We start from the raw sequence: 57,671 nt of genomic DNA, 5'->3' as shown, positions 1-57,671 counted from the left end.
GCGGTCATGGGCATCGAATCCCCCCGGAAGAACGATGAGCTGCCGTACCGTAGCAGCGGTTCGGGCAGATCTTGGCGAGTTTTCGATCACAGATCGGGCACAGAGCGTCGCACCCGTTCCGGTTCGTCCTGGCTTGGGACGGGGGGCGGGTGGTCGCCGCCCCTCCGGACAGGGGATGATGGAGGCTTGGGCGTTCGGGCCCGGGCCGGGCCGACGCGCCGTCACCACGACCGCCAGCAGCACATGGGGGAACGTTCCGAATGACCCAGGCGCAGGGTTCCACCGGCCGCCTCCTGGCCGGCCGCTACCGGCTGAACGGCGTGCTCGGACGTGGCGGCATGGGCACCGTCTGGCGCGCCGAGGACGAGATGCTGGGCCGGACCGTCGCGGTCAAGGAACTGCGGATGAACGCCAGCGTCGACGAGGAGGAGAAGCACCGGCTGATCGTCCGGACGCTGCGCGAGGCGAAGGCCACCGCGCGGATCCGGCACAACTCGGCGGTGACCGTCTTCGACGTGGTCGACGAGGACGACCGGCCGTGGATCGTGATGGAGCTGGTCGAGTCCCGCTCGCTGGCCGACGTGGTTCGGGAGGACGGGCCGTTGGCGCCCGCCCGGGCGGCGGAGATCGCGCTGGACGTGTTGGGTGTGCTGAGCGCGGCGCACGCGCTCGGGATCCTGCACCGGGACGTCAAGCCGTCCAACGTGCTGATCGGCGAGGACGGCCGGGTCGTGCTCACCGACTTCGGGATCGCCAGTGTCGAGGGCGACGCCTCGGTCACCTCCACCGGGATGCTGGTCGGCGCGCCCTCGTACATATCCCCGGAGCGGGCGCGCGGGCAGAAGCCCGGGCCGCCGGCCGACCTGTGGTCGCTGGGCGGCACGCTGTACGCGATGGTCGAGGGGCGGCCGCCGTACGACCGGGGTTCGGCGCTGGCCACCCTGACCGCGGTGATGACCGAGGAGCTGACCACCCCGGCGAACGCCGGGCCGCTGCTGCCGGTGATCGAGGGGCTGCTGGAGAAGGATCCGGCGAAGCGGCTGGACGCGGCGCAGACCCGCTCCATGCTCAAGCGGGTGGTGGCGGAGGCGACCGCGCGGGCGGAGTCGACCACCGAGCATGCGGTGCCGGTCGCGGGCGGGGAGAAGGCGAAGGCGGAGGGGAAGGCGGAGGAGACGGCGGTCGCGGCGGAGGAGGCTCCGGAGGAGACGCCGAAGCGGACTGTGGGCGGGCTGTTGGGGACGGTTCGGGTGGGGAGCCGGGCCAAGGCCGAGGAGCCCGTGGCGGAGCCGGCCGAACCGGTGCCGGCGGCCGAGCCGATCCGGCCGGTGACCAGTGAGTGGACGATGGGGGCGACCCAGGCGGCCGGGGCCGATCCGCGCAAGGGGCGGCGGCGGTTGGCCATCGCGACCGTGGTGGTGGTGCTGCTGCTGATCGCCGGGATCGTCGCGGTGGTCCAGGCGGTCGGTGGTGGGGACACCGGGGCGAAGGGGGCGGGCACGACGCACAGTGCGGGCGCCACCTCGCCGGTGGCCACGACCGGGGAGGCCACGCCGAGCGCGGGGGCGACGGTGACGGCCAGTGAGCCGGCTCCGACCGGCGAGGCGCCGGCCTCGGCGACTGCGGCGCAGCCGTCGGCGTCGTCCGCGCCGAGTGAGCCGGCGCCGACGCCGTCCGGTGGGGCGGTGCCGGCCGGGTTCCACGCGTACCAGGACCCGAGTGGCTTCTCGGTCGTGCTGCCGGACTGGCTGCAGCCGGCCGGGTCGGAGTCCAACCGGCGGATCTTCAAGAACTCCGCCGACGGCAGCCAGCTGCGGATCGAGTGGACCACCTCGCCCGGCGAGAGCGCCCTGGCCGACTGGCAGGAGTCCGAGCCGAATGTGCGCGGCCAGGTGACCAACTACCAGCGGCTGAACCTGGCGGCGATCACCTACCGGCAGTGGAGCAACGCGGCGGACTGGGAGTGGACCAACGGGACGCCCAAGAGCCACTCGCTCAACCGCGGCTTCGTGACGGGCAGTCCGGCCAAGTACGGCTACTCGATCTACTGGATCGTCCCGGACGCGCAGTGGGCCGCGCAGGCCCCGGCCCGGGACGTCGTCTTCAACACCTTCCAGCCGGCGCCATAGGGCCCGTCAACGCCGACCCGCGGGCAGGAGTTCGAAGACGGGCCCGGCGGCCTGGGCTCAGCCGAGCAGGCGCTGTTTGGCGCGGGTGAACTCCTCGTCGGTGAGTGCGCCGGAGGTCCGGAGGGCGGCCAGGCGCTCCAGTTGGCCGATGAGCTGCTCGCCGGTCGGGAGTTCGGGGGCGGGTGCCGTAGGTTGCGGGGAGGTGCGGGCGAGGCGGGCGGCCTCGCGGACCTGCTCGGCGAAGACCTCGGCCTTGGCCACGTCCTCGAAGCGGTGGGAGCCGGTCAGGGCGATGATGGTGAGCACCTCGCCGTTGAGCTTGGTGCGGGCCACGGTGGCGTCGGTGACGGCGGCGAGCGGAACCGGTACCGGAGGTTTCCCGTCCTTCAGGAAGAGCAGCCGGTGGGTGGTGAGGACCAGCACCCCCTTGCGGAAGTGGTCGGGATGGCGCCCGGCCGTGGACGCGACGGGCTTCTCGCCTCCGATGACGGACGCCTCGACGGTGCGGACGGCCTCGGCCCGGTTGGCTTGGTTGCTGTTGCCCGCCATCTTGAAGGCGGTGTCGATCAGATCGGTCCAGTCCATGGGGCCGAGCGTAAAGGAGCCGATCAGTAGGCTGCTCGGTGAGCGAGAGGAACTGGCATGCGAGGCGGCCCGGGCCAGTTGTTGGCGGGGCGGTACCGGCTGACGGACCGTCCCGAACTGCTGCGTGCCTCGGCGGTGGACGAGCGGACCGGTGAATCGGTCCTGCTGCGCGCCGTGGAGCTGCCCGCGTTGCTGACGGCAGGTCAGGATCCGGACGAGCCGAACCCCGGGCACGGGGACCGCCTGGTGCGGCGGGTGGCGGCGGTCGGCGCGGCCGCCCCGTCGTGGCACCCGCGGCTGCTGCGCGGGGTCGGTGCCTTCGTCGAGGGCGAGCTGCTGTGGACGGTCGAGGAGCGCCCGGCCGGCCGGACGCTGGCCGAACTGCTCACCGCCGGGCCGCTCCCGCCGTACCGGGCGGCCGAGTTGGCCGCCGACCTGGCCGGCGCGCTGCGGGCGCTGCACGAGGCCGGGCTCGCCCACGGCAATGTGACCGCCGACGCGGTGCTGGTCTGCGAGGACGGCGCGGCGATGCTCGGCGGCCTGCTGGACGGGGTGGCGCAGGAGGCGCTGGCCGAGGACCTCGGCGGACCCGGCGGGCGCCGCCGGTACGAGGTCCGGGCCACCCTGGTCGGTCCGGTGGCCGAGCGCTGGCCGCTGGACGGCGGTCCGGCCGGGGACTGCTGGGCGCTCGGGGTGCTGCTGCAGCGGATGGTCACCGGGCGCTCGCCGTTCCCGGAGCTCGGGGTGCCCGAGCTGGTGACGGCCGTGCGGGACGGGCGGCGCGAACCCTCCGTGGTCTGCGGGCCGGTGGCGCCGACGGTCGAGCGGCTGGTGCAGCCCGACCCCACGCTGCGACCCACCGCCGGGGAGCTGCGGGAGGAGCTGGCGGCGCTGCTGGCGGGTGCGCCGGAGCCGGTCGACGGGGAACGGGTGGCCCGGGAGGTCGAGCTCAAGCCGGACGCGCCGCTGGTGCCGCTGCGGCGGCGGCGCGCCCGGCCGGGGGCGGCGGTGCCGGAGACCGGGACGGGCGGTGCGGGGAGCCCCCGGATACCTCCGGCGCTGCTGGGGCCGCTGCTGGTCGGGGGCGTGTTCCTGCTGCTGGTGCTGGGCGTGGTCGCCGTGGTCCTGTTCGCAGGCTGACGGCCCCGGTTCGCGACGGACCGTCGGTCCGGCGGGTGGGCGAGATTACCGGGCTTGGCAGGGTGCGCCTAATGTGTCCGTGGGATTTGTTCGAACAGCGGTCCGCGGTGGTCGTTCGGCCGCCGTGGCGCGGGTGGAAGCGGAGAGGGGGAGCGGTCGCCGATGGGCGTGCAGGACCGGCCGGAAGCGGCCGAGACGGAGCGGTTGCTGGCCGGGCGGTACGAGCTCGGTGAGCGGCTCGGCCGGGGCGGGATGGGGACGGTCTGGCGGGCCTGGGACCGGATGCTGGACCGCGAGGTCGCGGTCAAGGAGCTGACCGTCAACCACCTTCCGGAGGAGGACCTGCAGATCCTGCACACCCGGATGAAGCGGGAGGCCAGCGCCGCCGCCCGGATCAAGCACCCCGGTGTGATCACCGTGCACGACGTGCTGGAGCAGGACGGCCGGCCGTGGATCGTGATGGAGCTGGTCGACGGCCGCTCGCTGGCCGACGTGATCAGCCAGGACGGCACCCTGCCGCCGCGGGCCGCCGCCGAGGTCGGCAGCCAGGTGCTCGCCGCGCTGCACCGCGGCCACCAGCTGGGTGTGCTGCACCGGGACGTCAAGCCGGCCAACGTGCTGCTGGAGCGCGGCACCGGGCGGGTCGTGCTGCTGGACTTCGGCATCGCCAAGTACGAGGGCTCGACCGAGCTGACCCGGCCCGGTGACCTGGTCGGTTCGCCGGACTACCTGGCGCCGGAGCGCGCCCAGGGCGAGCGCCCGGGGCCGGCCTCCGACCTGTGGGGCCTCGGGGCGACGCTGTACGCGGCGGTCGAGGGCCAGTCGCCGTTCCGGCGGGACTCGCCGATCACCACGCTGGCCGCGGTGGTCGACGAGCCGCTGCCGGAGTCGCGCCGGGCCGGGCCGCTCGGGCCTGTGCTGGCCGCGCTGATGGCCAAGGACCCGGCCGACCGGCCGAGCGCGGACGAGGCGGCCCGGATGCTGGCCGAGGTCCAGGCCGGGCACACCATGGGGCTCAAGACGGTCGGGTCGACGGTCGGCCCGGTGCGGACGCCCACCCAGTCGGTACCGGTGGTGGACCGCCGGGAGGGGCCGGACGGCACGGTGGCCTCGGCGCCGGAGGGCTCGGACGCCCCGGCCGCCTCGGAGGCGCCGACGGACCCGCGTCCGGCCGGGACCGTGGTGGCGCCCGCCGCACCGCCGGTCGGGCCGGAGGTCCCCGGGGGAGCGCACACCGCCGCGGGCGCGCCGGTCGCGCACCCCACTGCGCCCGTGCGCGGTCCGGCCAAGCGCCGCAAGCGGATGAAGCTGGCCGCCGTCGCGGTGGCGGTCGGCCTGCTGGCGGCCGCGGCGACCTTCCTCGCCACCCGGCACGTGGTCGACTCCTCGACCACCGACACCTCGACCAACCAGCCCGACACCGCCGAGCCCACCGATCCGGAGCCGACCGGCACCCCCACCCCGGGGGCTCCCGCGCCGGCCGGTTACCGCTGGGTCGACGACCAGGCCGGCTTCCGCTTCCCGCTGCCGACCGGAGGTCCGGCCTGGCAGCGCAGCCTCGGCGTGCCCGACAGCAACCAGATCTTCTACAGCCCGGACAACCGGGTGCACTACCTGCAGTTCGCGGTCACCGTCGGCCAGTCCGTCAAGCCGCTGGACCACATGCGGCAGATGGAGGGCAACGTCTCCAAGTCGCTCAAGGACTACAAGCAGCACCGGATGGTCGGCGCCGTGGTGAACGGCCACGAGGCGGCCACCTGGGAGTTCAGCTACGCGGCCAAGGAGGGCGGGCGCCGGCGGGCGATCGAGACCGAGTTCCTCGACGAGGACGGCACCGCCTACGCGATCTACACGTCCAGTCCGGACAAGGACGGTGAGTGGCAGCAGGCCGAGCAGCGCTTCACCACGGTGCTCAACCACTTCACGCCGACCCGCTGAGCCCGGGCGCGGTGGCGGACCGTACGGGCGGAGCGCCCCGCTTTCGCCCGACTGCGGCAGATTCTTGTTACCGCCGGGTACCGCGCCGGGGCCCGAAGGCCTAGGCTGCGCCGTATGTCGGACCTCACAGCAGATGCAGTGGCCACCGAACACCCCGGCGCCGCCCCGGCGGACGGCAACCCGGCCGCCCCCGGCGGGGGTCGGACCGTCGCGACGGCCGTACCCCGGTCCCTGGTCGAGCGGCTGGCCGGCGGGGTCACCGCGACCGGCGAGCCCAGCCTGGTGGAGACCGTCGCCCCGCTGACCGGTGAGCGGCTGGCCGGTCTGCCGCAGTCCACCCCGGCCGACGTCGAGGTCGCCTTCCAGCTGGCCCGCCGCGCCCAGACGGCCTGGGCCGCGCAGCCGGTGCGCCGCCGGGCCGCCGTCCTGCTGCGCTTCCACGACCTGCTGCTCAAGCGGCAGGACGAGGCGCTGGACCTGGTCCAGGCGGAGACCGGCAAGGCCCGGCTGCACGCCTTCGAGGAGGTGCTGGCCGTCGCGATGGCCGCCCGGCACTACGGGCGCGCCGCGCAGGGCTACCTCAGGGACCGGCGCCGCGGCGGTGCGCTGCCGGTGCTCACCCACACCGTGGAGGCCCGCCGCCCCAAGGGCGTGATCGGCCACATCTCGCCGTGGAACTACCCGCTGGAGCTGTGCATCGGCGATCTGCTGCCCGCCTTCGTGGCCGGCAACGCGGTGGTCAACAAGCCCGACACCCAGACCGCGCTGACCGGCCTGTGGGCCCGCGAGCTGCTGATCGAGGCCGGGCTGCCGGCCGACCTGTGGCAGGTGGTGATCGGCGACGGCCCGGTGATCGGCCCCGCCGTGGTGGAGCACGCCGACTACGTCTCCTTCACCGGCTCCACCCGCACCGGCCGCGAGGTCGCCCAGCGCGCCGCCGCCCGACTGGTCGGCGCCTCGCTCGAACTCGGCGGCAAGAACGCCATGCTGGTGCTCTCCGACGCCGACCTGGAAGCCGCCGCCGCGGGCGCCGTCCGGGCCTGCTTCTCCTCGGCCGGGCAGCTGTGCATCTCGATCGAGCGACTGCTGGTGCACCGCTCGGTGGCCGACCGCTTCCTGGAGCTGTTCGTCGCCCGCACCAGGGCGCTGCGGCTGGGCGGCGGCCTGGCCTACGGCGCCGACATGGGCTCGCTGGTCTCCTCCCGGCAGCTGGACACCACCAACCGGCACGTGGACGAGGCGGTCAAGGCCGGCGCCGTGGTGCTCACCGGCGGACGGGCCCGGCCCGACCTCGGCCCGTACTTCTACGAGCCCACCGTCCTGGACGGGGTGACCCCGGAGATGGCGGTGTGCGGCGAGGAGACCTTCGGCCCGGTCGTCTCGGTCTACCGCTTCGACACCGAGGAGGAGGCGGTGGCCGCCGCCAACTCCACGCCGTACGGCCTGAACTCCAGCGTCTGGACCAGGGACCTGCGGCGCGGCCGGGCGGTCGCGGCCCGGCTGCGCACCGGGACGGTCAACGTCAACGAGGCCTACGCGGCCGCGTACGGCTCGGTCGCCGCGCCGATGGGCGGCATGGGCGACTCGGGGCTGGGCCGGCGGCACGGCGCCGACGGCATCCTGCGGTTCACCGAGGCGCAGACCATCTCGACCCAGCGGATGATGCCGATCGCGCCCTCGTTCGGCCTGGACGACAAGCAGTTCGCCGCCGTGATGACCGGCGGGCTGCGAGTGCTCAAGGCGCTGCGGTTCAAGTAGCGGACGGCGTGCGCCCCCGGCCGGTCCGGCCCCCCTTTTTTCGACCCTGATTTTCCGACCCCGAGGAGCAGAGGCAGATGGTGGAGTCCGGCGGTGCGGCGGAGTTCGACTACGACGTGGTCGTGGTCGGTTCCGGCTTCGGCGGTTCGGTCGCGGCGCTGCGGCTGACCGAGAAGGGCTACCGGGTCGCCGTCCTGGAGGCCGGGCGGCGCTTCGAGCGGGACGAACTGCCCCGCAACTCCTGGGACCTGCCGAACTACCTGTGGGCGCCGCAGCTCGGGCTGTACGGCATCCAGCGGATCCACCTGCTGGCCAACGTGCTGATCCTGGCCGGCGCCGGGGTCGGCGGCGGTTCGCTGAACTACGCCAACACCCTGTACGTGCCGCCGAAGGCCTTCTTCGAGGACCGCCAGTGGCGCCACATCACCGACTGGCAGCAGGAGTTGGCGCCGTTCTACGACCAGGCGCAGCGGATGCTCGGGGTCCGGCTGAACCCGACCGTCACGCCGTCCGACGTCCACCTCAAGGCGGCGGCCGAGCAGATGGGTGTCGGGGACACCTTCCACATGGCGCCGGTCGGGGTCTTCTTCGGGGACGGCGAGGACGCCGGGGGCACCGCCAAGGGCGCGCCCGGTGAGGAGGTCGCCGACCCGTACTTCGGCGGCGCCGGCCCGGCCCGCAAGGCCTGTGTGGAGTGCGGCGAGTGCATGACCGGCTGCCGGCACGGCGCCAAGAACATGCTCACCGAGAACTACCTGTACCTGGCCGAGAAGGGCGGCGCGGAGATCCACCCGCTCACCACCGTCGCCCGGATCCGGGAGTCCGGAGGCGGCTTCGCGGTGGACGTGCGGCGCACCGACTCCCGGTCGAGGACCGACCGGGTCAAGGCGGGCGCGCGGACCATCACCGCCGCCCGGGTGGTCGTCGCGGCCGGCACCTACGGCACCCAGTCGCTGCTGCACCGGATGCGCGACGCCGGTCACCTGCCGCGGATCTCCGCCCGGCTCGGCGAGCTGACCCGCACCAACTCCGAGGCGCTGGTGGGCGCGCAGACCACCGACCGGCGCTACGGCGCCAAGGCGGACTTCACCAAGGGGGTGGCGATCACCTCCTCGATCCACCCGGACGCCAACACCCACATCGAGCCGGTCCGCTACGGCAAGGGCTCCAACGCGATGGGCGCGCTGTCGATCGCCCAGGTCAAGGGCGGTGGGAGGACCCCGCGCTGGCTGCGCTACCTGGGCAACTCGGTGGTGCACCCGGTGACCTTCGCCCGCTCGATGAACCAGCGCGGCTGGTCCGAGAAGACGATCATCGGCCTGGTGATGCAGTCGCTCGACAACTCGATCACCGTCTCGCTCAGGAAGGGCCCGCTCGGCAAGCCCCGGCTCACCTCCAGCCAGGGCCACGGCACCCCCAACCCGACCTGGATCCCGGCCGCCGAGAAGGGCGCCCAGGCGCTGGCCGACGAGATCAACGGCTTCCCGGGCAGCACCGTCGGCGAGATCTTCGACATCCCGATGACCGCCCACTTCCTCGGCGGCTGCCCGATCGGCGACGCCCCCGAGACCGGCGTGGTCGACCCGTACCACCGGCTGTACGGGCACCCGGGGATCAGCGTGGTGGACGGGTCGGCGGTCTCCGCCAACCTCGGCGTCAACCCCTCGCTCACCATCACCGCGCAGGCCGAGCGCGCGATGTCGATGTGGCCCAACAAGGGCGAGGCCGACCGGCGCCCGGAGCAGGGCGGGTCCTACCGCCGGGTCGAGCCGGTCGCGCCGGTGCGGCCGGCGGTGCCGGAGGGCGCGTTCGGCGCGCTGCGACTGCCGCTGCTGCCCGTCCCGGAGGTCCCGAAGAAGCAGGGCTGAACCCGGCCCGGCGGGCCAACCGACCTGCGCCGCTTTCCGGTTGACAGTCGTTCGGGTCCGGTGGGATAAACGGGCTCCCTGGGGGGACCAGGAACTCGTCGAGCGGGGGGACTGCGGCCATGGCCAACTGCGCATCGTGCGGCGCGACTCGGGTGGTGGGGGCGCCCGCCTGCGGCACCTGCGGCCGGCCGTGGGCGCCACCGCCGCCGGCCGCACCGCCGGTGCCGCCGACCGCGCCGCCGGTGCCGTCGGCCGCACCGGCCCCGCCGCTGACCGCACCGCCCCCGCCGGTCGGCGGCCCGCCCGCGCTGGGCAGCTGGGGCGCCGGCCGGCCGTACCAGCCGTCCTCGCCCGCCCGGCGGCTGCTGGCCGGCCCGGACTGGCGCCCCGCCCTGCGGGCCGCCGTCGCCCCGACCGCGGTACTGCTGCTGGCCGCGCTGGTCGCGGCGATCCCGAGCGGCTACACCTACGACCGGACCTTCCCGACGCCCGACTTCGGCGACCGCTTCCTCGCCACCCTGGGGATGGCGCTGAACGCGCTCGGGGCGCCGTTCCGGCTCGGCCTGCGGAGCCCCGTCGGCCGGGGCCGCTCGGAGGGCCTGGACGTCACCTTCTGGGTGGTGCCGATGACCGTCACCGTCCTGTGGGGCCTGGCCCTCTGGCTCGGCCTGCGGGCCGGGTGGCACCGGCGCAAGGCCGACGGCACCCAGCTGACCCGCGGCCAGGCCGGCGGCGAGGCGCTGCGCACGGCGGTGGTGCTCGGCCTGGTGACCGCGGTGCTCGGCCTGGTCGCCGGCACCAGCTGGCAGCCCGCGACCGACGAGCGGGACCCGGACTACTACGGCACCGCGCTGAGCCTGGGGAAGCCGTCGTACAGCGTCGACTCCGGCTGGCTCTGGGCAGTCGGCTGGACCGTCCTGCTCGGCGGGCTGCTGGCCTTCGCCGTGTACGGCACCGACGCGCTGCGCTGGGCCGCCTGGCGCAACCGCTCGGTGCGCGGCTGGGCGGTGGCGGCGCTGACGGCCGGCCAGGCGCTGGCGCTGACCCTGGGCCTGGCCTCGGTGACGGCCTTCGTGCTGGTCGCGGCCAACAGTGACAAGGGCTGGCAGACGGCGGTCTCGCTGGCCTTCCTGCCCAACCTCGGCCTGGTGCTGCTCGGCCTGGGCTCGGGCGCGACCCTCCGGGCGGGCACCAGCCTGGGCGGGGACGCCCCGGGCTGGAGCGATCCCGACGGCCGCCGGATGGAGTTCTCCTTCTTCGACCTGCACGACCAGAGCGCCGACTGGCGCTGGGCCGGCCTGCTGGCGCTCGCCGGGGCGGTCCTGCTCGGCTGGACGGCCCACCGGCGGCGGCTGGACGCGGCCGACCGGGTCCGGCTGGCGGTCGTGTACGCCGTGCTGGTGACCGGGCTGACGGCGGCGTCCGGCGGGCTGACCAGCTCGGCGATGTCCTTCCTGGCGCCGGACTCCAGCGACTGGGGCGGCTCGAACCGCTCGGTCACCACCCAGGACACCTCGGTGGGCCTGGTGTTCCTCGGGGTGCTGGTGGCCAGTGCGGTCTGGGCGGCGGTCGGTGCGCTGCTGGTGCCCGCGCTGCTGAGGGCGCTCGGCGGGGGCGACGCGGCGCTGTACGGTTCGGCGCCGTACGGCTCGGAGGCGTACGGATCGGCGGCGTACGGGCCGTACGGGGCCGGGCCGTCCGGGGCCGGGCCGTCCGGGGCGGTGCCGCCGGAGGTGCCGTACCCGGCGGGGCCGGGGTACGGGGTGCCGGGTACGCCCGGGGTGCCCGGCCAGGCCGGGCCGCCGTACGGAGCGGTGCCCGCCCAGGTGCCGCCGCCCGGGCCGGTGGCGGACGCGTCGGTGGTGGACGGGCCGGTGGTGGCCGGGGTGAGCGAGGTGATCGGCTCGCACGAGGTGCCGCCCGCTGCGGCCCCCGCCGACGCACGGCCGGGCGAGGAACCGGTGGACCCGACGGTCTGGCGCGACCACCCGTAGGGCCGGCGCGCCGCGGAGAAGTGCCGCGGGGAAGCGCTGCGGAGAAGTGCTGCGGAGAAGTGCGCCGCGGAAAGGGCAAAGGGCCCCGCGGGGGAACGGGGCCCTTTGTCGCTCAGCACGCGGCGTCAGGGCTGCGCCGGTGCTGGGGGTGACGGCGCCGGGGGAGGAGCGCCGTCGGGTCGGTCGGCTCGTGGTGCGCCCGTGCGGCGGTGGTCGGCAGGCAGGTCTGCGCCGGGCCCTCGCTCACGGAGCGTGAGGTGACGACCGCTGTCGTCGTTCTGGACGGCGACTGCGGAGGCAATGGTCCGGGACTCCACGGGAGGCCTGCCGGCCGCCGGGAGAACCGTTCACACCGAGCATCGTGGTGGACGGAGGGGCCGTTCTGCAACCGATTCGGCACAGTTCGGCACAGTTCATTTACCGGCGACACCGGGTCGAATGATCACGGTGAGTAGTGGTCTGGCGGGTTGCGGCGCACGGGGACGCGCGTAGCAGCGCGGGACGGCGGGGGTGGTGCGCCCCGGGGCGTGCTCCGGATCGAAGGGCGGTGCGACGGCCGGTCCCGGGCGTCCCCGGGGAGCCGGCCGTCCCACCTGTCGGCCCAGTCGCGGCCGGGGTCGCTGTCCCCTGCTGGCCGGCCGCGGCACCCGCGCACGGTCCCACGGAGCCGCGCTCCCCGGCGGGCCGGGGCGGCGGCGCCACATGCGCCGGTGGACTGGGGTGAAGCTCCACGCGTGGTCCTGCACCCGCACGGCGGTGCCCCGATAGGGGCGGTGGCGGCGCGTCTGGAGGACGCGGCGCAGTCGTGCGGTCGTCAGAAGCAACGAACCGCGGCCCCGCCCGGTCACGGTCCTTTGGACGTGCAGACGAGTGAAACCGGACAGCCCGGTAGAATCGGTGTCCAGACACCCCACACCCGTCCGCCGCCGCTGCCCTCCGTCGGGGAGGCGGCTGCGCGCGACACCTCGATACCGCTGCCGGAAGGCCGTCTGTGTCCTCTGCAATTCCCGTCCAGTCCGTGCCGGACAACGACACCGTCCTGGTGGTCGACTTCGGTGCCCAGTACGCCCAGCTCATCGCCCGTCGGGTGCGTGAGGCGCGGGTCTACAGCGAGATCGTGCCGAGCAGCATGCCGGTCGCCGAGATGCTCGCCAAGAACCCCAAGGCGATCATCCTCTCCGGCGGTCCGTCGTCGGTCTACGAAGAGGGCGCGCCGCAGCTCGACCGCGCGATCTTCGAGGCCGGTGTCCCGGTCTTCGGCATGTGCTACGGCTTCCAGCTGATGGCGAAGGTCCTGGGCGGCACCGTCGACAACAGCGGCGCCCGCGAGTACGGCCGCACCCCGCTGAAGGTCTCCCGCACCGGTTCCACCCTGTTCGAGGGCGTCCCGGCGGAGCACTCGGTGTGGATGTCGCACGGCGACGCCTGCTCCGCCGCCCCCGAGGGCTTCACCGTCACCGCGTCCACCGAGGTGGTCCCGGTCGCGGCCTTCGAGAACGACGAGGCCCGGCTGTACGGCGTCCAGTACCACCCCGAGGTGCTGCACTCCGACCACGGCCAGCAGATCCTGGAGCACTTCCTCTACCGCGGCGCCGGCATCGCCCCGACCTGGACCACCGGCAGCGTGGTCGAGGAGCAGATCGCCCTGATCCGCGAGCAGGTCGGCAACAAGCGTGCGATCTGCGGCCTGTCCGGCGGCGTGGACTCCGCGGTCGCCGCGGCCCTGGTCAACAAGGCCATCGGCGACCGGCTGACCTGCGTCTACGTCGACCACGGCCTGATGCGCAAGGGCGAGACCGAGCAGGTCGAGAAGGACTTCGTGGCCGCCACCGGCGTCCAGCTCAAGGTCGTCGACGCCTCCGAGCGCTTCCTGAACGCGCTCAAGGGGGTCACCGACCCCGAGGAGAAGCGCAAGATCATCGGCCGCGAGTTCATCCGGGTCTTCGAGCAGGCCCAGGCCGAGATCGTCGCCGAGGCCGGCGCGCACGGCGAGTCGGTCGACTTCCTGGTCCAGGGCACCCTGTACCCGGACGTGGTGGAGTCCGGCGGCGGCACCGGCACCGCCAACATCAAGTCCCACCACAACGTCGGCGGCCTGCCCGAGGACCTCCAGTTCCAGCTGGTCGAGCCGCTGCGCAAGCTGTTCAAGGACGAGGTCCGGATGGTCGGCCAGGAGCTGGGCCTGCCCGAGGAGATCGTCCAGCGCCAGCCGTTCCCGGGCCCCGGCCTGGGCATCCGGATCGTCGGCGAGGTCACCAAGGAGCGCCTGGACCTGCTCCGCGACGCCGACGCGATCGCCCGCGAGGAGCTGACCGCGGCCGGCCTGGACCGCGAGATCTGGCAGTGCCCGGTCGTGCTGCTCGCCGACGTGCGCAGCGTGGGCGTGCAGGGCGACGGCCGCACCTACGGCCACCCGATCGTGCTGCGTCCGGTCTCCTCCGAGGACGCCATGACCGCCGACTGGTCGCGCCTGCCGTACGACGTGCTGGCGAAGATCTCCACCCGGATCACCAACGAGGTCCGCGACGTCAACCGCGTCGTCGTCGACGTCACCAGCAAGCCGCCGGGCACCATCGAGTGGGAGTGAGCACTCCCCGCGAAGCCTGAACAGCCGCGCCGTCGTTCCCGTAGTGAAGGGGACGGCGGCGCGGCCGTGCGCGGCCCCGGCTCCGGTACGTCCCACCGAAAACGTGCAGGAGCGGGCAGAATGCGGACCGGACCTGTCAGAGAGTGGCAGGCCGCGAGGGAAGGTGTACGGGATGTCGGAGGTCAGCAACTCCGAGGCGATCGACGGCGGGGCGGCGGCCGGCCGGGCCGACCGGGCGGCCCAGCGCCGGGCGTTCGCGTCCAGGTACGCGCTGCTGCCGCTGCGGCTGTTCCTCGGCGTCACCTTCGTCTACGCCGCCCTGGACAAGCTCTCCGACGCGCACTACCTGGCCGGCGCCGGGGACCCGGCCTCCTTCGTCTCGCAGACCCAGGCCGCCAAGGCGGGCGGCAGCCCGATCGGCTTCCTGCTCGGCCCCGCGCTGGACTCGCCCACGCTGGCGGCGCTGGCCGTCGCCTTCGGCGAACTGGCGGTCGGCCTCGGCACCCTGCTCGGCCTCTGGGGCCGGGTCGCGGCGCTCGGCGGCGCGCTGATCAACCTCAGCCTGTGGCTGACCGTCAGCTGGAACGTCTCGCCGTACTACCTCGGCAACGACCTCGGCTACCTGATGGCCTGGACCCCGCTGCTGCTGGCCGGCACGCCGTACCTGTCGGTGGACGGCTACCTGGCCCGCCGGGCCGGCCGGGACCGCGAGCGGGGGCTGACCGAGGAGCACGTCAAGCGCCGGGCGCTGGTGGACGGCGGCATCGCGGCGGTCGCGATCGGCGGTGCCGGGCTGCTGACCGGCTCGCTCACCCGCACCTTCGGCCGCAGCGGCAAGGCCGCACCCAAGCAGTCCGCGGCCCCGGCCCCCGGCGGCACCGCGACGGCGCCCGCCGCGCCGGCCCCCACCGTGGCCGCGGCGAGCGTGCCGGTCGGCGGCTCGGCCCAGGTCAAGGACCCGGCCACCGGGGACGGCGTCTACATCGTGCAGCCCAAGGCCGGCCAGTACTGCGCCTTCTCGGCCGTCTGCACCCACTCCGGCTGCGCGGTGGACGCCCCGAAGAACGGCCAGCTGTACTGCCCCTGCCACGGCTCCCGCTTCGACGCCGCGACCGGCGCGGTGGTCAACGGCCCGGCGGTCAAGCCGCTGCCCCGCTACGCCGTCAGCAAGAACGGCGACAAGCTGACCCTGGGCCCGCAGCAGAGCTGACACGCCCTGGGGCGGGTCAGACACGCCCTACTCCTCGCGGTCCGGCCGGCTCCGCCGGGCCACCGCGGCGACCGCGCCGGCCAGGCCGCCGACGCCGAGCACGATGAAGGTGACCGGGACGACGACGCGTCCGTTCACCGACCGGTCGTTGAGCGCCGCCACCAGGTAGAGCACGGCGATCACGGTGAACAGGGCGCCCGCGATCAACGAGAACAGGTCGAGCCGGTGCTTCCTCACTGCTGGACCACCTTGATGTCGCCGATGCCGATGCCGAGTTGGAGATCGATGCTGCCCTTGGACGGGCGGCCGTCCACCGGACCGAGCTGGTAGACGTGCCGTCCGGTGCCGTCGTTGCGGTCGCCGGGGACGGTCACGTTGCCCAGGCCGACCCGGGCCACCAGGTCCACCGTGACGTCCGCCGGCACGGTGACCACCAGTTCGCCGGCCCCGAGGTCGACCTTGGTGGCGACGGTGGCGCCGGCCGGGTCCAGCCGGGAGAGGTCCAGCCGGATGTTGCCGGCGCCGAGGTTGTAGCGGTCCTTGAGGTCCGCGGCCCTGGCGACCGTCCAGGTGCGGTCGCCGACGGCGTCCTGCACGGTGTGCGGCGAGTGGCCGGCGAAGGCCAGCGCCAGGGTGGTCAGCAGCCCCAGCACCGCGAGCTTGCGGGCCTTGCCGAACTTCGCGGCCAGCAGCAGGGTCAGACCGATCACCAGCAGCCCGGTGGCCAGCACCACGGTGCTCAGCTTGGTGACGTCGGTGTGGCCGACCGAGGCGGACCAGACCGCGGTGGCGGCGCCGATCGCCAGCAGGAAGCCGAAGAAGCCGAGCGGCGACCGCTCCTTGGGGTGCCGGACGACGGCCGGTTCGCGCCGCTCCGGGCGCTCCTTGCGCAGCGGGTCGCCCTCCGGGAGGTCGGCCCGCTGCCACCAGGCCGGGGCCGGGACGCCCGGCGGCGGCACCTTCGGGCCCGCGCCGGGCGGCGGGGTGCCGCCCTGGTCGGTGGCGCCGTACGGGTTGCGCTCGGGGTGGCGGGGGTCCCACAGGTAGCCGCTCGGGCCGGGGGCGGGGGAGTCGGCGGGGACGGTCCCGGCGGCCTGCGCGGCGGCGTGCCGGGCCCGGGCCTCGTCCGACGGCCAGCCGTAACCGCCGTCGTCGGGGAAGTGGCGGTCGTACGGGCCGCCGCGGCGGCGGCCGCGGCGCCGGAACCCGCCGCGGCGGCGCTCCGGGTCGTAGCGCACCGCCAGGAAGACCAGCCCGCCGAGCAGCAGCAGCGGGAACAGCTGGTCGCCGTCGCCCATCGAGGAGAAGAACACCCCGGTGCCGATCACGGTCAGCAGGACCGCGCCGATCGACTGGCCGTCGACCCGGCCGGTCAGCACCCGCTGGAGCTCGGTGCGCCCGCCGTGGCCCTTGCCCTCGCCGGCCTCGGTCGGGACGATCAGCCAGGCCAGGCCGTACAGGAAGAGTCCGAGGCCGCCGGAGAGGCAGAGCACCACGGTGACCACCCGGAACACCACCGGGTCGATGTCCAGGTGCCGCCCGAGGCCGCCGCAGACGCCGGCCACCACGCGGTGGTGCTCGGTCCTGGTGAGCGGCGGGCGCTCCGGTTCCGGCGGGGCGGTGGGCCCGGCCTCCTGGATGTGGTCCTCGGTCATGGGCACCATCCTTCCGGCAGCGGGTGGGCGGACCCAACCGGGTACGGCCCTGCCCGTACCCTGACTTGTCCCTGATAAGGCTGGGGGACACACCCTGATGCGCCCGGAGGCGCCCGCGTGGAACCATCGGTGACGTGGCAGCACCCGGTACCGATCCCCGCCCCCTCGCCTCCGACGCCGCGGCGTCGGCCGGCGCCGACCCGAACGCGCCCGCCGGCGGTCGGCCGCCCTACCGCCGGCTGTACCGCAGCCCGCAGGGGCGGATGCTGGGCGGCGTCGCGCACGGCCTGGCGGTGCACCTCGGGCTGCCGGTCCGCTGGGTCCGGCTGGCCTTCGTGCTGCTGTTCTTCGCGCAGGGGATCGGCGCGCTGCTGTACGCGGCGTTCTGGTTCGTGGTGCCGATCGGCATCGGCGAGCCCTCGCAGCGCGGCGGCACCCACTGGGTGAACGTCAACGGCGTCTACGTCCCGACCTCGCCCTGGCTGCGGCCGGGCACCCCGCTGACCAAGTCGGGCGGCGGCGGTTGGGTCGGCCGGCTGCGCGAACTGCTCCAGCACGCGCTCCAGGGCGAGCCGGTCGCCGGCACCGCCGTGGAGGGCGAGGGCGGGGCCGGCGCCCGGCCCGGTGGCCGGAACGGGCAGGGCGGCATCGGCCAGCTCGCCGCCCTGGTCATGGTCGTGATCGGCCTGATCGCGCTGCTGAACGTGCTCGGCTGGCAGACCGCCAAGCCGTACACCTGGCCGCTGCTGGCGATCGGCGTCGGCGTCGCGCTGGTCTGGCGGCAGGCCGACGACTCGCGCTGGCAGCGCTGGTTCGGCATCGAGGAGGGCGAGAAGCGCCGCAGCGCCTACACCCGGGTCGGCGCGGGCGTGCTGCTCGCGGTGGTCGGCACCATCGCGCTGCTCGCCATGCAGGGCAGCGGCTCCACCCTCGGCTCGGTGATCGAGGCCTCGCTCGCGGTGCTGGCCGGCGTGCTGGTGCTGCTCGGCCCGTACGGCCTGCGGCTGTGGCAGGACCTCGGCGCCGAGCGCACCGCCCGCATCCGGGCCCAGGAGCGCGCCGAGATCGCCGCGCACATCCACGACTCGGTGCTGCACACCCTCACCCTGATCCAGCGCCGGGCCGAGGACCCCAAGGAGGTGCTCCGGCTGGCCCGCAGCCAGGAGCGCGAGCTGCGGCTGTGGCTGTACCGCCCGGAGGCCGCCGCCGAGGCCGCGCCGGACACCATGGCGGAGTCCCTGCGCGCCGCCGTCGCCGAGGTCGAGGACCGGCACGGCGTCCCGGTCGAGCTGGTCATCGTCGGCGACTGCCCGATGGACGAGCGGATCGCGGCACAGATGCAGGCCGCGAGGGAGGCGACCGTCAACGCGGCCAAGTACGGTGGCGGGGGACCGGTCCAGGTCTACGCCGAGGTGGAGGGGAGGACGGTGTCGGTGTTCGTTCGCGACCACGGCCCCGGCTTCGACCCCGACACGGTGCCCGAGGACCGGATGGGCGTACGGGAGTCGATCATCGGCCGGATGAAGCGCAACGGCGGCACCGCGCGGGTGCGGCCGGCGGCGGGCGGCGGCACCGAGGTCGAGCTGGAGATGGAGAGAACGAATGACTGAGGCAGAGCCGGGGCGCACGGCCAGGGTCGTACTGGTGGACGACCACCGGATGTTCCGGACGGGGGTCAGGGCCGAGATCGGCCGCACCGACGTGACCGGGATCGACGTGGTGGGCGAGGCCGACGACGTGGACTCGGCGGTCCGGGTGGTCGCCGAGACCAGGCCGGACGTCGTACTGCTCGACGTCCACCTGCCCGGCGGCGGCGGCGTCGAGGTGCTGCGCCGCTCGGCCGGCGTGATGGGCGAGCAGGGGGGAGTGAAGTTCCTGGCGCTCTCCGTCTCGGACGCCGCCGAGGACGTCATCGGCGTGATCCGCGGCGGTGCCCGCGGCTACGTCACCAAGACCATCACCGGCACCGACCTGGTCGACGCGATCTTCCGGATCGCCGACGGCGACGCGGTCTTCTCGCCCCGGCTGGCCGGCTTCGTCCTGGACGCCTTCGCCGCCACCGACACCCCGCCGGTGGACGAGGACCTGGACCGGCTCACCCAGCGTGAGCGCGAGGTGCTGCGGCTGATCGCCCGCGGCTACGCCTACAAGGAGATCGCCAAGCAGCTCTTCATCTCGGTGAAGACCGTCGAGAGCCACGTCTCCGCCGTGCTGCGCAAGCTCCAGCTCAGCAACCGCCACGAGCTGACCCGCTGGGCCACCGCCCGCCGCCTGGTCTGAGCCCCGCGTCGTCGAGCCCGTCCGGCCGGATTCCCTCGGCCGGGCGGGCTTGTCGGTGGGTGGCCATAGACTCGGAGTGCCATGAGTAGCCTCTTTGACGACCTCCCGCTCCCCGGTTTCGAGGCACCCGCCGCCGGGTCGAAGCAGCCCGCCGTGCCCGTCGCCGCCGACGAGGAGCCCCCGCCGTACGAGGACCAAGTCCCGTACGACGCGTACGAGGAGGCGATCCCGGACGGGCTCTTCCACACCGACCACGCCGCCGAGGCCGAGCGGGACGCCTGGTACCGCAACGGCGCCGCGCGGACGGTGGTCGACCCGGCGCAGCTGCTGGAGGGGATGAACGACCCCCAGCGCGAGGCCGTGCTGCACGCCGGCTCGCCGCTGCTGATCGTGGCCGGCGCCGGCTCCGGCAAGACCCGGGTGCTGACCCACCGGATCGCCCACCTGCTGGGCGCCCGCGGGGTGCAGCCGGGCGAGATCCTGGCGATCACCTTCACCAACAAGGCCGCGGGCGAGATGCGCGAGCGCGTCGAGGCGCTGGTCGGCCCGCGCGCCCGGGCGATGTGGGTGTCCACCTTCCACAGCGCCTGCGTGCGGATCCTGCGCCGCGAGTCCAAGGTGCTGGGCTTCACCTCCAGCTTCTCGATCTACGACTCGGCCGACTCCCAGCGGCTGATGTCGCTGGTCTGCCGCGACCTCGACCTGGACCCGAAGCAGTTCCCGCCGAAGTCCTTCACGGCGAAGGTCAGCAACCTCAAGAACGAGCTGATCGACGAGGAGACCTTCGCCGACCAGGCCGCCAACCCGATGGAGAAGAAGCTCGCCGAGGCGTACGCGCTCTACCAGCGGCGGCTGCGCGAGGCCAACGCGCTCGACTTCGACGACATCATCATGACGACGGTGAACCTGCTGCAGGCCTTCCCGGACGTCGCCGAGCACTACCGCCGCCGGTTCCGGCACATCCTGGTCGACGAGTACCAGGACACCAACCACGCCCAGTACATGCTGGTCCGCGAGCTGAGCGGGGGCTCCGTCGCGGCCGCGCCCAAGCGCACCGTGGACGGCGAGTTCGTGAACCCGGCCGCCGCGCACCTCGCCGAGGTGCCGCCCGCCGAGCTGTGCGTGGTCGGTGACGCGGACCAGTCGATCTACGCCTTCCGCGGCGCGACCATCCGCAACATCCTCCAGTTCGAGGAGGACTACCCGAACGCGACCACGATCCTGCTGGAGCAGAACTACCGCTCCACCCAGACCATCCTGAGCGCCGCCAACGCCGTCATCGAGCGCAACGCCAACCGGCGCGAGAAGAAGCTCTGGACGGCCGGGGACCACGGCGAGAAGGTGGTCGGCTACGTCGCGGACGACGAGCACGGCGAGGCCCAGTTCATCGCCGACGAGATCGACCGGCTCACCGACAAGGGCGAGGCCAAGCCCGGCGACGTCGCGATCTTCTACCGCACCAACGCCCAGTCCCGGGTGTTCGAGGAGGTGTTCATCCGGGTCGGCCTGCCGTACAAGGTGGTCGGCGGGGTGCGCTTCTACGAGCGCAAGGAGGTCCGGGACGTCCTGGCCTACCTGCGGGTGCTCTCCAACCCGGAGGACACCGTGCCGCTGCGCCGGATCCTCAACGTGCCCAAGCGCGGCATCGGCGAGCGGGCCGAGGCGATGATCGACGCGCTGGCCGCCCGGGAGCGGATCTCCTTCGCCCAGGCGCTGGTGCGGGTCGACGAGGCGTACGGGATGGCCGCGCGCTCGGCCAACGCCGTCAAGAAGTTCAACGTCCTGATGGCCGGGCTGCGCCAGGTCGTCGAGTCGGGCGCGGGCCCGGCGGCGGTGCTGGAGGCCGTCCTGGAGGAGACCGGCTACCTGGCCGAGCTCCAGGCCTCCACCGACCCGCAGGACGAGACCCGGGTGGAGAACCTCCAGGAGCTCGCGTCGGTGGCGCTGGAGTACGAGCAGGACCCGGGCGAGCGGCCGGACGCCGGGGAGGACGGCGCGCCGCCGGTCGGCTCGCTGGCCGACTTCCTGGAGCGGGTCGCGCTGGTGGCCGACTCCGACCAGATCCCGGACGAGGACGAGGAGGGGCAGGGCGTCATCACGATGATGACCCTGCACACCGCCAAGGGCCTGGAGTTCCCGGTCGTCTTCCTGACCGGCATGGAGGACGGGATCTTCCCGCACATGCGGGCGCTCAACCAGGTCAAGGAGCTGGAGGAGGAGCGCCGGCTCGCGTACGTCGGCCTCACCCGGGCCCGCGAGCGGCTCTACCTGACCCGCTCGGTGCTGCGCAGCGCCTGGGGGCAGCCGGCCTACAACCCGGCCTCGCGGTTCCTGGAGGAGATCCCGGAGGCACTGGTCGAGTGGAAGCGGACGGGGGCGGCGCAGGCGCCGGTCCAGCGCGGCTTCTCCTCGGGCTCGTCCTGGGGCAAGTCCTCGTCCGGGGGCGGGAGTTCGCGGTCCTCGTCGTCCGGTTCGGCCGCGCCGAAGGCGGGTTGGGGGCAGTCGGTGCGGCGCGGCGGCAAGGTCGTGGAGCGCGAGGTCGCCTCGCTCGCGGTCGGCGACCGGGTCAGCCACGACACCTTCGGGCTGGGCACCGTGGTCGGCGTGGCGGGCGCCGGCGACAACGCGCAGGCCGAGGTGGACTTCGGCTCGGGCGGCCGCAAGCGGCTGGTGCTGCGCTACGCGCCGGTCGAGAAGCTGTAGGGCCGTCCTCGGCGCGCCCGGCGTTCCGGGTTCGGCGTCTTTGGCGCGGCCTGGGTGAGGCCTGGGCGCTACCTCGGGTCCAGGCCGTTCGAGAGGAACCAGGGCAGCGGGTCGATCGGCCCGCTGTCCTTCGGCCTGATCTCGAAGTGCAGGTGCGGCCCGGTGCTGTTGCCGCTGCTGCCGACGAAGGCGATCACGTCGCCCTGCTTCACCGGCCCCTTGCGGACCTTGTAGCTGCGCAGGTGGCAGTACCAGGCCTCGGTGCCGTCCGGCATCTTCAACATCGACATGTAGCCGTAGAACGGGTTCCACTGCGTCCGGACCGTCCCGTCGGTGACGGCGTACGCCTCGGAGCCGCCGTCCACCGGGAAGTCGATGCCGGTGTGCCGCCTGGCCCAGTGCTCGCCGGAGGCGCCGAACAGCTCGCCCAGGCCGTGCCGGGCGACCGGCATGACCACCTTGGGTTTGACCGGTTCGGGGGTCGGCTGGGCGGTCGGGGTGGCGGTGGGCGTGCCGTCGCCGGGCTGGGCGCCGGTCAGCGGCTGGCGGGCGTCGCCGCGCGAGGTCTGGGTCTGGTCGGTGTGGACGAGCGCCTGCGGTGCGGCCTGCGGTGTGGCCGGGCCGGTGGTGGCGTCGGCCGCCGAGGCCTGTGCCGGCACCCGGTCGGCCCGCTCCTGGACCACCGCCGCGCCCGCCGCCCCGGCGACCCCGAGCGCGGCCACCGAGGGCACCGCGACCCGGAACAGCGCGGCCCGGGTGGCCGCCCTGGCGGCGCCGCGGCGCTGTACGCGGGACTGCTGGCGGGCGGCGAGGCGCAGCTCCGCACGGGTGGGGCGGGCGGCTGCTTCGGGAGCCATCGGGGGCTGCCTCCTCGGTGGGCCTCGGTCACGTCGTCGGGCGAGGTAAACAGGCGTGACTGTAGTCCCACGTCGACACCCCGGAAAAACCGCCGGTTGTCAAGGGGGCGCACGGGGGTCCGCGCGGTGTCCGGGGGGACCGTCGACGGGCGTACCCGCTGGTAGCAAGGCCCGGCGCTGTGACTTTGCCCTCCTCTTGGGAGGTGGCTCGGCCAACCGGGGCGGGTGGCGCTAATCTCCCCTCAGGTTGGTTGGTTATCGAGCGTTAACCGCGTCAACCGCACCGAGGGCCCACGAAGCCCGGTCGGATGATGGACGACGAGGTCCAGGAGGCAGTGATGAGTGTGTCGGGGCCGATCCGTGTGGTGGTCGCCAAGCCGGGGCTCGACGGTCACGACCGTGGCGCCAAGGTCATCGCGCGCGCCCTGCGCGACGCCGGTATGGAGGTCATCTACACCGGGCTGCACCAGACCCCCGAGCAGGTGGTCGACACCGCGATCCAGGAGGACGCGGACGGCATCGGGCTGTCGATCCTCTCCGGCGCCCACATGACCCTGTGCGCCAAGGTGCTGCAGCTGTTGAAGGAGCGCGACGCCGAGGACATCAAGGTCTTCTGCGGCGGGATCATCCCGGACGAGGACATCGCCGAGCTCAAGGCGATGGGCGTCGCCGACATCTTCACCCCGGGTACGCCCACCCGGGACGTGGTCGCCTGGGTCGAGGCCAACCTGCGGACCGCCGGCTGAGCTTCGCCGGTTGGGCCTTGTCGGCTGGGCTCCGCCGTGCGCCGAGCGGGCCGGTCCGTTCTGGACCGGCCCGCTCGGGCGTTCCCGGGGCGTGCTCCGGTACGGCCGCGCTGCCCGCCCGGCCGTACCCGCCCACCCGCCGTACCGGCTGCCCGGCCCGACGGTGCGTCAACCGGCGTGAACCGTCAGCTCGTCGAGCATCGCCGCTCGGAAGCGCAGGGTCCCGGCCAGCCGGGCGAAGGTCTCCGACCAGGCGGAGTCGGGCGAGGCCCCGGCGGCCAGCTCCTCCACCGCGGCGGCCGTCCCGGGAGCGAGCGCGCGCTCCGTCATCCCGAGCACCCCGCTGTGGCTCCACGGGTACGCGCCGGAGGCGGCGGCCCGGGCCAGCGCCGTCACCACGGCGGTGGACAGCGGCGGCGTCCACGGGGTGGCGCAGGCCCCGAGCAGCTGGAAGGCCTCGGCCAGGCCGTGCACCTCGATGAAGGCGGCCGTCCAGGCGGCCCGTTCCTCGGGCGGGAGCACGGCCAGCAGCTTCGCCGGGGCGCCGGTCACCCGCGCGCCCCGGGCCCGCCCGGCGCCCCGGGCCGGCGGGGCGGGGGCCGGGCCGAGCAGGGCCCGGGCCCAGTCGGCGTCGTGCTGGCGCACGGCGGCGCGCGCCCAGGCCTCCCGCAGGTCGTCGGCCCAGCTGCTGCTGGTCTCGTCCACGCTGTCGCCGACCCGCAGCCCGAGCAGCTGCTCGGGCGTCAGGCCGGTGTCGGCCGACCAGACCGACAGCGGCGCGGCGGCCACCACCTCGCCGAACCACCAGGCCCGTTCGCCGCGCCCGGTGGGCGACTTGGGGGCGATGCCGTCGCGCTGCATCCGCTCGTCGCACTCGGCGGGCGGGGTGACCAGCAGGTGGGTGCCGCTGTCGGCGAGCCGGACGGCGGCCCGGGCCCGCTCGGCCATCCGCCGGGCGAGCGCCGAGTCGGGCAGGGTGGAGAGCAGTTCGGCGGCGGTGGCGCGGACGTTCTTGCTGCGGTCGCCCAGGGCGGCCTCCAGGAAGGGCTCGTCGGCGGGGGAGAGGCCGTCCTGGAGGGCGTCAAGGAAGAGCAGCCGGTCCTCGGCGCGCTCGGTGGGCCAGGTGCTGCGCAGCAGCTCCAGCCCGGCGGCCGGGTCGCGGCGGCGCAGCATGGTCAGATGGGTGACCCGCTCGGCGAACAGGCCTTCGTGCCACAGCCGGTGGTCGTCCGGGCCGGCCGGGGTGTCCGGGTCGTCCGGGTCGTTCGGCCCCCGGGTCGGGCCGGCGGCGGTGGTGCGCAGCACGAACCGCCAGTCCGGGTTCTGCGCGGCCAGCCAGCGGCCCAGCGGACCGGCCAGCGCCACGGCGTCGGAGCGCAGTTCGCTGCGCGCCCGGGCGGCGTCGAGCAGCCCGGGTATCAGCGCGGCGGGCGGCCGCAGGCCCTCGGCCCGGGCGGTGGCGAGCCACTGCGGCAGCAGCTCGGCGAGGTTGGCCAGAGTGCCGCCGCCGGTGCCGCCGGTGCGCCCGCCGAGCAGGACGGCCAGCCGGCGGGCGGCGGCCTCGGGCAGTTCGGGTCGGGGGTCCTCGGGAGCGGGCGGCCCGGGCGGCTCGGTGGCCGGTACCGGCAGGGCGCCGGCCCGGCGGCGGACGGTGGCCAGCGCGGCCAGCTCCAGCAGGGCGGTCGCCGGGTCGGAGGGGTCCACGGCGTCGGCGAGCGGCAGGGCGGTGGGCGGGAGCGGGCGCCGGTCGGTGCCGAGCAGGGCGCTGGTCCGCAGCGGCTCCCACGGGTCCGGGGTGAGGGTCATCGTCGGTTCTCCTGAGACGTCGGGTTCTCCTTGGGCTCTGGGCCCGGCCTGATCCACAGGACACGCCCCTAGGCGGAGGTGAGGCCGACCGGGCGGTGCTCGGCGCTCCAGGCGGTGACCGGGGCGAAACCCTGGTGGCCGTACTCGCCGAAGACCGTCAGCGGGCGGCCGGTGGAGACCGCGGCCAGCCGCCACAGCGCGGCCTCGGGGACGGCCGAGGGGCGGACCGGGACGGTGTGGTGGCCGTCCGTCAGGTGCCAGCCGTCCGGGGCGCGGACCGGGACGACCCCGGCGAGCACGGTCGGCCAGCTGTCCAGCCACGGGTCGTCGGCCACCGCCGTGCCGTACCCGGCGACCGCCTCGGCGACGGTGAGCCCGGCGGGCGCCTCGGCCGGGCCGGGCCCGGGGACGCCGTAGCGGGTGCCGAGCACCGCGCGCAGCGGGCGGGCGCCGGGGTGGTAGGCGAGTTCGGCCTCCAGCAGGTGGCCGGTGGGCAGGGCGAGGTCGGGGGCCTGGCCGGGGCGGCCGAAGGCGAGCAGCAGGGCGGGGCGGCCGGTCTTGGCGCCGCGCAGCCAGATCCGGCGGGTGGTGAGCCGCTCGTCGGTCCCCCCTTCCATCGGCGCGGTGCGGCTGCCGAGCACCAGCCAGCGGTCCCGTACGGTCGGGCCGGCGAGCACCTCGGCGGTGTCCTGGGTGTAGCCGACCCGGGCGCGGACGGTGGCGGCCAGGTCGGCCGGCAGTTCGTCGAGCCGGGTGGCGGCGGTGGCCAGCAGGTGCAGCATCGCGTACTCCTCCAGCAGCCGGTCCTCCGGCAGGGTGTCCAACTCCCGTACCCGGGTGGCGAGTCCGGAGGCCTGGGCATCGACCATCCGGGCCGCGACCTCCTCCCAGGGGCCGGCCGTGGAGTGGTCGGCCAGGCCGTGCCGGATCCGGTCGGCCAGCCGCAGCCGAAGTTCGGCCGCGCCGGCCGCGACCCGGGCGCCGCGCCGCTCGGCCCGGCGGCGGGCGGCCTCCTGGTCGGCCGGGGCGCTCGCGCGCTTCTCGGCCCGTTCCTGCCGGGCCCCGAGCCATTCGGCCGCCCAGTCGGCGGGCTCGCCGGCCGGGACGGCCTCGGGGGTGCCGCTCCACAACAGGAGGAGTCCGAGCGCGTGCTTGCACGGGAACTTCCGGCTGGGGCAGCTGCACCGGTAGGCGGGCGTGGCGAGTTCGATCACGGTGCGGTACGGCGTACGGCCGCTGCCCCGGCACTCGCCCCAGAGGACGGCGCCGTCGGTGCCCGTGCCGGACCAGGGCGCGGGCGCGGACAGCCGGCCCGCCGCCTTCCGCGACGCGGCGTCAGGGGCCAGCGACAGGACGTGTTCGGTGCTCCAGCGTTCCTCCATGCGACCGACGGTAGGCGGGGGCACTGACAGCGGCTGACTGTCCGTCCGGTCCCCGTCCGGCGGTTGTCCGGCGCCCGTCCGGCGGTTGTCAGTGCCGCGTTGCAAGGTGGTTCCCACAGGCCGGGACGCCGACCTGGCTCCCCCCGTTCACCCCACCACCGGGGCACCCGCGTACCCGGCGGCCGACCTCAAGGAGCCCCCATGACCGACGTTCTGCGGCAGCACGCCGAGGACGCGTTCGCCGGTGAACTGGCCGCGCTGGCCGCGCAGGACGACCGTCCGCGCCCCGAGCGCTGGAAGCTCTCGCCGTGGGCCGTGGCGACGTACCTGCTCGGCGGCGAGCTGCCGGACGGCACCCGGATCACCCCCAAGTACATCGGCCCGCGCCGGATCGTCGAGGTCGCCGTCACCACCCTGGCGACGGACCGCGCGCTGCTGCTGCTCGGCGTGCCCGGCACCGCGAAGACCTGGGTGTCCGAGCACCTGGCCGCCGCGATCAGCGACGACTCCACGCTGCTGGTGCAGGGCACCGCGGGCACCCCCGAGGAGGCCGTCCGGTACGGCTGGAACTACGCCCGGCTGCTCGCCCACGGCCCCAGCCGGGACGCCCTGGTGCCCTCGCCGCTGATGCGGGCGATGGCGGACGGCAAGCTCGCCCGGATCGAGGAGCTCACCCGCATCCCGGCCGACGTGCAGGACAGCCTGATCACCGTCCTGTCCGAGAAGACCCTGCCGGTACCGGAGTTGGGCGGCGAGACGCAGGCCGTGCGCGGCTTCAACGTGATCGCCACCGCCAACGACCGGGACCGCGGCGTCAACGAGCTGTCCAGCGCGCTGCGCCGCCGCTTCAACACCGTGGTGCTGCCCCTGCCCGGCTCGCTGGACGAGGAGGTCGACATCGTCACCCGCCGGGTCAACCAGCTCGGCCGCTCCCTCGACCTGCCCGAACTGCCCGGCGGCGCCGAGGAGATCAGGCGCGTGGTGACGGTCTTCCGGGAGCTGCGGGCCGGGCTCACCGTGGACGGCCGGACGAAGGTCAAGAGCCCGAGCGGCACCCTCTCCACCGCCGAGGCGATCTCGGTGCTGACCAACGGCCTCGCTCTGGCCACCCACTTCGGCGACGGCGTGCTGCGCGCCGGGGACGTGACGGCCGGCATCCTCGGCGCGGTCGTCCGCGACCCGGTGGCGGACCGGGCGGTGTGGCGCGAGTACGTCGAAGGGGTGGTGCGCGAGCGCGACGGCTGGAAGGACTTCTACCGCGCGGCCCGCGAGGTGACGGCGTGACCTCGGAGGTCGCCCTGCTGGGTATCCGGCACCACGGCCCCGGCTCGGCCCGGGCGGTGGCGGCCGCGCTGGCGCAGTGGCGGCCGGACGCGGTGCTGATCGAGGGCCCGGCGGAGGCCGACGCCGTCGTGCACCTGGCGGCCGGGAAGGACCTGGTGCCGCCGGTGGCCCTGCTCGCCCACGCGGTGGACGACCCGTCCCGGGCCGCGTTCTGGCCGTACGCCGAGTTCTCCCCGGAGTGGGTGGCGGTCCGGCACGCGGTGGACCACGACCTGCCGGTCCACTTCATCGACCTGCCCGCCGGGTACGCCTTCGCGCCGGCCGCGGGGGAGCAGGCCTTGGACCGGGCCGACGACCAAGCCGGGGAGGCGGCCGAGGAGCGGCCCGCGGACCCGCTGGCGCTGCTCGCCGAGGCCGCCGGCCACGACGACCCGGAGCGCTGGTGGGAGGACGTGGTCGAGCACCGCGCCCCCGGCACGGACGCGCTGGCACCGTTCGCCGCCGTCGCCGAGGCGATGGCCGCGCTGCGCGCCGAGGGCCTCGGCGAGTCCCGCCGGGACGAGCTGCGCGAGGCCCACATGCGCCAGCGGATCCGGGCCGCCCGGCGGGCCGGGCACCGCCGGATCGCCGTGGTCTGCGGCGCCTTCCACGTGCCCGCGCTGGCGGCCATGCCCACCGTGGCGCACGACCGGGCGCTGCTCGCCGGGCTGCCGAAGAAGGTGCGGGCCGACATCACCTGGATCCCGTGGACGCACCGCAGGCTCTCCCAGGCCGCCGGCTACGGCGCGGGCGTCCAGTCGCCCGGCTGGTACCACCACCTGTTCAGCACCGAGGGGGACCCGGTGCCGCGCTGGCTCACCCGGGCCGCCGAGCTGCTGCGCGCCGAGGACCACCCGGTCTCCTCCGCCCACGTGATCGAGGCGGTCCGGCTCGCCGAGACCCTCGCGGCGCTGCGCGGCCGCCCGCTCGCCGGGCTGACCGAGACCCTGGACGCCGTCCGCGCGGTGCTCTGCGAGGGTTCGGACGTCGCCCTGGAACTCGTCCGGGACCGCCTGGTGGTCGGTGACGCGCTCGGCGAGGTGCCCGAGGGCGCGCCGGTGGTGCCGCTGCAGCGCGACCTGACCCGGCTGCAGCGCTCGCTGCGGCTCAGGCCGGAGGCCGCGCCCCGGGACCTCGACCTGGACCTGCGCAAGGACACCGACGCGGCCCGCTCCCGGCTGCTGCACCGGCTGCGGCTGCTGGGCGTCGAGTGGGGCGTGCCGGCCCGGTCCTCGGTCAACTCCACCGGCACCTTCCGGGAGAGCTGGCGGCTGTGCTGGCAGCCGGAGTTCGCGGTCCGGATCGCCGAGGCCGCCCAGTGGGGCACCACGGTGGAGGAGGCCGCCGTCGGCAAGGCGGTCGGCACCGCCCGGGCCGCCGTCGAACTCGCCGAGCTGACCGGCCTGGTGGAGACCTGCCTGCTGGCCGGGCTGTCCGGTGCGCTGCCCGCGGTGATGCGGGTGCTGGCGGACTGCGCGGCCCTGGACACCGACGTCGCGCACCTGGCGGGCGCGCTGCCCGCGCTGGTCCGGGCGCTGCGCTACGGCGACGTGCGCGGCACCGACCACGGTGCGCTGGCCGGGGCCGCGGCCGGGCTGGCCGAGCGGGTCTGCGTCGGGCTGCCACCCGCCTGTGTCGGTCTGGACGCGGACGGCGCGGCGGCGATGCGGGCCCGGATCGACGAGGTGCACGGCGCGATCGCCCTGCTCGGACCGGACGCGGCCGCGCAGCAGGTTGGTGAGGCCGGTGAGGCCGGGGACACCGGTGAAGCCGGTGAGGCCGCGGGCACCGAGGGCCTGCCCGACCGCTGGGCCGCCGCCCTGCGCTCGCTGGCCCGCCGCGAGCCCGTCGGCCCCCCGGCCACCGGCGTCCCCGGCCTACTGCGCGGCCGCGCCGTCCGGCTGCTGCTGGACGACGGCCGGCTGGACTCCGAGGAGGTCGGCCGACGGCTCCGGCTGGTGCTGTCGACGGCCAACGCCCCGGCCGACGCGGCCGGTTGGGTCGAGGGCTTCCTCACCGGCGGCGGCGCCCTGCTGCTGCACGACCCCCGGCTGCTCGCCCTGCTGGACGAGTGGCTCGGCGGGGTCGGCGCCGAGGTGTTCACCGATGTCCTGCCACTGCTGCGGCGCACCTTCGCCGGGCTGGAGGCGGGCGTGCGCACCACCATCGGCGGCCGGGTCGCGGCCGGTCCGCTGGACGCCGCCCCGGCGGCGCCCGAGTCGGCCCGGGCGCTCGACCCGGACCGCGCCGACGCGGCCCTCCCGGTGCTGGCCGTACTGCTCGGCGTCCGCCCGCGGATCCCCCGCCAGCGCACCGGCCGCAACACCTGACCCCGGCCGCCACCCCCGACCCGCCCGCCGTACCGAGGAGGACCCGATGGCAGCGACCCCGACCGACGAACGGCTGCGCCGCTGGCGCCTGGTGCTCGGCGGCGAGGCCGACGGCACCGGCTGCACCCTGCGCGGCCGGGACGCCGCGATGGACGGCGCCCTCGCCGCGCTCTACCGGGGCGCGCCGCAGGAGGGCGGCAGGGCGCCCCGGGGCGGCCGCCGCAGCGCCGGGCTGGGCGGTTCGGCCCCGCAGGTCGCCCGCTGGCTGGGCGACATCCGGGAGTACTTCCCGTCCACCGTCGTCCAGCTGATGCAGCAGGACGCGATCACCCGGCTCGGCCTGGACCGGCTGCTGCTGGAGCCGGAGATGCTGGCGGCCGTCGAGCCGGACGTGCACCTGGTCGGCACCCTGCTGTCGCTCAAGCACGCGCTGCCCGAGACCACCCGGGAGTCCGCCCGGGCCGTGGTCGGCAAGGTGGTCGCCGAGCTGGAGCGCCGACTGGCCGACCGGACCAGGGCCACCCTGGGCGGCGCCCTGGACCGCAGCGCCCGGGTGAACCGGCCGCGCCACCGGGACATCGACTGGGACCGGACGATCCGGGCCAACCTCGGGAACTACCTGCCCGAGTACGGCACCGTGGTGCCCGAGCGGCTGGTCGGGTACGCCCGTGCCCGGCGGGCGGTGCGGAAGGACGTCATCCTCTGCGTCGACCAGTCCGGCTCGATGGCGCCGTCCGTCGTCCACGCCGCGGTGTTCGGCGCGGTGCTCGCCTCGATGCGCAGCCTGGACACCCGGCTGGTCGTCTTCGACACCTCGGTGGTCGACCTCACCGAGCAGCTGACCGACCCGGTGGACGTCCTGTTCGCCACCCGGCTGGGCGGCGGCACCGACATCAACCGGGCGCTCGCCTACTGCCAGTCGAGGATCACCCGGCCGTCGGAGACGGTCGTGGTGCTGGTCAGCGACCTGTACGAGGGCGGCATCCGGGACGGCATGCTGCGGCGGGTCGCCGCGATGAAGGCGGCGGGCGTCCAGTTCGTCGCGCTGCTCGCGCTCTCCGACGAGGGCGCCCCCGCGTACGACCACGCCCACGCCGCCGCCCTGGCCGCGCTCGGCGCCCCGGCCTTCGCCTGCACCCCGGACGCCTTCCCCGAGATCATGGCGGCGGCGATCGAGAAGCGACCGATCGTGAGCCCCGGCCGTGAGCCCTGACCGTGAGCCCTGACCGGGAGCTGACACCGGGAGCCAAGGCCGGGAGCCAGGACCGGGAGCCAGGACCGGGGCCGCGACGACTTCACTCGAACGTGTGAATCGCTCGATCGGTGGACCGCGGGTGCCGCCGACGGCCGTGGGCCGATCTGTGACGGTTCTCACCCATGACGGACAGGCCCCGGGCAGAACAGTCCCGTCCCACGGGGATAACCTGCCAGACGGACGTGACGCGCGTGTTGATTGACGTGTGCGCCCGTGGCTGTGTGGGCCGCAAGGCCGTACCTCTGCGTACCCGCACCGCTTCGACGACCCGCAGCGAAGATCCTGCCGTGGCACGCTCGTAGAGACACAATCCGCGACCACGAACAAGGACAAACACGTGGACCTGTTCGAGTACCAGGCGAGGGACCTCTTCGCCAAGCACGGTGTGCCCGTGCTTGACGGCGATGTCATCGAGACCGCCGCAGACGCTGCCGCCATCGCGGAGCGCTTCGGCGGCCGCGCCGTCGTCAAGGCTCAGGTGAAGGTGGGTGGCCGAGGCAAGGCCGGTGGCGTGAAGCTCGCCGCCGACCCGGCGGACGCCGTCGCCAAGGCCGAGCAGATCCTCGGCATGGACATCAAGGGCCACACCGTTCACAAGGTGATGCTGGCCCAGACCGCGGACATCAAGGACGAGTACTACGTCTCGTTCCTGCTGGACCGCACCAACCGCACCTTCCTGGCCATGGCCAGCGTCGAGGGCGGCGTGGAGATCGAGGTCGTCGCCGAGCAGAACCCCGACGCGCTCGCCAAGATCCCGGTCGACGCCAACGAGGGCTGCACCCCGGAGAAGGCCGCCGAGATCGTCGCCGCGGCGAAGTTCCCGGCCGAGGTCGCCGACCAGGTCGCCGAGGTCCTGCAGAAGCTGTGGACCGTCTTCATCAAGGAGGACGCCCTCCTCGTCGAGGTCAACCCGCTGATCAAGTCCGGTGAGGGCAAGATCATCGCGCTCGACGGCAAGGTCTCCCTGGACGAGAACGCCGAGTTCCGTCAGCCCGAGCACGAGGCGCTCGAGGACAAGGCCGCGGCCAACCCGCTCGAGGCGGCCGCCAAGGCCAAGGGCCTGAACTACGTCAAGCTCGACGGCCAGGTCGGCATCATCGGCAACGGCGCGGGCCTCGTCATGAGCACCCTCGACGTGGTCGCCTACGCCGGTGAGAAGCACGGCGGCGTCAAGCCCGCCAACTTCCTGGACATCGGCGGCGGCGCCTCCGCCGAGGTCATGGCGAACGGCCTGGAGATCATCCTGGGCGACCCCGACGTCAAGTCGGTCTTCGTCAACGTCTTCGGCGGCATCACCGCCTGTGACGCGGTCGCCAACGGCATCGTGCAGGCCCTCGCGCTCCTGGAGAGCAAGGGCGAGAACGTCACCAAGCCGCTGGTCGTCCGCCTGGACGGCAACAACGCGGAGCTGGGTCGCAAGATCCTCGACGACGCCAACCACCCGCTGGTCCAGCGCGTGGACACCATGGACGGCGCCGCTGACCGCGCCGCCGAGCTGGCCAACAAGTAAGGAAGGGACTCAACACCATGGCTATCTTCCTTACCAAGGACAGCAAGGTCATCGTCCAGGGCATGACCGGCGCCGAGGGCATGAAGCACACCCGCCGCATGCTCGCCTCCGGCACCCAGATCGTCGGCGGTGTCAACCCGCGCAAGGCCGGCACCACGGTCGACGTCGACGGCACCGAGATCCCGGTCTTCGGCTCCGTCGCCGAGGCCATGAAGGAGACCGGCGCCGACGTCTCCGTGCTCTTCGTGCCGCCGGCCTTCACCAAGGCCGCCGTCATCGAGGCCATCGACGCCGAGATCGGCCTGGCCGTCGTGATCACCGAGGGCGTTCCGGTGCACGACACCGCCGCCTTCTGGGCGTACGCCGGTTCGAAGGGCAACAAGACCCGGATCATCGGCCCGAACTGCCCCGGCCTGATCAGCCCCGGACAGTCGAACGCCGGCATCATCCCGGCCGACATCACCACCTCCGGCAAGATCGGCCTGGTCTCGAAGTCGGGCACCCTGACCTACCAGCTCATGTACGAGCTGCGCGACATCGGCTTCTCCTCGGCCGTGGGCATCGGCGGTGACCCGGTCATCGGGACCACCCACATCGACGCCCTCAAGGCCTTCCAGGAGGACCCGGAGACCGAGATCATCGTCATGATCGGTGAGATCGGTGGCGACGCCGAGGAGCGTGCCGCGGCCTACATCGCCGAGCACGTCACCAAGCCGGTCGTCGGCTACGTCGCGGGCTTCACCGCCCCCGAGGGCAAGACCATGGGCCACGCCGGCGCCATCGTCTCGGGCTCCTCGGGCACCGCCCAGGCGAAGAAGGAGGCCCTCGAGGCCGCCGGTGTCAAGGTCGGCAAGACGCCGTCCGAGACCGCCCGCCTGGCCCGCGAGATCATCGCCGCCAAGGGCTGACCCCGGTCACCCGTGCGTCGAGCGCCCCCGCCCTCTCGTAGGGCGGGGGCGCTCGCCGTTCCGGGGCCGGCGCGCAGGCTCGCCCGCGCGCCGGAGCCTCAGCGCACCGGGGTGCCGGCGCGTCAGTGCGCCGGGCCGGTGGCGCAGGGCAGCGGCGACCAGCTCGGGCAGACCGCCGGGTCCTGCTGCGGCGGCGGGGCCACGCCGTGGGCCGCGGCCGGCAGCTCCCAGCGCGCGACCGCCTGGGCCTGCGGCTCCGCCACCACCGCCGCCAGCCCCGGCGTCGGACTGCACCACAGGCTGGTGATGCCGTTCGGTGCCCCGCCCGGCAGCAGCGGCACGCCCGGTGCCTCCACCTCCGCCGTCGGGGCCGGCACGCAGAGCGCGGGGACCGGCTGCTCCGGCCGGTGGAACAGCGCCGCCGGACGCAGCCCGGAAAGCGTCGCCACCGTCGCTCCGCCCACGGCCATCGTCAGCAGGACCGCCGCGCCCGTCCGGGCGGCCGTGCTCAGCCGGTGCTGGGCCCGCAGCACCGGTACCGGCGCCCGGTGCGGCTCCGGGCAGCCCCGCACCGCCGCCCGGTGCAGCAGCCCGCTCAGCCCGTCCGCGAACCCCGGCGCCGCCGGGTCCGGCCCCACCAGCTCCGGCACCCACTGCGCCAGCGCCGCCCGCGCCGCCCACACCCGCCCCTCGGCGGCCGCCTGGGTCGACTCCACCTCCACCGCGACCGCCGCCGCCGGCAGCCCCAGCCCGTCGTGCAGCACCAGGGCCCGCCGCTGCGGCCGGGACAGCCGCCGCAGGGCCTTCAACAGCGCCTTGTCCCGGTCGGTCAGCCGGTCGTGGTCCGGCAGCACCGACTGGGCCTCGTCGGCCGGGCGGACCCTGATCCGACGGTGCGGCAGCGTCCACGCGTGCACCCGCCGGGGGCCGCCGCGCCGCCACGGCGACAGCGCCAGCTCGCAGGCCCGCACCCGCACCCAGCCCTCCGGATCGCCCGATCCGACCACCCCGCCCCAGTCCTGCCGGGCCTCCCCGAACGCCCGCCGCACGCAGTGCACCGCGCGGTGGCGGCAGGCGGTCAGCAGGAACACCTGCTGCACCAGCCGGGTGTGCGCGGCCTCGTACAGCTCCTCGAAGCTCTCCGTGAGGTCCCGTCCGTGGCCCGCCTCGGTGAGCGCCGCGCTGATCCGTTCACGGGAGTCGGCGGCGTCGCGCCCGCCGGGGGCGGAAGCGGAAGCGGAAACGGAAGCGGGAGCGGGCCGAGCGGCCGCGGGCGCCGGGGGAGCGGCCGGTTCGGGGGCACCGGCCGGGGCGGCGGCCGCGGCGGTGGTGCCCGGCTTCCGTCCGGCTCCCTGCGGGCCGCGCGTGCCGTCCGGGGGACGACGGCGCCGGGCCTCGGGCTTGCCCGGGGCGGGGCCGGACCGGGCGGACGGGCCCGGGTGCCGGCCCTGCTGCTGGGGCTGCTGCTGGCCGGTCTGCTGGCCGGGGCCGGAGGCCGCCGGGGTGCCGGGCTCGCCGTGCGCCGTCGACCGGCCGGGGCCGGGGCCGGTGCCGACGCCGGTGGAGCGGTGGTGGCGGTCGCTGTCGGTGCCGGGTTTCCCGCCGGTCGGGGTGGTCTTGGTCATGCCGCTGCGTTCTCCCGGGGCAGTGGGGGCCACTCGCGTGCGGTCGGTGCCGGTGGGGGCGGCCGGGGGGCGCCGACCCGGGCCGGTCGGAGGTGCGGTCCTGAGCAGGGCGATCGCGGCGGCTTCGGTGGGACAGCCGAGCTTGCGCATGGCCCGGTGCAGATAACTACGGGCGGTCGCGGTGGTGACGCCGAGTGCGGCGGCGGTGTGATCGAGGCCGTGTCCGGCGGCCAGGTGGGTGAGGGCCTGGACCTCACGGGGGGTCAGCTTCCGCAGTGGATCGGTGGCGCGGGTGGGTGGCGTGGTCATCAGACGCTCCGGGCCGGGGCGACGGCGGCTTGGGGGCAGGGTCTGAAAAGGCGCATAAGACAATAATCTGGGACACGGCGGCGGTTTGCCGGTTCACGGAGCATGGCGAGTCGCCTTGGCACCATGAGGCGCATGACGCAGCTGATGGGCCGTCCGCTCCTGGAAGTGCCCGGCGAATTGGGCGGACGCCCGGCGCTGGCCGACCTGTTGGCGGGGGTGCGGACGGCGCTGGTCGGTCTCGCGGTGGTCGGGGTGCCGGTCCTCGGGCTCTGGGTGGCGACGCCGTACGCGGACTCCGACGCGGCCGGTGCCACCCGGTTGGCGGGTGCGCTCTGGCTGCTCGGGCACGGCGCGCCGGTCCTGCGCGGCGGCGCGGACGCCCCGCTGACGGTCACTCCGCTGCTGCTCGGGGCCCTGGCCGTGGTGCGGCTGTACCGGGCGGGGGCCGGGGTGGCGGCGCGGCGCGGGCTGCGCTCGCGCTGGGGCGGCCCGCTGGCGCTCTGGGCGGGGTACTGCGCGGTGGCGGTCGTGGTGGCGCTGCACAGCGCGGGCGCCGGACTGTTCCGCAGCCGGGTGCTGCCGGACCTCCTGGTGGTGGGCCTGGTGGCCGGACTGGCGACGGCGGCGGGCGTACGGTCCGGCGAGGCCGCCGGGACGCCGGGGGCCGGTGGCGCGGGGCGGATCGACGCCGAGGCGCTGTTCGACCGGCTCCCGCCGGGCTGGCGGCCGACCGGGGGCGCGCCCGTGGTGTGCCGGGCGGCGGGTGCGGCCGCGGCGGGGCTGCTCGCGGCGGGCGGGCTGCTGGTGGCGGTGGCGGCGGTGCTGGACGCGGTGGCCGGGGGCGGGCGCGGGATGGCGCTGCTCGGCGGCGGGCCCGCCGCGCTGGTCGGGCTGGTGCTGGTCACCGTGGCGCTGCTGCCGAACGCGGTGCTGTGGGGCGCCGCGTACGCGCTGGGCCCGGGCTTCGAGGTCGGCGCCGGGTCGCTGGTGTCGCCGGGCGGGGCGGAACTCGGCCCGGTGCCGGAGTTCCCGCTGTTCGCCCTGCTGCCCCAGGAGGGCCCGGGCGGCTGGCGGTTGGCCGCGCTGCTGCTCCCGCTGCTGGCGGGGCTGGTGCCGGCGCTCCTGCTGGGCCGGGCGGCGGCGGGCCGGCGCTCCCCGTCGGGCGGGGACGGGCCGTGGCCGCCCGCGGCGACGGCGACGGCGGCCCTGGCGGCCGCGCTGCTGCTCGGCGCCGGGGCGACGCTGCTGGGCTGGCTGTCCGGCGGGGCGCTGGCGGCCGAGCGGATGGCCCGGCTGGGACCGGTGCCGTGGTGGACGGGCCTGGCGGCGGCGGGCTGGCTCGCCCTGGTGGCGGTGCCGGGCGCCCTGCTGGTGCGGCACCGGATGCTCGGCCCCGCGTCGGTCGAGGACCCGGCCGAGGCGCTGGACGACGACCCGGCCGAGGATCCGGCCGGGGACCGGGCCCGGGAGCGGGCCTGGGCCCCGGCGTCCGTCGTGGGCGCCTACGCCCGGCTCGCGACCCGGACGCGCCGGAGCGCACTGCGGCTGCGCGCCGGTACCCACGCCCTCGTGCGGCGGCTGTCCGCCCGGCGCCCCGCCGACTGACCCCGGTCGGGCGGGCCGCTAGGCGTTCCCGTTACCGGGCGTTCCCGCTACTCGGCGTTCCCGCTGAAGTCCACGTACCACTGCGGTGCGTACCGGTCGCAGTTCTCGGCGCCGACGTTGGTGAGGGAGTCCCGCACGCAGGTCACGTAGTCCCGGTAGTGGATGCTGAGCCCGATCACCGAGGTGGCGACCACGACGGTCATCGCGCCGGTGAGGATCCCGGCGAGCGCGGCCGGGGTGAGCGGGTTCGGCGCCGGGGCACCGACGGGGCCGGCCTGGCCGTACGCCCCGGTCTGGCCGTACGGGCCGGCCTGGCCGTACGCCCCGGCCGGTGCCGCCGCGGGAGCCGGGGTGGACCCGGCCCGCCCGGCCCGCCCGGCCCGGAGCGCGCCGATGCCCCAGACGATGCCGAGCACGCCGACCAGCAGCGCGATCCAGTGGAAGCCGGTGAACAGGCAGACCAGGGCGAACGGTCCGGCCAGCGCGGCGTTGCGCGCCTTGCGGTGGGCCGGGTTCGTCAGGTCGAGCCGGGGCGGCTGCGGACCCTGGGGGCGACGGCCGGGCCCGCCGTCGCCGGGGCCCGGTCCCCACTGCTGCGGGTGCGGCGGGCGGTCGCCGCCGGGACCTCCGCCAGGCTGGCCGCCGGGCCGGCCGCCGTCGCCTTCCGGCCCCTGGCCGGGCCAGGGGCTGCGCGGCCGCCACGGCTGGTCCGGGGCGTCCGCGGGCGGCGGCGCGAAGGGGTTGCGCTCGTCGGTGTCGTCGCCGCTGCTCATGGGTTCAGCCGTTCCTTCTCGGTCGGGGCTCGTGCGGAGGGTCGCGCGCGGGGGCGGTCCCCTCCGCCCCAATGATCCCGCAAGCGTTCGAGGGCCCGTCGGGGGCCTGCCCGTACCGGGGCCGGTCGCCCGCAACTCCGGTACGGAGGGCCCGAGGAGATCCCCGTCTCAACTACGCGCGTAGCGCCGGAGGGAGGGTGCAGGGGCCCTCCGACCAGCCGTTATCGTGGTGACGGTCAGCAGCTCCCACGGGTTCCCCGGGTCCCGCGTCGCGGCGGGTTCTCCTGGTGTCCCCCTTCGCTCGACCTGCCGTTCGTAGTGGCCCCACCGCCGGTGGACGTACCAGCGGGCGGCGCCCGACCTACGGAGAATCGCGCAGTGGCCGCCGCCCCCGCCCAGCTCTTCCCGCCCCGTACGCCCGGACCGGCCCGCCTGGTGGTGCTGGTCTCCGGCTCCGGCACCAACCTCCAGGCCCTGATCGACGCCGCCGCCGACCCGGCGTACGGCGCCGTGATCGTGGCCGTGGGCGCGGACCGGGACGGGATTGCGGGCCTGGAGCGCGCCGAGCGGGCGGGCCTGCCGACCTTCGTCCACCGGGTGAAGGACTTCGCGGACCGGGGCGACTGGGACCGCGCGCTGACCGCCTCCGTCGCCGCCCACCAGCCCGACCTGGTGGTCACGGCCGGCTTCATGAAGATCCTCGGCCCCGAGTTCATCGCGGCCTTCGCGGGGCGGATCGTCAACACCCACCCCGCACTGCTGCCGTCCTTCCCCGGTGCCCACGGCGTCACCGACGCGCTCGCGTACGGGGTGAGGGTCACCGGCTGCACCGTCCACCTGGTCGACGCCGGAGTGGATACCGGGCCGATCATCGCGCAGGGCGTCGTCGAGGTGCTCGACGCCGACCACGCCGATGGCGGCGACGCGCTGCACGAGCGCATCAAGACTGTCGAGCGCAAGCTGCTCGTCGACGTCGTGGGCCGGCTGGCCCGCGAAGGTCACCGCATCGAGGACCGAAAGGTATGGATCCCGGCATGAGCGCCAGCTCCACCACGCCCCCCGTTTCGGAGAACATCCGTCCGATCCGTCGTGCGCTGATCAGCGTGTACGACAAGACCGGTCTGGAGGAGCTGGCCCAGGGCCTGCACGCCGCCGGGGTCGCCATCGTCTCCACCGGCTCCACCGCCGGCCGGATCGCCGCCGCCGGCGTCCCGGTGACCGAGGTCTCCGAGCTGACCGGCTTCCCGGAGTGCCTGGACGGGCGCGTGAAGACGCTGCACCCCCGCGTGCACGCCGGCGTGCTCGCCGACCTGCGCCTGGAGTCGCACCGCGCGCAGCTGGCCGAGCTCGGTGTCGAGCCCTTCGACCTGGTCGTGGTGAACCTCTACCCGTTCAAGGCCACCGTCGCCTCGGGCGCCACCCCGGACGAGTGCGTCGAGCAGATCGACATCGGCGGCCCGAGCATGGTGCGCGCCGCCGCCAAGAACCACCCGTCGGTGGCCGTCGTGGTCGACCCGGCCCGCTACGCCGACGTGCTGACCGCCGTCCGCGAGGGCGGCTTCGACCTGGCCACCCGCAAGCGCCTGGCCGGTGCCGCGTTCGCCCACACCGCCGCCTACGACGTGGCCGTCGCCTCCTGGTTCGAGGCCGGCTACGCCCCCAGCGACGCGCGGTTCCCCGAGTTCCTGGGCGCCACCTGGGAGCGGCAGAACGTGCTGCGCTACGGCGAGAACCCGCACCAGGGCGCCGCGCTGTACAGCGACGGCACCGGCGGCCTGGCCGGCGCCCAGCAGCTGCACGGCAAGGAGATGTCGTACAACAACTACGTCGACACCGACGCCGCCCGCCGCGCCGCGTACGACCACGCCGAGCCGGCCGTCGCGATCATCAAGCACGCCAACCCGTGCGGCATCGCGACCGGTGCCGACGTCGTCGAGGCGCACCGCAAGGCGCACGAGTGCGACCCGGTCTCCGCGTACGGCGGCGTGATCGCGGTCAACCGCCCGGTCACCGTCGAGCTGGCCGAGCAGATCGCCCCGATCTTCACCGAGGTCGTGGTGGCCCCCGGCTACGAGGACGGCGCGGTCGAGGTGCTGGCCCGGAAGAAGAACCTGCGGGTGCTGGTCGCTCCCGAGGCCCCGGCCAACCGCCAGGAGGTCCGCCCGATCTCCGGCGGCGTGCTGCTCCAGGACGCCGACCGGGTGCAGGCCGAGGGCGACGACCCGGCGAACTGGACGCTGGCCACCGGCGAGGCGCTGTCCGCGGCCGAGCTGGCCGAGCTGGCCTTCGCCTGGCGGGCCTGCCGGGCCGTCAAGTCCAACGCGATCCTGCTGGCCAAGGACGGTGCCTCGGTCGGCGTCGGCATGGGCCAGGTCAACCGGGTCGACTCCTGCAAGCTCGCGGTCGAGCGGGCCGGCGAGCGGGCCAAGGGCTCGTACGCCGCCTCGGACGCCTTCTTCCCGTTCCCGGACGGCCCGGAGATCCTGATCGCCGCCGGCGTGAAGGCGATCGTCCAGCCGGGCGGTTCGATCCGTGACGAGCAGGTCATCGAGGCGGCCGAGAAGGCCGGCGTGACGATGTACTTCACCGGCGCCCGCCACTTCTTCCACTGAGTGGCACGAAGCGGCCCGGCCCCCTCGGAGGAGGGGGCCGGGCCGCTTCGTCGTGGTCCTGCCGGGTGCTCAGTAGCGCGGCCGGTTGAACCAGCCGGAGCCCTCCTGGGTGCACATGGCGGTGATCCAGATGATGCTGATGGCCAGCCACAGACCGGCGAACACATAGCCGATGGCGGTGCCGGCGGTGACGGCGCCCGCCAGGATCAGCAGGCCCATCAGGCTGCCGAGCGAGCCGTACACGATGGTGGTGATCCGGACGTTGTTGCCGCCCTTGCCGAACTTGGCGCCCAGCGTGATCGAGAGCGCGGCGAACAGCGCGAACACGACCGCGACGACGATCAGGATGCCGGCGGCGGCGTCGCCCATCGCGGTGAACGGGTTGTCGCTGGTGGTCGCCTTGGCCGTGTTGGTGACGTCCTTGGCGGCGGCGCCGATGAGCAGGTAGACCAGCGCGAGGATCGCCTGCACACCGCCCACGATGAACAGCAGCACCCGGGCGGTCGTCACCAGGCCCGGCATGGACTGCGGCACGGCCGGCGCGTAGCCGTAGCCGGGGGCGGCCGGCGGCGGGTAGCCGTAGCCCGGCGCGGGCTGCGGCGGGGCCTGCTGCGGGTAGCCGTAGCCCGGCGCGGGCGGCTGCTGGCCGTACGGGTTGTTCGGGTCGGGCGGGTAACTCATGGATGCCTCCGGGCAGTTGCTGGAACGCGGGGACGGGACGGCGGAGGACCCGGTTGCGGCCGGCGAGTCGGGTCGCCGACGGAACGGGACGGTATCGGAGCGCGGTGACAGCCCGGCGGCGGTGACGGGCGCGGCCGGCTCAGTGCTGTGACGGGCGAGTGATCGAACGCGGGGACGGGCACGGTGCGGTGAGGGCGCCGTGGCGGTCGGGCTGCGCGGTGTGCTGTGGTCGGATCACTGGCTCTTTCCCCCGGGTACGCCCTGCTGCGGGACCGGTCGGCCCGTCACCGGGCCTGGTCGCGGCAGGGGATGCCCGCATATCGTCAACCGGACGGCAGCGCGCTGTCCAGCCGGTTGTGGGCGTGGTGCGGAGACTGTGGCGCAACCGCAACGTGGTGCGGACCATCCGTGCCCGTCCGGTCGCCGGGGCGGCCGCGGTACGGGCGGCGGCCGCGATCCGGGAGAATGGGGTCATGACTGCCCAGATTCTCGATGGCAAGGCCACCGCCGCCGCGATCAAGTCCGAACTCGCCGCCCGCGTGGCGGCCCTCAAGGCGAAGGGCGTCACGCCCGGCCTCGGCACCGTCCTGGTCGGCGACGACCCGGGCAGCCGCTGGTACGTCAACGGCAAGCACAAGGACTGCGCCGAGGTCGGCATCGCCTCGATCCAGCGCGAGCTGCCCGCCACCGCCACCCAGCAGGACGTCGAGGACGTCGTCCGCGAGCTCAACGCCGACCCGACCTGCACCGGCTACATCGTCCAGCTGCCGCTGCCCAAGGGCCTGGACCAGAACCCGGTCCTGGAGCTGATGGACCCGGACAAGGACGCCGACGGCCTGCACCCGACCTCGCTCGGCCGGCTGGCCCTGGGCATCGAGGGCCCGCTGCCGTGCACCCCGCTGGGCATCGTCGAGCTGCTGCGCCGGCACCAGGTCGAGATCGACGGCGCCGAGGTGGTCGTGGTCGGCCGCGGCATCACCGTCGGCCGCTCGATCGGCCTGCTGCTGACCCGCCGCAGCGAGAACGCCACCGTGACCCTGTGCCACACCGGCACCCGGGACCTCGGCGCGCACCTGCGCAAGGCCGACATCATCGTGGCCGCCGCGGGCGTGCCGCACCTGGTCAAGCCGGAGGACGTCAAGGCGGGCGCCGCGGTGCTGGACGTCGGCGTCAGCCGCAGCGAGGGCAAGATCGTCGGCGACGTGCACCCGGGGGTGGCCGAGGTGGCCGGCTGGATCTCCCCGAACCCCGGCGGCGTGGGCCCGATGACCCGCGCGATGCTGCTCAACAACATCGTCGAGGCGGCCGAGCGCCGCGCCGGCGTCTGATCCCCGAGGGACGGCGAGCATGACTGAACCGCGTCCGGCGCGGTCCCGGCAACGGCCGGTCAAGACCACCGGCACCCTGCCGCCCGAGGGGGCGGCCCCGGCCCTCGGGCGCGACCACGCCCTGCCGGTCCGGCAGTGGCCGATAACGCTGGTCCTGTCGGTGGTCGGCGCCGGCCTCGCGGTCACCTGGTTCGCCGACTTCAAGGACGGCTTCAAGTACGGGCTGCTGATCCTCGGCACCGGCGTGCTGCTCGGCGCGGTGCTGCGGCTGGTGCTGCCCGAGGTCGGGATGCTGGCGGTGCGCAGCCGCTTCACCGACGTCATCGTGCTGGCCTTCCTGGGCGCCTCGATCGTGCTGCTGACCCTGGTCGCGCAGCCGAACCCGTGGCTGGAGATCCCGCTGCTGGACAACATCGGGCAGCTGATCGGCCGGCCCAAGCACTGAGCCCGCCTCCCGCCGCGGCCCCGTCCGGATTCCCGGGCGGGGCCGCGGCGCGTTCCGGGCCCGCCGGGCGGCGTCCGCTGTGACGCATCAGCCACGCCCGCACACGCGGCGTACGCTTCCCTTTGCGATAACCTGACGCCGGTCTCTCGATGTCGAGAGATCATCCTCGGCTCCAGTGCGCCGGTGTGCCTGGGGCACCTGGCGATTTGCTGGAGAAGGTAGAAATGACCCGCACCCCCGTCAACGTCACCATCACCGGAGCAGCCGGCCAGATCGGCTACGCGCTGCTCTTCCGCATCGCCTCGGGCCACCTGCTCGGTGCCGACGTGCCGGTGAACCTGCGCCTCCTGGAGATCCCGCAGGGCCTCAAGGCCGCCGAGGGCACCGCCATGGAGCTCGTCGACTGCGCCTTCCCGCTGCTGCGCGACATCACCATCACCGACCAGCCGAACGAGGCCTTCGACGGCGCCAACGTCGCGCTGCTGGTCGGCGCCCGTCCGCGCACCGCCGGCATGGAGCGCGGCGACCTGCTGCAGGCCAACGGCGGCATCTTCGGCCCGCAGGGCAAGGCCATCAACGCCCACGCCGCGGACGACATCAAGGTCCTGGTCGTCGGCAACCCGGCCAACACCAACGCCCTGATCGCCCAGCGCAACGCCCCGGACGTCCCGGCCGAGCGCTTCACCGCGATGACCCGCCTGGACCACAACCGCGCGGTCGGCCAGCTGTCCGCCAAGACCGGCGCCCTGGTCTCCGACATCAAGCGCGTCACCATCTGGGGCAACCACTCCGCGACCCAGTACCCGGACATCTTCCAGGCCGAGGTCGCCGGCAAGCCGGCCTTCGAGGCCGTCGGCAGCGACCAGGCCTGGCTGGAGAACGACTTCATCCCGACCGTCGCCAAGCGCGGCGCGGCCATCATCGACGCCCGCGGCGCCTCCTCGGCCGCCTCGGCCGCCAACGCCGCCATCGACCACGTGTACACCTGGGTCAACGGCACCGCCGAGGGCGACTGGACCTCCATGGGCGTCGTCTCCGACGGCTCCTACGGCGTCCCGGCCGGCCTGATCTCCTCCTTCCCGGTCACCACCAAGGACGGCAAGTTCGAGATCGTCCAGGGCCTGGAGATCTCCGACTTCTCCCGCGCCCGCATCGACGCCTCGGTCAAGGAGCTGACCGAGGAGCGCGACGCGGTCCAGGAGCTGGGCCTCATCTGAGCCCGCTGAGCACTCCGGCGGCCCGTCACCCCTCCCCGGGGCGGCGGGCCGCCGCCGTGTCCGGCCACAGGGGCCCGCCGCCGGGCACCGGCCGCCCTACACTGGCCCGCTGTGAACGAAACCCTCGGGGACGCCGCGCTCGTCCTCGTCTTCATCCTGTTGGGCGGCCTGTTCAACGTCGCGGAGATCTCGCTGATCTCGCTGCGCGAGGGCCAGATCCGGACGCTGGAGGCGCACGGCACCCGGCGCTCGGCCCGGGCCGCGCACCTGGCCGCCGACCCCAACCGCTTCCTGGCGGCCGTCCAGGTCGGCGTGACCTGCATGGGCTTCCTGTCCGCCGCGTTCGGCGCGGACACCCTGGCCGGCAAGGTCGCCCCGCTCTTCGTCCGGGCCGGGCTGTCCCAGGGGGTGGCGGACGCCCTCGCCCTGGTCGGCCTGACCCTGCTGATCAGCTACGTCTCGCTGGTGCTCGGTGAGCTCACCCCCAAGCGGATCGGCCTGCAGCGCGCCGAGTCCATCGCGGTGATCGCCGCCCCCGTGGTGGACGTGATGTCGGTGGCGCTGCGCCCGGTGATCTGGCTGCTCGGCCACTCCACCAACCTGATGGTCCGGCTGTTCGGCGGTGATCCGGCGGCCGGGCGCGGCTCGATGAGCTCCGAGGAGCTGCGCGGCCTGGTCGCCTCCAACACCGAACTGGGCAGCGACGAACGGGCGTTGATCGCGGACGTGTTCGCCGCGGGGGAGCGCCAGCTGCGCGAGGTGATGGTCCCGCGCACCGAGGTGACCTTCCTGGACGCGGAGCGCCCGCTGGCCGCCGTACGGCACCAGGCCGAGACCTCGCCGCACTCGCGCTACCCGGTGGTCGAGGGCAGCGCCGACGCGGTGGTCGGCTTCGTGCACGTCCGGGACCTCTACGGCGCCCGCGGCGAGCAGGCCGTCAAGGTCCGCGACCTGGCCCGCCCGGTCAAGCTGCTGCCCGGCACCAAGCGGGTGCTGGAGGCGATGGGCGAGATGCGCCGGGAGGGCCACCACCTGGCGATCGTGGTGGACGAGTACGGCGGCACCGCCGGCATCGTCACCCTGGAGGACCTGGTCGAGGAGGTGATCGGCGAGATCCGGGACGAGTACGACCGGCCGGAGTCCGCGCCCACCCGCCGGCTGGCCGGCGGCGGCACGGAGCTGGACGGCCTGCTCAACCTCGGCGACTTCACCGAGGAGACCGGCGTCACCCTGCCCGAGGGCCCGTACGAGACGGTGGCCGGCTGCCTGGTGGCCTCGCTCGGCCGGCTGCCCCGGGACGGCGACCAGGCCCGGATCCCGGTCGAGGGCGGCGGCGCGGTGCTGCTGACGGTGGCCAAGGTGGAGGGCCGGCGGATCGCCCGGGTGAGGGTGAGTGCGGTCACACCGGAGGAGCCTGCGGGGCCGGAGGTTTCCTGAGCGACCGGGAGAACTGGAAGAATGGCCCGCATGGTCAACGCAGCGGTCACCGGTCCGGTCAAGGACCGCCCCCGGGTGCTCTCCGGGATCCAGCCCACCTCCGGCTCGTTCCACCTCGGCAACTACCTGGGCGCCGTGCGCCAGTGGGTCGACCTGCAGAAGGAGAACGACGCCTTCTACATGGTCGTCGACCTGCACGCGATCACCGTGCCGCAGGACCCGGTGACCTTGCGCCAGAACACCCGGGTGTCCGCCGCCCAGCTGCTCGGCGCGGGCCTGGACCCGGAGCACTGCACCCTCTTCGTCCAGTCGCACGTGCCCGAGCACGCGCAGCTCGGCTGGGTGATGAACTGCCTCACCGGCTTCGGCGAGGCCTCCCGGATGACCCAGTTCAAGGACAAGTCCTCCCGGTACGGCGCCGACAGCACCACCGTCGGCCTGTTCACCTACCCGATCCTGCAGATCGCGGACATCCTGCTCTACCAGGCGGACGCCGTCCCGGTCGGCGAGGACCAGCGCCAGCACGTGGAGATCACCCGCGACATCGCGGAGCGGTTCAACTCGCGCTACGCCCCCACGTTCACGATCCCGAAGCCGTACATCCTCAAGGAGACGGCGAAGATCATGGACCTCCAGGACCCGGGCATCAAGATGAGCAAGTCGGCCTCCTCGGCCAAGGGCCTGGTCAGCCTGCTGGACGAGGCGAAGGTCAGCGCCAAGAAGTTCAAGAGCGCCGTCACCGACACAGGCACCGTGGTCTCCTACGACGAGGAGCAGAAGCCGGGCGTCTCCAACCTGCTGCGGATCCACTCCGCGCTCAGCGGCCAGTCGGTCGAGCAGCTGGTCGCGCACTTCGAGGGCAAGATGTACGGCGCCCTCAAGACCGAGCTGGCCGAGCTGTTCACCGAGTGGGTCACCCCCTTCCAGGAGCGCACCGCCACCTTCCTGGACGACCCGGCCGAGCTGGACCGGGTGCTGGCGATCGGCGCCGAGAAGGCCCGCGCGGTGGCCTCCGAGACGCTGGCGACCGTGTACGACCGGATCGGCTTCCTCCCGGCCGCCAAGCGGTGACTCCGCTCTCGCGCATGCCCGATGGTGGCGACCTCCCGGAGGTCGTCACCATCGGCGTGTCCGTGAGCGTGCCGGACCCGCACGGCGCGCGGATCCAGGACGCCAGGGCCGGGCTCGGCGACCCGCAGGCCCGCTCGATACCGACCCACGTCACCCTGCTGCCGCCCACCGAGGTGCCGGCCGAGCTGCTGCCGAAGATCGAGGAGCACCTGTCGGCGGTGGCCGCGGCGCACCGGCCGTTCCGGATGCTGCTGGGCGGCGCGGGCACCTTCCGGCCGGTCTCCCCGGTGGTGTTCGTCCGGGTCGAGGAGGGCGCGCACGAGTGCCGGCTGCTGGAGGCGGACGTCCGGTCCGGCCCGCTGGCCCGCGAACTGGCGTTCCCGTACCACCCGCACGTGACGGTGGCCCACGGCCTGCCGGAGGACGCGCTGGACCGGGCGTACGAGCAGGCGCGCGGGTTCCGGGCGTCCTTCCCGGTGCCGGGCTTCTCGCTCTCCCGGTTCGACGCGGACGAGGTCTGGCGGCCCTGGCGGGCCTACCGGTTCTCCTGAACCACCGCTGAACTACCCGGCCGTTCGGCCGAGTTCGAGCATCCGGTCGACCACCCGGCGGGCCGCGCCGCCGTCGTCCAGGGCGCAGTGCGTGGCCCGGAAGCGCCGGTAGCGCTCCGCGTAGCCGGGCGCCGACCGCTCGCCGCTGTCGGCGAGTTCGCGCAGCGCGCCGAGCAGTTCGGCGGAGTCCGGCACCAGCGGGCCGGGCGCGTCCGCCTCGAAGTCGAAGTAGAAGCCGCGCAGGGTGTCGCGGTAGTGCTCCAGGTCGTAGGTGAAGAAGTAGACCGGGCGGCCGGTGATCGCGAAGTCGAACATGATCGACGAGTAGTCGGTGACCAGCACGTCCGCGATCAGCAGCAGTTCCTGCGGGTCGGGGAAGTCCCCGCAGTCGAACAGGAAGCCGTCCCCGGCGCCGGGCAGCGGGTCGCGCACGTGCGCGTGCGGGCGGACCAGCAGCACGTGGTCCTCGCCGAGCAGCCGGCGGGCGTGGCCGAGGTCGAGCCGCAGGTCGAGCCGGAAGCCCTCGCCGTCGCCGCGCTGCTGGTCCTCGCGCCAGGTCGGTGCGTACAGCACGACCCGCTTGCCCTCGGGGATGCCGAGCCGGCAGCGGACGGCCGCGGCGACCCTCGGGTCGGGCTGGGCCAGCACGTCGCCGCGCGGGTAGCCGGACTCCAGCACCTCGCCGTCGTACTGGAAGGCGCGCCGCAGGATCGGGGTGGCGAAGGGGCTGGGGGAAAGCAGCAGGCTCCACTGCGGGGTCTCCCGGTCGAGCGCCTCCAGGTAGCCGTGGTCGGCGAGCCAGGGGTTGTCGACGTCGTGGGCGATCCGCTTGAGCAGCGAGCCGTGCCAGGTCTGCACCACGACCTGGCCCTCGCGGCGCTCCAGGAAGTCCGGGAAGTGGGTGTTGCCGACCAGGTACCGGCAGGTGGCCAGCGCCCGGTACCACTGGGGGCTCCAGATCCGGATCGGGACGACCCCTGGCGGCAGTTCGGCCTGGCCGTCGTCGACCACCCACAGGTGCTCCAACGGCTCGCCGCGGCGGGCGAGTTCGGCGTGCACCGCGCGCGGGGAGTCGGCGTAGCCGCGGCCGCCGAACACGTCGTACAGCACCGCCTCGCGCAGCGGTTCGCGGCGGGCCGCGGGGTAGTGCTCGGTGCGCAGCCGGGCCTGGGTCCAGGCGCTGCGCTCGGTGGCGTCGAGCACCGGGGTGGAGTCCACCAGCAGGGTGTCGTGCCAGCGGCGCTGGAGCAGGACGTCCTTGCCGCCGGTGGTCGCGGTGGCGGGCAGGGCGGGCAGCACGGTCGGGGCGGCGAGCAGCGGCCGGGCCGGGCCGGAGCGGTCGGCCGGCTCCAGGACTGCCTCCCAGATGCCCTTGCGCAGCGGCAGTACGGCGCCGTCGGAGCCGGTGCGGGTGGCGGGCACCCGGACCCGGAAGCGGCCGTCCGGCTCGGGCTCGACGGGGGTGCGGACCTCGCCCGCGGTGCCGCCGTGCCGCAGGACCAGCTCCAGCCGGCCGGCGGCCGGGTCCGGGCAGTGGCCGGACAGCTCGAAGCCGCCGAAGTGGACCGCGATCCGGTCGACCATCCCGGCGGCGGGCTGGACGCAGACCTGGAGCCGGCCGTCGGCGAGGTGCTTGAGGTAGAGCACCCGGTCCGGGGCGTCCGGCAGCGGGTACTGGCCGGCCACCGGGCCGCCGCGCTCGTCCAGGCAGAGCTGTTCGGTGCCGCCGTCGGGGCGCAGCAGCTCGGCGTCCCAGTGCTCCAGGTCCTCGCGGCCGCGTCCGTCGGCGGTGAACGGCCGGTACGGCAGTTCGACGGCGAAGGTGTTGCCGGTGCGGGTGAGCGGCCGCTCGATCACCGCGTCGCTCTGCCGGTGCCGCAGCCGCAGCACGGTGCCGGCCGGGCAGTGGTCGGCGACGCCGCCCAGCCGGATGCCGTCGGCGGCGGGCTCGGCGCGGTCGAGCCGGACGCCGGGGCGTTCCAGCCGCAGCCGCAGCCGGTCGTCCTCGAAGTACGGCTGGAGGCGTACGTCGCGGTCCACCCAGCGGGCCGGCGGGTACTCGCCGGAGCCGCACCAGTGGGGGGCGAGGGCGCCGTACTGGCGGCGCAGCCGGGTGGGGCGGGGGCGGGTGAAGAGGGTGGTCTCGATCTGCCAGTCGCCGAGCAGCCAGCGGTCGTCCCGGCGCAGTCGGGAGGGTTCCAGCAGGACGGTGAAGCCGGACCAGTCGTGGTTGTGCTCCGGCTGGGCGCTGTCGTCGGTGACCTCGGGCAGCCTTCGGGGTCTGGAGCGCAGGTGGAGCGGTGGTTCGGCCGCGTCCTCGTGGCGCAGGGTCAGCCAGGTCCAGGCGGAGCCGGGGCGGCCGGTGTCCAGGTCCAGCGGGCGGGCGAAGCCGGTGAGCTCCAGTCCGCGGCCGTGCCAGCGGGCGCGCAGCAGCCCGAACGCCACGTCCTCGTCGACGGCGGCCCGGCCGTCGGCCACCCGGGGGGCGGCGTGCGGGAGTACGAACCGGGCGAGCGAAGACATGGTGCGGGGGGCCCTTCGGGACGGGATCCCGGACATGGCGGTGGCCGGGAGGGCCGCCGTGCCGGTGTCGGCCGGACCGGGGCCGATTTGATATCCCACCCCGGGAAGGCACCTCGGGTCAACTGTACGTTTCGTAGAATTTCCTTTGAAATTCGTCGACTAAACGTCAGTTCGAGTGCAAATTGGGCGTAAAGGGCAGGTAGTTCTCAGGGAATTCCCAGATAGCGCCGGGGCGCCCGGCGTGATCCACGCCGGGCGCCCCGATGCCGTCTTCGGCGGCTACTCCTTGCGGAGCATCGCGTCGACCACCCGGCCGGAGGCCTTGCCGTCGTCCAGGTCGCAGTACGCCTCGCGGAACGCGGCCGCCTTGTCCGCGTACTCGGCCGCCACCGCGTCCACCCGGCCGAGCGCGTCGACCAGCGCCTCGGAGGTGGCCAGCAGCGGGCCCGGGGCCTCGGCCTCGAAGTTCAGGCTGAAACCGCGCAGGTTGTCGCGGTAGTGCTCCAGGTCGTGGGTGAAGAACAGCATCGGCTTCCCGGTGGTGGCGAAGTCGAAGATGCTCGACGAGTAGTCGGTGACCAGGACGTCGGCGATCAGCAGCAGCTCCGCCATGTCGGGGTAGCTGCCGACGTCCCAGATGTAGCCGTTGCCGGCGCCCGGGATCTGGCCGCACATCATGTTGTGCCGGCGCACCAGCAGCACCTGGTCGTCGCCCAGCGCGGCCTTGGCCGCCTCCAGGTCGATCCGCAGGTCGATCTGGTAGCCGCCGTTCGGCCGGCGCCGGTCCTCGCGCCAGGTCGGCGCGTACAGCACGACCTTCTTGCCCTCGGGCAGGCCGAGCCGCTCGCGGACCTGCTCGGCGGTCTTCTCCCGGTCGGCCGCGAACAGCAGGTCGTTCCGGGGCGCCCCGCTCTCCAGGATCTCGCCCTGGTAGTCGAAGGCGCGCCGCAGCACCGGGGCGGACCAGCTGTTGCCGGCCACCAGCAGGCTCCAGTTCGGCACCTCGCGGCTCAGGCCCTTGAGGTAGTTCGAGTCGGTGAACCAGACCTTCTCGAAGTCGAAGCCGACCTGCTTGAGCGGGCTGCCCATCCGGGTCTGCACGACCACCTGGCCGGGGCGGCGGACGAAGAAGTCGGGCAGGTGGGTGCTGGTGACGATGTACTTGGCGGTCGCCAGCGCCTCGAACCACTCCGGGCTCCACAGCCGGATCGCCTGCGCGGTGCGCGGCAGCTCGGTCTGCATGTCGTCGCTGCCCCAGAGGTGCTCCAGCGGCAGGCCGCGGCGGACCAGCTCCTCGTGGATCGCCCGCGGGGAGTCGGCGTAGGCGCTGCCGTGCCCGGCGTTGTAGAGCACGGTGTCGCGCACCGGCAGGCGGCGGGCGGCCGGGTAGTCGGTGGTGCGCAGCCGGCGCTGGCGGAAGCCGGAGCGCTCCTCGGGCAGCAGCGCCGAGTACGACTCCAGCGACAGGCCGTCGTGGTAGCGGCGCTCCAGCGCGATCCGCTTGCCGCGGGACTCCACCTCCACCGGCAGGGTGCCGAAGCAGTCCGGGGAGATCTGCGCGTGGCTGTCCGGCAGGGCCGAGGCCGGCACGCCGACCGGACGGAAGAAGACGTTCCAGGTGCCCTGGGCGAGCGGCACCCGGCCGGCGAAGGTGGCGGTCGGCACGGCGGGCAGCGCGGTGCGGAACCGGCCGTCCGAGATCTCCACCGGGTAGACGTGCTCCTCCTCGCGCCAGTGGTGGCGGACCACCAGCTCCCAGCGGTGCGTGCCGGGCTGCGGGAACGAGCCGCTCAGCAGGAAGCCGTCGGCGCCGCGCGCCGACACCTCGTCCACGATCGGCTGCAGCAGCTGGTCGGAGAGCTGGAAGTGGCCGCTCGGGGAGGGCTTGGTGTAGATCGCCCGGCGCAGCTCGACCGGCGCCTGCGGGTCCAGCGGGACGTGCAGCTGCTCGGGGGCGTTGCGGTCGTCCCAGACCAGCGGCAGCACGCTGCCGTCGGCCAGCAGCAGCGCGCTGTTCCAGCGGTCGCGGACGCGCTCGTCGGCCACCGGGTCCAGCTCGGCCCAGGCCTCGCGGACGGCGGTCAGCTCGGCCACCTCGACCGAGGAGGTGAACGGCTGCAGGGTGCCGACCGGGGTGCCCAGCTCCACCGGGAAGGTCAGCTCACGGTCCGACTCGAGGTGGGTGAGCCGCAGCCGGGCACCGGCGAAGCTCGCCCCGGAGCGGGCCGCACCGGAGACCTCGATCCGGCCGTCGTGCGCGGCCAGGCCGGTCACCCGGGCCTTGACGGTCTCCACCTGGAGGTAGACGAAGCCGTCCCGGATCCACGGCACGATCCGCACGTCCGGCTCGACCCAGTGCTGCGGGATCGACGCGGCGCTGTCGCTCCAGCCGGCCGAGATCCGGCCCTTGTAGACCCCGCCCTTGCCCGCGCCGGCCACCAGGACGCGCCAGTGGCCGTCCTTCCACTGGCCGCGGTGCTTGAGCTTCTTCGGGTCGAGGGCGACGGTGAAGCCGGACCAGTCGCAGTTGTACAGGTCGTGGTTGCAGCTCGCGGTGGCCTCGGGGCTGTACTGGGTCTTCATCGGCACCGCGATCGCCCGGCGGCCCTTGGCCTCGCGCAGCACCAGGGTGCGCACCATGTCGTGCTTGTTCGCCGCGCCCAGCTGCTCCGGGTAGGCGTGCCCGGTCAGCTCCAGCTTCCCGCCCACCCAGGCGGTGCTGTACAGCCGGCTGCGCATGACCAGCGAGTTGTCCAGCTTGAGCACGCCGGCCGGGACGCTCTTGCGCCCGCCGCGCAGGAACGGGTAGTCCGCGTACGGCCGCAGCAGGCCGCGGGCCTGCACGCCGCCGCCGCTCTCGCCCTCGTACTTGATCTGCTCGACCAGCTCGTCGACCCGGTTCTGCAGGGTCAGGTGGTACTTGAGCCGCAGCGGCGCGCGCAGCTTGCGGACCTGCTCCTGGCCGATCGAGCGGAGCAGCCGGCTGACGTTCTGGACGTAGGCGTCCCGGTACTCCTTGTCGCCGTCCACGACGGACCAGAAGAACATCGGGATCTCCTCGACGAGGGTGTTCTCGTCGTAGGAGCGCAGGTACTCGGCGAAGCGCGGCTCGGTCTGCTTCTTCAACCAGGCGCGGACCAGCTCGACCGAGGCGACCCGGTCGATCAGGCCCTTCGGGTTGGTGCGCATCTGGGTGATCGACATCTCGCCGACCTCGCGCTCGCGCCAGTGGTAGATCGGCTCGGAGAGCACGTCCACGCTCTTGGCGAGGTAGTGGTGCGGCACGCTGACCGGCGCGTCCTCGTACAGGATGCCCTCGGGGTAGAGCAGGCCGGCGGCGTCGAAGAAGGAGCGGCGGTACACCTTGTTCCACGCGGTGCGGTCGGTGACCAGCGCCGGGAGCTCGGTGATGTGGGTCTTGAGCCGGGTGTCCTTGAACGGCTTGGCGTGCCCGCCGGACTGGTAGTAGCCCACCGCGCGGAACCGCAGCACGTTGCCGGTGCAGAAGTCCGAGCCGGTCTCGTCCAGCGTGTTGATCATCAGCTCGTACGCGCTCGGCGGCATCGAGTCGTCGCTGTCCACGAAGCACAGGAACTCGGAGTCCGGGTCGATGTGCCGGATACCGGTGTTCCGGGCCGCGCCGAGGCCCTTGTTGACCTGCCGGACCAGCCGGAACCGCGAGTCCTTCGCCGCGTAGGCCTCGGCGAGCGCCGCACTGCCGTCCTTCGAACCGTCGTCGACCATGACGCACTCGAAGTCCGTGAAGGTCTGGGCGGCGATCGAGTCGAGGCATTCGACGAGATAACGCTCGACGTTGTAGATCGGAACGACGATGGAGAGGCGGGGAGCCATCGGCTACGCAGGCCTTTCTCGGGAGGAGCGTGGCAGCCCGCTGGGGGTCTGGCCGCACTTGGATCGGTGCGTACGTGCCCACTGATCCTACCTCCGGGGCCCGGACCCCCTCCGGCCCACTACGCTGGCCCCCGTGCCCCGCTTCAGCGTCATCGTCCCCGTGTACCAGGTCCAGGACTACCTCGCCGAGTGCCTCGAATCGGTCCTCGGCCAGAGCGGGCCGGACTTCGAACTGATCGCGGTGGACGACCGCTCGCCGGACGGCTGCGGCGCGATGCTGGACGAGGCCGCCGCCGACCCCCGGGTCCGGGTGCTGCACCTGCCGGAGAACGTCGGCCTCGGCCGGGCCCGCAACGCCGGCCTGGAGGTCGCCACCGGCGACTACGTGCTCTTCCTCGACAGCGACGACACCCTCACCCCCGGCCTGCTGGCCGCGGTCGAGGAGCGCCTCGCCGCCACCGGCGACCCGGACGTCCTGGTCTACGACTACGCCCGCACCTACGCCGACGGCCGGATCACCCGCGCCGCCGCCGGGCACGTCTTCGGCGCCGAATCGCCGGACGTCTTCGACCTCGCCGCCCGCCCCGACCTGCTCGACCTGCTCCAGGTCGTCTGGAACAAGGCCTACCGCCGCGGGTTCATCACCGAGCAGCGGCTGGAGTTCCCGGCCGGCTACTACGAGGACACCCCCTGGACGTACCCGGCGCTGCTCGCCGCCGGCGGCATCACCCTGCTCGACCGGGTCGGTGTGCACTACCGCCAGCGCCAGGAGGGCGGCAACATCCTGGCCACCGCCAGCCGCAAGCACTTCGACGTCTTCGCCCAGTACGACCTGGTCTTCGCCTTCCTGGACCGCCGCCCCGACCTGGACCGGTGGCGCCCGGTGGTCTTCGGCAAGATGCTCAACCACCTCAACACCGTGGTCGCCAAGCCCGGCCGGATCCCGCCCGGCGACCGCCGGGAGTACTTCCGCCGCGCCGCCGCGCACTGCGCCCGGCTGCGCCCGGCCGGCTACCGCCCGCCGCCCGGCGTGGACGGGGTGCGCACCGAACTGCTCGGCCACGGGCGGTACGCCGCCTACCAGGCCGTCCGCGCCCTGGCGAAGGCCCGCCGGCTCGTCAACAGCTGATCGGCGTCGGCCCGGAGCCGCGGCACCCGCCTGGCCGGATCCGCTGCACCGTCCTGGCCGGATCCGCTGCACCGGCCCGCGCCTGACGGCCGTTCGGGGGACGGGCCGGTATAACCGGTCGGGTGGACTTCCTGACCCGCCTTCCGGTCCTGGGCCCGCTCGTGGCCCGGGTGCTGCGCAGCCGCCCCTACCGGGTGTACGAGTACTTCTCCGCCGCCCGTGGCAACCGGCTGGCCGGAGCCGTCACCTTCTTCGGCTTCCTCGCCCTGTTTCCCCTGCTCACGGTCGGCCTGGCGATCGCCGTCGCCACCCTGAACGGCAGTCAGGTGGACGACCTCCAGCACCGCATCTCCGACCAGCTGCCGGGCCTGTCGGACTCGCTCAACCTGCCGTCCCTGGTGGCGAACGCGGGCACCCTCGGGCTGGTCAGCGGCGCCCTGCTGCTGGTCTCCGGCCTCGGCTGGGTGGACACCATGCGCACCTCGATCAGAGACCTCTGGCAGCTGCCCGAGGAGGACGGCAACCCGGTGCTGCGCAAGGCCTGGGACGTCCTGGTGCTGGCCGGCCTCGGCCTGGTGTCGCTGTTCTCGCTGGGGGCCTCCGCCGCCGGCACCACGCTCGCCGGCCGGATCGCCGACGCGATCGGCCTGGGCAGCGGCTACCTGCTGACCGGGGTCGGCATCCTGATCGCCATAGCCTGCGACATGCTGCTCTTCGCCTACCTGCTGGCGCCCTTCCCCGGGATCACCGACCAGCGCCGCCGCGACCTGCTGACCGGCGCCCTGATCGGCGCGGTCGGCTTCGAACTGCTGAAACTGCTGCTCTCCTCCTACCTCGGCTCGGTCGCCGGGCGGAGCCTGTACGGGGCCTTCGCCACCCCGGTGGCGCTGCTGCTGTGGATCAACTTCGTCAGCCGGCTGCTGATGTACTGCGTGGCCTGGACGGCCACCGCCGACCCGGTGGCGGCCCGGGAGCGGACCAGGGAGCACGGCCGGGCGCTGCTGGCCGCGGCCGACGAGGCCGAGGCGGAGGACACCACGCCCACGGCGACGCCCCGGCCCCGCACCTGAGGCCGGGGCCGGGGCGTCGGACCACGGCTCAGTCCCCGGCGCGGCCCGCCACCCGGCGCCGGACGGCCAGCACGGCGCCCGCCGCCGCCACGGCCCCGACCAGCACGGCCGCCCAGCCGCCCGCGCCGAGCCCGCCGTCCCCGGCCGCCCCGGCGGCGGGCCGGTCCCCGGTGGGGGAGGGGTGCGGCGGCGGGGCGGGGGCACCGGCGGCGCCGCCCGCCTGACCGGTCGGCTCCTCGCGGCCGGCCTGCTGCTCGTCGACCAGCCGGCCGACCGGCCGGACCTTGCCCGCCGCGGCGAAGCCCCAGTCCAGCAGCTCGGCCGTCTCGTCGTACACCTTCTGGTAGCTGGCCGGGTGCATCACCGTCACCAGCAGCGTCCGGCCGTTGCGCTCGGCCGCGCCGACGAAGGTCGAACCGGCGTTGGTGGTGGTGCCGTTCTTCACCCCGATCAGCCCGGGGTACTTGCCCAGCAGCCGGTCGGTGTTGGCGATCCCGAAGCTGCCGCGCTGGCCGGTGTTCCGGTCGACGGCGCCGGGGAACATCGCGTCCCGGGTCGCGCAGTACCCGCGGAAGTCCGGGTTGCGCAGGCCGGACCGGGCGAACAGCGACAGGTCGTAGGCCGAGGACAGCTGGCCGTCCATGTCGTAGCCGTCCGGGGAGATCACCTTGGTGTCCCGCGCCTGGAGGGCCTCGGCCCTGGCCTGCATCTCGTTGACGGTCGGCTGGATGCCGCCGTTCATGTGCGCCAGGACGTGCACGGCGTCGTTGCCCGAGCTCAGGAACACCCCGCGCCACAGGTCCTCGACCCGGTAGTCCAGGTTCTCCTTGATGCCGACCAGGCTGCTGCCGGGGCCGATGTTCTGGATCTCCTCGTCGGCGACCCGGTGCACCGCGTTGCGGTCGAACTTGGGCAGCACGGTGTCCGCGAAGAGGATCTTCAAGGTGCTCGCCGGGGGCAGCCTCAGGTGCGGGTTGTAGGCCGCCAGCACGTCCCCCGACGTGGCGTCGGAGACTATCCAGGACTGGCCGGTGAGGTCCGTCGGCAGCGCCGGCGCCCCCGCCAGCGGATCGACCTGGACCCCGGGCAGCCCCAGCCGCTCACCGCCGATCGCGGTCGACGGGGGCGGCGCCTGCGGAGCCGCGACCGCCGCGGGCGCGGCGAGCAGGACCGGGAGGGCCGCGGTGACCGCGGCGCACAACTGCGCGAAGGTGTGACGGGGTGTGGGCACCAGCTGACCGTACCCACTGCGGAGCCGGGACGTCCGCCACACCGGACGGCTCCTCCGCAGGAGGGGCCCGCCCTACGCCGATCGGCGGCCCGCGCATACTGGGGAGGCACCCCGCAGCCACCGCATCCCCGCCGAGGACCACCCCATGAAGCTCAGCCGCCGCACCTCCTGGTTCCTGACCGCCTTCGGCGTCTGGTCGATGATCATCTGGACCACCTTCGTCAAGAACCTCTGGAAGGACTCCGGCA

At 74.3% G+C, this 57,671-nt stretch carries 41 protein-coding genes and 2 pseudogenes (2 of these 43 only partly in view); 30 read left to right on the top strand and 13 right to left on the bottom strand.

Annotated elements, in window-relative coordinates; all coding sequences use genetic code 11:
• Window positions 1-8 carry the 5' portion of a hypothetical protein gene (locus tag AB0F71_RS24870; protein WP_360238165.1) on the bottom strand. Its footprint begins 556 nt before the window's first position, so the window shows 8 of its 564 coding nt (coding positions 1-8); it begins with the start codon at window positions 6-8; its stop codon lies off the left edge, out of view.
• A 252-nt stretch (window positions 9-260) separates the two neighbouring features.
• Between AB0F71_RS24870 and AB0F71_RS24865 the strand changes: the two genes are divergently transcribed.
• Window positions 261-2,129 (top strand): protein kinase, encoded by a 1,869-nt coding sequence (locus AB0F71_RS24865; protein ID WP_360238163.1) that lies wholly within the window; start codon window positions 261-263, stop codon window positions 2,127-2,129.
• Between the two features lie 57 nt (window positions 2,130-2,186).
• On the opposite strand, the gene AB0F71_RS24860 is transcribed toward AB0F71_RS24865, so the two are convergent.
• Window positions 2,187-2,714, bottom strand: a complete 528-nt coding sequence (locus AB0F71_RS24860) for an SHOCT domain-containing protein (RefSeq protein ID WP_360238161.1) — start codon at window positions 2,712-2,714, stop codon at window positions 2,187-2,189.
• Window positions 2,715-2,771: 57 nt separating this feature from the next.
• On the opposite strand from AB0F71_RS24860, the gene AB0F71_RS24855 reads away from it, so the two are divergent.
• The 8 genes and pseudogenes from AB0F71_RS24855 to AB0F71_RS24820 all read left to right on the top strand — a co-directional run bounded on the left by AB0F71_RS24855 (window position 2,772) and on the right by AB0F71_RS24820 (window position 15,209).
• Window positions 2,772-3,854: a protein kinase gene (locus AB0F71_RS24855; protein WP_360238159.1), complete on the top strand. Its 1,083-nt coding sequence runs from the start codon at window positions 2,772-2,774 to the stop codon at window positions 3,852-3,854.
• Between the two features lie 162 nt (window positions 3,855-4,016).
• Entirely contained in the window at window positions 4,017-5,792 is a 1,776-nt protein-coding gene (locus AB0F71_RS24850; protein ID WP_360238157.1) for a protein kinase, read from the top strand.
• A gap of 114 nt (window positions 5,793-5,906) precedes the next feature.
• Window positions 5,907-7,550: a succinic semialdehyde dehydrogenase gene (locus tag AB0F71_RS24845; protein WP_360238155.1), complete on the top strand. Its 1,644-nt coding sequence runs from the start codon at window positions 5,907-5,909 to the stop codon at window positions 7,548-7,550.
• A 77-nt stretch (window positions 7,551-7,627) separates the two neighbouring features.
• Window positions 7,628-9,418: a GMC family oxidoreductase gene (locus tag AB0F71_RS24840; protein ID WP_360238153.1), complete on the top strand. Its 1,791-nt coding sequence runs from the start codon at window positions 7,628-7,630 to the stop codon at window positions 9,416-9,418.
• A gap of 119 nt (window positions 9,419-9,537) precedes the next feature.
• The gene (locus AB0F71_RS24835; RefSeq protein WP_360238151.1) at window positions 9,538-11,412 is read left to right on the top strand and encodes a hypothetical protein; all 1,875 of its coding nucleotides are present in this window, start codon (window positions 9,538-9,540) and stop codon (window positions 11,410-11,412) included.
• A 991-nt stretch (window positions 11,413-12,403) separates the two neighbouring features.
• Window positions 12,404-13,999, top strand: a complete 1,596-nt coding sequence (gene guaA, locus AB0F71_RS24830) for a glutamine-hydrolyzing GMP synthase (RefSeq protein WP_360238149.1) — start codon at window positions 12,404-12,406, stop codon at window positions 13,997-13,999.
• Between the two features lie 172 nt (window positions 14,000-14,171).
• Window positions 14,172-14,675: pseudogene (locus tag AB0F71_RS24825) on the top strand (DoxX family membrane protein); the annotation flags it as partial.
• A complete protein-coding gene (locus AB0F71_RS24820; protein WP_360238179.1) occupies window positions 14,670-15,209 on the top strand; it encodes a Rieske (2Fe-2S) protein in 540 nt (179 codons plus the stop codon). The pseudogene AB0F71_RS24825 and the gene AB0F71_RS24820, both read left to right, overlap by 6 nt.
• A gap of 27 nt (window positions 15,210-15,236) precedes the next feature.
• Here AB0F71_RS24820 and AB0F71_RS24815 read toward each other — a convergent pair whose 3' ends face one another.
• Both AB0F71_RS24815 and AB0F71_RS24810 read right to left on the bottom strand, forming a co-directional pair.
• Window positions 15,237-15,446 (bottom strand): hypothetical protein, encoded by a 210-nt coding sequence (locus AB0F71_RS24815; protein WP_360238147.1) that lies wholly within the window; start codon window positions 15,444-15,446, stop codon window positions 15,237-15,239.
• Entirely contained in the window at window positions 15,443-16,864 is a 1,422-nt protein-coding gene (locus tag AB0F71_RS24810) for a PspC domain-containing protein (RefSeq protein ID WP_360238145.1), read from the bottom strand. The genes AB0F71_RS24815 and AB0F71_RS24810 overlap by 4 nt, the downstream gene beginning before the upstream one ends.
• 239 nt (window positions 16,865-17,103) lie before the next feature.
• Between AB0F71_RS24810 and AB0F71_RS24805 the strand changes: the two genes are divergently transcribed.
• From AB0F71_RS24805 to pcrA, 3 genes are all read left to right on the top strand, one after another.
• Window positions 17,104-18,474 carry a PspC domain-containing protein gene (locus tag AB0F71_RS24805; RefSeq protein WP_360238177.1) on the top strand — a complete coding sequence of 457 codons (1,371 nt, stop codon included), beginning with the start codon at window positions 17,104-17,106 and terminating at the stop codon, window positions 18,472-18,474.
• Window positions 18,467-19,144, top strand: a complete 678-nt coding sequence (locus tag AB0F71_RS24800; RefSeq protein WP_360238143.1) for a response regulator transcription factor — start codon at window positions 18,467-18,469, stop codon at window positions 19,142-19,144. Before AB0F71_RS24805 ends, AB0F71_RS24800 begins: the two co-directional genes overlap by 8 nt.
• A gap of 81 nt (window positions 19,145-19,225) precedes the next feature.
• The gene (gene pcrA / locus AB0F71_RS24795) at window positions 19,226-21,847 is read left to right on the top strand and encodes a DNA helicase PcrA (RefSeq protein ID WP_360238141.1); all 2,622 of its coding nucleotides are present in this window, start codon (window positions 19,226-19,228) and stop codon (window positions 21,845-21,847) included.
• Between the two features lie 68 nt (window positions 21,848-21,915).
• Here the strand turns inward: pcrA and AB0F71_RS24790 are convergent, their stop codons facing one another.
• Entirely contained in the window at window positions 21,916-22,704 is a 789-nt protein-coding gene (locus AB0F71_RS24790; protein WP_360238139.1) for a peptidoglycan DD-metalloendopeptidase family protein, read from the bottom strand.
• A 338-nt stretch (window positions 22,705-23,042) separates the two neighbouring features.
• Here AB0F71_RS24790 and AB0F71_RS24785 point away from each other — a divergent pair, with 338 nt between their 5' ends.
• Window positions 23,043-23,450 carry a cobalamin B12-binding domain-containing protein gene (locus AB0F71_RS24785; RefSeq protein ID WP_360238137.1) on the top strand — a complete coding sequence of 136 codons (408 nt, stop codon included), beginning with the start codon at window positions 23,043-23,045 and terminating at the stop codon, window positions 23,448-23,450.
• Window positions 23,451-23,618: 168 nt separating this feature from the next.
• Here the strand turns inward: AB0F71_RS24785 and AB0F71_RS24780 are convergent, their stop codons facing one another.
• Window positions 23,619-25,256 carry a DUF5691 domain-containing protein gene (locus AB0F71_RS24780; RefSeq protein ID WP_360238135.1) on the bottom strand — a complete coding sequence of 546 codons (1,638 nt, stop codon included), beginning with the start codon at window positions 25,254-25,256 and terminating at the stop codon, window positions 23,619-23,621.
• Window positions 25,257-25,324: 68 nt separating this feature from the next.
• On the bottom strand, window positions 25,325-26,638 hold the full coding sequence (locus AB0F71_RS24775) for an SWIM zinc finger family protein (protein WP_360238133.1): 1,314 nt from the start codon (window positions 26,636-26,638) through the stop codon (window positions 25,325-25,327).
• A gap of 201 nt (window positions 26,639-26,839) precedes the next feature.
• Between AB0F71_RS24775 and AB0F71_RS24770 the strand changes: the two genes are divergently transcribed.
• The 5 genes from AB0F71_RS24770 to sucD all read left to right on the top strand — a co-directional run bounded on the left by AB0F71_RS24770 (window position 26,840) and on the right by sucD (window position 33,964).
• On the top strand, window positions 26,840-27,922 hold the full coding sequence (locus AB0F71_RS24770) for an AAA family ATPase (RefSeq protein WP_360238131.1): 1,083 nt from the start codon (window positions 26,840-26,842) through the stop codon (window positions 27,920-27,922).
• Complete coding sequence (locus tag AB0F71_RS24765; protein ID WP_360238129.1) at window positions 27,919-30,291, top strand: DUF5682 family protein; 2,373 nt, start codon at window positions 27,919-27,921, stop codon at window positions 30,289-30,291. Before AB0F71_RS24770 ends, AB0F71_RS24765 begins: the two co-directional genes overlap by 4 nt.
• 46 nt (window positions 30,292-30,337) lie before the next feature.
• Complete coding sequence (locus AB0F71_RS24760) at window positions 30,338-31,504, top strand: VWA domain-containing protein (RefSeq protein WP_360238127.1); 1,167 nt, start codon at window positions 30,338-30,340, stop codon at window positions 31,502-31,504.
• Window positions 31,505-31,883: 379 nt separating this feature from the next.
• Window positions 31,884-33,056 carry an ADP-forming succinate--CoA ligase subunit beta gene (sucC, locus tag AB0F71_RS24755; RefSeq protein WP_360238125.1) on the top strand — a complete coding sequence of 391 codons (1,173 nt, stop codon included), beginning with the start codon at window positions 31,884-31,886 and terminating at the stop codon, window positions 33,054-33,056.
• 17 nt (window positions 33,057-33,073) lie between these two features.
• Entirely contained in the window at window positions 33,074-33,964 is an 891-nt protein-coding gene (sucD, locus tag AB0F71_RS24750; RefSeq protein WP_360238123.1) for a succinate--CoA ligase subunit alpha, read from the top strand.
• Window positions 33,965-34,086: 122 nt separating this feature from the next.
• On the opposite strand, the gene AB0F71_RS24745 is transcribed toward sucD, so the two are convergent.
• Window positions 34,087-35,898: a LuxR C-terminal-related transcriptional regulator gene (locus AB0F71_RS24745; protein ID WP_360238121.1), complete on the bottom strand. Its 1,812-nt coding sequence runs from the start codon at window positions 35,896-35,898 to the stop codon at window positions 34,087-34,089.
• A 132-nt stretch (window positions 35,899-36,030) separates the two neighbouring features.
• Here AB0F71_RS24745 and AB0F71_RS24740 point away from each other — a divergent pair, with 132 nt between their 5' ends.
• Entirely contained in the window at window positions 36,031-37,503 is a 1,473-nt protein-coding gene (locus AB0F71_RS24740; protein ID WP_360238119.1) for a DUF6350 family protein, read from the top strand.
• Window positions 37,504-37,550: 47 nt separating this feature from the next.
• Here the strand turns inward: AB0F71_RS24740 and AB0F71_RS24735 are convergent, their stop codons facing one another.
• On the bottom strand, window positions 37,551-38,276 hold the full coding sequence (locus AB0F71_RS24735) for a hypothetical protein (RefSeq protein ID WP_360238117.1): 726 nt from the start codon (window positions 38,274-38,276) through the stop codon (window positions 37,551-37,553).
• Between the two features lie 378 nt (window positions 38,277-38,654).
• Between AB0F71_RS24735 and purN the strand changes: the two genes are divergently transcribed.
• A complete protein-coding gene (gene purN, locus AB0F71_RS24730) occupies window positions 38,655-39,314 on the top strand; it encodes a phosphoribosylglycinamide formyltransferase (RefSeq protein WP_360238115.1) in 660 nt (219 codons plus the stop codon).
• Window positions 39,311-40,888, top strand: a complete 1,578-nt coding sequence (gene purH / locus AB0F71_RS24725; RefSeq protein ID WP_360238113.1) for a bifunctional phosphoribosylaminoimidazolecarboxamide formyltransferase/IMP cyclohydrolase — start codon at window positions 39,311-39,313, stop codon at window positions 40,886-40,888. Before purN ends, purH begins: the two co-directional genes overlap by 4 nt.
• A 69-nt stretch (window positions 40,889-40,957) precedes the next feature.
• Here purH and AB0F71_RS24720 read toward each other — a convergent pair whose 3' ends face one another.
• Window positions 40,958-41,569, bottom strand: coding sequence for a hypothetical protein (locus tag AB0F71_RS24720; protein ID WP_360238111.1), 612 nt, complete (start codon window positions 41,567-41,569; stop codon window positions 40,958-40,960).
• A 473-nt stretch (window positions 41,570-42,042) separates the two neighbouring features.
• Here AB0F71_RS24720 and AB0F71_RS24715 point away from each other — a divergent pair, with 473 nt between their 5' ends.
• From AB0F71_RS24715 to AB0F71_RS24690, 6 genes are all read left to right on the top strand, one after another.
• Window positions 42,043-42,897 (top strand): bifunctional methylenetetrahydrofolate dehydrogenase/methenyltetrahydrofolate cyclohydrolase, encoded by an 855-nt coding sequence (locus AB0F71_RS24715; RefSeq protein ID WP_360238109.1) that lies wholly within the window; start codon window positions 42,043-42,045, stop codon window positions 42,895-42,897.
• Between the two features lie 19 nt (window positions 42,898-42,916).
• A complete protein-coding gene (locus AB0F71_RS24710; RefSeq protein ID WP_350503505.1) occupies window positions 42,917-43,342 on the top strand; it encodes a DUF3017 domain-containing protein in 426 nt (141 codons plus the stop codon).
• Between the two features lie 224 nt (window positions 43,343-43,566).
• Window positions 43,567-44,559, top strand: coding sequence for a malate dehydrogenase (locus AB0F71_RS24705; RefSeq protein ID WP_360238107.1), 993 nt, complete (start codon window positions 43,567-43,569; stop codon window positions 44,557-44,559).
• 111 nt (window positions 44,560-44,670) lie between these two features.
• On the top strand, window positions 44,671-45,996 hold the full coding sequence (locus AB0F71_RS24700; RefSeq protein ID WP_360238105.1) for a hemolysin family protein: 1,326 nt from the start codon (window positions 44,671-44,673) through the stop codon (window positions 45,994-45,996).
• 30 nt (window positions 45,997-46,026) lie between these two features.
• Window positions 46,027-47,067 (top strand): tryptophan--tRNA ligase, encoded by a 1,041-nt coding sequence (gene trpS / locus AB0F71_RS24695; RefSeq protein WP_360238103.1) that lies wholly within the window; start codon window positions 46,027-46,029, stop codon window positions 47,065-47,067.
• A gap of 14 nt (window positions 47,068-47,081) precedes the next feature.
• Entirely contained in the window at window positions 47,082-47,618 is a 537-nt protein-coding gene (locus tag AB0F71_RS24690; RefSeq protein WP_360238101.1) for a 2'-5' RNA ligase family protein, read from the top strand.
• A gap of 12 nt (window positions 47,619-47,630) precedes the next feature.
• Here the strand turns inward: AB0F71_RS24690 and AB0F71_RS24685 are convergent, their stop codons facing one another.
• Both AB0F71_RS24685 and AB0F71_RS24680 read right to left on the bottom strand, forming a co-directional pair.
• The gene (locus tag AB0F71_RS24685) at window positions 47,631-50,141 is read right to left on the bottom strand and encodes a CDP-glycerol glycerophosphotransferase family protein (protein ID WP_360238099.1); all 2,511 of its coding nucleotides are present in this window, start codon (window positions 50,139-50,141) and stop codon (window positions 47,631-47,633) included.
• A gap of 279 nt (window positions 50,142-50,420) precedes the next feature.
• Window positions 50,421-53,993, bottom strand: coding sequence for a CDP-glycerol glycerophosphotransferase family protein (locus tag AB0F71_RS24680; RefSeq protein ID WP_360238097.1), 3,573 nt, complete (start codon window positions 53,991-53,993; stop codon window positions 50,421-50,423).
• 133 nt (window positions 53,994-54,126) lie between these two features.
• Between AB0F71_RS24680 and AB0F71_RS24675 the strand changes: the two are divergent.
• Together AB0F71_RS24675 and AB0F71_RS24670 are read left to right on the top strand one after the other, a co-directional pair.
• A pseudogene (locus AB0F71_RS24675) lies at window positions 54,127-55,050 on the top strand (glycosyltransferase family 2 protein); the annotation flags it as partial.
• A gap of 194 nt (window positions 55,051-55,244) precedes the next feature.
• Window positions 55,245-56,192, top strand: a complete 948-nt coding sequence (locus AB0F71_RS24670; RefSeq protein ID WP_360238095.1) for a YihY/virulence factor BrkB family protein — start codon at window positions 55,245-55,247, stop codon at window positions 56,190-56,192.
• 28 nt (window positions 56,193-56,220) lie between these two features.
• Here the strand turns inward: AB0F71_RS24670 and AB0F71_RS24665 are convergent, their stop codons facing one another.
• On the bottom strand, window positions 56,221-57,423 hold the full coding sequence (locus AB0F71_RS24665) for a D-alanyl-D-alanine carboxypeptidase (protein ID WP_360238093.1): 1,203 nt from the start codon (window positions 57,421-57,423) through the stop codon (window positions 56,221-56,223).
• Window positions 57,424-57,568: 145 nt separating this feature from the next.
• On the opposite strand from AB0F71_RS24665, the gene AB0F71_RS24660 reads away from it, so the two are divergent.
• On the top strand, window positions 57,569-57,671 hold the beginning of the coding sequence (locus AB0F71_RS24660; protein ID WP_360238091.1) for a hypothetical protein. It continues 155 nt past the right edge of the window; only the first 103 of its 258 coding nucleotides appear in the window; the start codon lies at window positions 57,569-57,571; its stop codon lies off the right edge, out of view.

Origin of the sequence: Kitasatospora sp. NPDC028055 (assembly GCF_040637885.1) — a bacterium.
Taxonomy (GTDB): domain Bacteria; phylum Actinomycetota; class Actinomycetes; order Streptomycetales; family Streptomycetaceae; genus Kitasatospora.
Note: the sequence above shows the minus strand (reverse complement) of the source record. Positions and strands in the feature narration are given on the sequence as shown.

Bases quoted from the DNA above. Each gene is read 5' to 3' on its own strand.
- sucD (WP_360238123.1), top strand. From the start codon at position 33,074: ATGGCTATCTTCCTTACCAAGGACAGCAAGGTCATCGTCCAGGGCATG.
- AB0F71_RS24810 (WP_360238145.1), bottom strand. From the start codon at position 16,864: ATGACCGAGGACCACATCCAGGAGGCCGGGCCCACCGCCCCGCCGGAA.
- AB0F71_RS24735 (WP_360238117.1), bottom strand. From the start codon at position 38,276: ATGAGCAGCGGCGACGACACCGACGAGCGCAACCCCTTCGCGCCGCCG.
- AB0F71_RS24715 (WP_360238109.1), top strand. From the start codon at position 42,043: ATGACTGCCCAGATTCTCGATGGCAAGGCCACCGCCGCCGCGATCAAG.
- pcrA (WP_360238141.1), top strand. From the start codon at position 19,226: ATGAGTAGCCTCTTTGACGACCTCCCGCTCCCCGGTTTCGAGGCACCC.
- AB0F71_RS24865 (WP_360238163.1), top strand. From the start codon at position 261: ATGACCCAGGCGCAGGGTTCCACCGGCCGCCTCCTGGCCGGCCGCTAC.
- AB0F71_RS24855 (WP_360238159.1), top strand. From the start codon at position 2,772: ATGCGAGGCGGCCCGGGCCAGTTGTTGGCGGGGCGGTACCGGCTGACG.
- AB0F71_RS24835 (WP_360238151.1), top strand. From the start codon at position 9,538: ATGGCCAACTGCGCATCGTGCGGCGCGACTCGGGTGGTGGGGGCGCCC.
- AB0F71_RS24720 (WP_360238111.1), bottom strand. From the start codon at position 41,569: ATGAGTTACCCGCCCGACCCGAACAACCCGTACGGCCAGCAGCCGCCC.
- AB0F71_RS24680 (WP_360238097.1), bottom strand. From the start codon at position 53,993: ATGGCTCCCCGCCTCTCCATCGTCGTTCCGATCTACAACGTCGAGCGT.
- AB0F71_RS24710 (WP_350503505.1), top strand. From the start codon at position 42,917: ATGACTGAACCGCGTCCGGCGCGGTCCCGGCAACGGCCGGTCAAGACC.
- AB0F71_RS24770 (WP_360238131.1), top strand. From the start codon at position 26,840: ATGACCGACGTTCTGCGGCAGCACGCCGAGGACGCGTTCGCCGGTGAA.
- AB0F71_RS24840 (WP_360238153.1), top strand. From the start codon at position 7,628: ATGGTGGAGTCCGGCGGTGCGGCGGAGTTCGACTACGACGTGGTCGTG.
- AB0F71_RS24740 (WP_360238119.1), top strand. From the start codon at position 36,031: ATGACGCAGCTGATGGGCCGTCCGCTCCTGGAAGTGCCCGGCGAATTG.
- AB0F71_RS24850 (WP_360238157.1), top strand. From the start codon at position 4,017: ATGGGCGTGCAGGACCGGCCGGAAGCGGCCGAGACGGAGCGGTTGCTG.
- AB0F71_RS24745 (WP_360238121.1), bottom strand. From the start codon at position 35,898: ATGACCACGCCACCCACCCGCGCCACCGATCCACTGCGGAAGCTGACC.
- AB0F71_RS24705 (WP_360238107.1), top strand. From the start codon at position 43,567: ATGACCCGCACCCCCGTCAACGTCACCATCACCGGAGCAGCCGGCCAG.
- AB0F71_RS24780 (WP_360238135.1), bottom strand. From the start codon at position 25,256: ATGACCCTCACCCCGGACCCGTGGGAGCCGCTGCGGACCAGCGCCCTG.
- AB0F71_RS24760 (WP_360238127.1), top strand. From the start codon at position 30,338: ATGGCAGCGACCCCGACCGACGAACGGCTGCGCCGCTGGCGCCTGGTG.
- AB0F71_RS24800 (WP_360238143.1), top strand. From the start codon at position 18,467: ATGACTGAGGCAGAGCCGGGGCGCACGGCCAGGGTCGTACTGGTGGAC.
- trpS (WP_360238103.1), top strand. From the start codon at position 46,027: ATGGTCAACGCAGCGGTCACCGGTCCGGTCAAGGACCGCCCCCGGGTG.
- AB0F71_RS24860 (WP_360238161.1), bottom strand. From the start codon at position 2,714: ATGGACTGGACCGATCTGATCGACACCGCCTTCAAGATGGCGGGCAAC.
- purH (WP_360238113.1), top strand. From the start codon at position 39,311: ATGAGCGCCAGCTCCACCACGCCCCCCGTTTCGGAGAACATCCGTCCG.
- AB0F71_RS24785 (WP_360238137.1), top strand. From the start codon at position 23,043: ATGAGTGTGTCGGGGCCGATCCGTGTGGTGGTCGCCAAGCCGGGGCTC.
- AB0F71_RS24775 (WP_360238133.1), bottom strand. From the start codon at position 26,638: ATGGAGGAACGCTGGAGCACCGAACACGTCCTGTCGCTGGCCCCTGAC.
- AB0F71_RS24685 (WP_360238099.1), bottom strand. From the start codon at position 50,141: ATGTCTTCGCTCGCCCGGTTCGTACTCCCGCACGCCGCCCCCCGGGTG.
- AB0F71_RS24790 (WP_360238139.1), bottom strand. From the start codon at position 22,704: ATGGCTCCCGAAGCAGCCGCCCGCCCCACCCGTGCGGAGCTGCGCCTC.
- AB0F71_RS24690 (WP_360238101.1), top strand. From the start codon at position 47,082: ATGCCCGATGGTGGCGACCTCCCGGAGGTCGTCACCATCGGCGTGTCC.
- AB0F71_RS24845 (WP_360238155.1), top strand. From the start codon at position 5,907: ATGTCGGACCTCACAGCAGATGCAGTGGCCACCGAACACCCCGGCGCC.